General features: G+C 45.3%; 46 protein-coding genes (2 of these 46 cut by a window edge). 30 read left to right on the top strand and 16 right to left on the bottom strand.

The features are described from left to right. The 3 genes from NLX78_RS23615 to NLX78_RS23605 form a co-directional block, all read left to right on the top strand. On the top strand, nt 1–9,195 hold the 3' portion of the coding sequence (locus NLX78_RS23615) for a non-ribosomal peptide synthetase (RefSeq protein WP_254351693.1). 2,019 nt of this gene lie to the left of the window's left edge; 9,195 of the gene's 11,214 nt are visible here — the last part of the coding sequence; the start codon falls outside the window, past its left edge; its stop codon occupies nt 9,193–9,195. Between the two features lie 266 nt (nt 9,196–9,461). Continuing rightward, entirely contained in the window at nt 9,462–11,363 is a 1,902-nt protein-coding gene (locus tag NLX78_RS23610; protein ID WP_254351692.1) for a serine hydrolase domain-containing protein, read from the top strand. A 100-nt stretch (nt 11,364–11,463) separates the two neighbouring features. After that, on the top strand, nt 11,464–14,499 hold the full coding sequence (locus tag NLX78_RS23605; protein WP_254351691.1) for an endonuclease: 3,036 nt from the start codon (nt 11,464–11,466) through the stop codon (nt 14,497–14,499). Nucleotides 14,500–14,741: 242 nt separating this feature from the next. On the opposite strand, the gene NLX78_RS23600 is transcribed toward NLX78_RS23605, so the two are convergent. After that, nucleotides 14,742–15,089: a hypothetical protein gene (locus tag NLX78_RS23600; protein WP_025721144.1), complete on the bottom strand. Its 348-nt coding sequence runs from the start codon at nt 15,087–15,089 to the stop codon at nt 14,742–14,744. 366 nt (nt 15,090–15,455) lie between these two features. Between NLX78_RS23600 and greA the strand changes: the two genes are divergently transcribed. Beyond that, entirely contained in the window at nt 15,456–15,935 is a 480-nt protein-coding gene (gene greA, locus NLX78_RS23595) for a transcription elongation factor GreA (RefSeq protein ID WP_013310174.1), read from the top strand. Between the two features lie 131 nt (nt 15,936–16,066). Here greA and NLX78_RS23590 read toward each other — a convergent pair whose 3' ends face one another. Further along, nucleotides 16,067–16,606 (bottom strand): transcription repressor NadR, encoded by a 540-nt coding sequence (locus NLX78_RS23590; protein ID WP_039274627.1) that lies wholly within the window; start codon nt 16,604–16,606, stop codon nt 16,067–16,069. Then, entirely contained in the window at nt 16,603–17,757 is a 1,155-nt protein-coding gene (locus tag NLX78_RS23585; protein WP_254351690.1) for an IscS subfamily cysteine desulfurase, read from the bottom strand. Before NLX78_RS23585 ends, NLX78_RS23590 begins: the two co-directional genes overlap by 4 nt. Nucleotides 17,758–17,923: 166 nt before the next feature. Here NLX78_RS23585 and nadA point away from each other — a divergent pair, with 166 nt between their 5' ends. Beyond that, on the top strand, nt 17,924–19,030 hold the full coding sequence (nadA, locus tag NLX78_RS23580; RefSeq protein WP_254351689.1) for a quinolinate synthase NadA: 1,107 nt from the start codon (nt 17,924–17,926) through the stop codon (nt 19,028–19,030). A gap of 43 nt (nt 19,031–19,073) precedes the next feature. Here nadA and NLX78_RS23575 read toward each other — a convergent pair whose 3' ends face one another. After that, complete coding sequence (locus tag NLX78_RS23575; protein WP_254351688.1) at nt 19,074–20,429, bottom strand: outer membrane protein assembly factor BamB family protein; 1,356 nt, start codon at nt 20,427–20,429, stop codon at nt 19,074–19,076. Nucleotides 20,430–20,659: 230 nt separating this feature from the next. Between NLX78_RS23575 and NLX78_RS23570 the strand changes: the two genes are divergently transcribed. The 3 genes from NLX78_RS23570 (at nt 20,660) to NLX78_RS23560 (ending at nt 22,749) form a co-directional block, all read left to right on the top strand. Beyond that, nucleotides 20,660–20,980 carry a hypothetical protein gene (locus tag NLX78_RS23570; RefSeq protein WP_013310179.1) on the top strand — a complete coding sequence of 107 codons (321 nt, stop codon included), beginning with the start codon at nt 20,660–20,662 and terminating at the stop codon, nt 20,978–20,980. Beyond that, complete coding sequence (gene yidC / locus NLX78_RS23565; protein ID WP_254351687.1) at nt 20,946–21,779, top strand: membrane protein insertase YidC; 834 nt, start codon at nt 20,946–20,948, stop codon at nt 21,777–21,779. Before NLX78_RS23570 ends, yidC begins: the two co-directional genes overlap by 35 nt. A 295-nt stretch (nt 21,780–22,074) precedes the next feature. Continuing rightward, nucleotides 22,075–22,749, top strand: a complete 675-nt coding sequence (locus tag NLX78_RS23560; RefSeq protein ID WP_254351686.1) for a phosphatase PAP2 family protein — start codon at nt 22,075–22,077, stop codon at nt 22,747–22,749. Nucleotides 22,750–22,790: 41 nt separating this feature from the next. On the opposite strand, the gene NLX78_RS23555 is transcribed toward NLX78_RS23560, so the two are convergent. Next, nucleotides 22,791–23,441, bottom strand: a complete 651-nt coding sequence (locus tag NLX78_RS23555; protein WP_254351685.1) for an undecaprenyl-diphosphatase — start codon at nt 23,439–23,441, stop codon at nt 22,791–22,793. A 147-nt stretch (nt 23,442–23,588) separates the two neighbouring features. Between NLX78_RS23555 and NLX78_RS23550 the strand changes: the two genes are divergently transcribed. Both NLX78_RS23550 and NLX78_RS23545 read left to right on the top strand, forming a co-directional pair. After that, on the top strand, nt 23,589–24,299 hold the full coding sequence (locus NLX78_RS23550) for a response regulator transcription factor (protein WP_254351684.1): 711 nt from the start codon (nt 23,589–23,591) through the stop codon (nt 24,297–24,299). Next, nucleotides 24,299–25,675 (top strand): sensor histidine kinase, encoded by a 1,377-nt coding sequence (locus NLX78_RS23545; RefSeq protein ID WP_254351683.1) that lies wholly within the window; start codon nt 24,299–24,301, stop codon nt 25,673–25,675. The genes NLX78_RS23550 and NLX78_RS23545 overlap by 1 nt, the downstream gene beginning before the upstream one ends. An 80-nt stretch (nt 25,676–25,755) precedes the next feature. On the opposite strand, the gene NLX78_RS23540 is transcribed toward NLX78_RS23545, so the two are convergent. Then, entirely contained in the window at nt 25,756–26,229 is a 474-nt protein-coding gene (locus NLX78_RS23540; RefSeq protein WP_061830140.1) for a C40 family peptidase, read from the bottom strand. A 353-nt stretch (nt 26,230–26,582) separates the two neighbouring features. On the opposite strand from NLX78_RS23540, the gene NLX78_RS23535 reads away from it, so the two are divergent. Next, nucleotides 26,583–27,602 carry a glycosyltransferase family 4 protein gene (locus NLX78_RS23535; protein WP_254351682.1) on the top strand — a complete coding sequence of 340 codons (1,020 nt, stop codon included), beginning with the start codon at nt 26,583–26,585 and terminating at the stop codon, nt 27,600–27,602. Between the two features lie 20 nt (nt 27,603–27,622). Then, nucleotides 27,623–28,366, top strand: coding sequence for a succinylglutamate desuccinylase/aspartoacylase family protein (locus NLX78_RS23530; protein WP_250268220.1), 744 nt, complete (start codon nt 27,623–27,625; stop codon nt 28,364–28,366). Nucleotides 28,367–28,470: 104 nt separating this feature from the next. On the opposite strand, the gene NLX78_RS23525 is transcribed toward NLX78_RS23530, so the two are convergent. After that, entirely contained in the window at nt 28,471–29,814 is a 1,344-nt protein-coding gene (locus tag NLX78_RS23525; RefSeq protein WP_254351681.1) for a sugar phosphate nucleotidyltransferase, read from the bottom strand. Between the two features lie 61 nt (nt 29,815–29,875). After that, on the bottom strand, nt 29,876–30,712 hold the full coding sequence (locus NLX78_RS23520; RefSeq protein ID WP_254351680.1) for a DUF6492 family protein: 837 nt from the start codon (nt 30,710–30,712) through the stop codon (nt 29,876–29,878). A gap of 208 nt (nt 30,713–30,920) precedes the next feature. On the opposite strand from NLX78_RS23520, the gene NLX78_RS23515 reads away from it, so the two are divergent. Next, nucleotides 30,921–31,790 (top strand): YheC/YheD family protein, encoded by an 870-nt coding sequence (locus NLX78_RS23515; RefSeq protein ID WP_254351679.1) that lies wholly within the window; start codon nt 30,921–30,923, stop codon nt 31,788–31,790. An 85-nt stretch (nt 31,791–31,875) separates the two neighbouring features. On the opposite strand, the gene NLX78_RS23510 is transcribed toward NLX78_RS23515, so the two are convergent. Then, nucleotides 31,876–32,358 (bottom strand): DinB family protein, encoded by a 483-nt coding sequence (locus NLX78_RS23510; protein WP_250268224.1) that lies wholly within the window; start codon nt 32,356–32,358, stop codon nt 31,876–31,878. Nucleotides 32,359–32,495: 137 nt separating this feature from the next. Between NLX78_RS23510 and NLX78_RS23505 the strand changes: the two genes are divergently transcribed. Both NLX78_RS23505 and NLX78_RS23500 read left to right on the top strand, forming a co-directional pair. Beyond that, complete coding sequence (locus NLX78_RS23505) at nt 32,496–33,044, top strand: CGNR zinc finger domain-containing protein (RefSeq protein ID WP_081112455.1); 549 nt, start codon at nt 32,496–32,498, stop codon at nt 33,042–33,044. A gap of 195 nt (nt 33,045–33,239) precedes the next feature. Next, on the top strand, nt 33,240–34,019 hold the full coding sequence (locus NLX78_RS23500; RefSeq protein ID WP_254351678.1) for an ABC transporter ATP-binding protein: 780 nt from the start codon (nt 33,240–33,242) through the stop codon (nt 34,017–34,019). A 17-nt stretch (nt 34,020–34,036) separates the two neighbouring features. Here NLX78_RS23500 and NLX78_RS23495 read toward each other — a convergent pair whose 3' ends face one another. Next, entirely contained in the window at nt 34,037–34,963 is a 927-nt protein-coding gene (locus tag NLX78_RS23495) for an AEC family transporter (RefSeq protein ID WP_254351677.1), read from the bottom strand. A gap of 209 nt (nt 34,964–35,172) precedes the next feature. Next, a complete protein-coding gene (trhO, locus tag NLX78_RS23490; protein WP_250261451.1) occupies nt 35,173–36,066 on the bottom strand; it encodes an oxygen-dependent tRNA uridine(34) hydroxylase TrhO in 894 nt (297 codons plus the stop codon). 210 nt (nt 36,067–36,276) lie between these two features. On the opposite strand from trhO, the gene NLX78_RS23485 reads away from it, so the two are divergent. From NLX78_RS23485 to NLX78_RS23475, 3 genes are all read left to right on the top strand, one after another. Continuing rightward, nucleotides 36,277–37,566 (top strand): glycoside hydrolase family 27 protein, encoded by a 1,290-nt coding sequence (locus tag NLX78_RS23485; RefSeq protein ID WP_254351676.1) that lies wholly within the window; start codon nt 36,277–36,279, stop codon nt 37,564–37,566. Nucleotides 37,567–37,823: 257 nt separating this feature from the next. After that, a complete protein-coding gene (locus NLX78_RS23480; RefSeq protein WP_254351675.1) occupies nt 37,824–38,867 on the top strand; it encodes a carbohydrate kinase family protein in 1,044 nt (347 codons plus the stop codon). Between the two features lie 647 nt (nt 38,868–39,514). Next, nucleotides 39,515–41,254 (top strand): proline--tRNA ligase, encoded by a 1,740-nt coding sequence (locus tag NLX78_RS23475; RefSeq protein WP_254351674.1) that lies wholly within the window; start codon nt 39,515–39,517, stop codon nt 41,252–41,254. On the opposite strand, the gene NLX78_RS23470 is transcribed toward NLX78_RS23475, so the two are convergent. Further along, nucleotides 41,251–41,997, bottom strand: coding sequence for a spermidine synthase (locus tag NLX78_RS23470; RefSeq protein WP_254351673.1), 747 nt, complete (start codon nt 41,995–41,997; stop codon nt 41,251–41,253). The two genes, NLX78_RS23475 and NLX78_RS23470, sit on opposite strands and share 4 nt — an antisense overlap. A 236-nt stretch (nt 41,998–42,233) precedes the next feature. Here NLX78_RS23470 and NLX78_RS23465 point away from each other — a divergent pair, with 236 nt between their 5' ends. Together NLX78_RS23465 and NLX78_RS23460 are read left to right on the top strand one after the other, a co-directional pair. Continuing rightward, on the top strand, nt 42,234–42,953 hold the full coding sequence (locus tag NLX78_RS23465; protein ID WP_250245220.1) for a YebC/PmpR family DNA-binding transcriptional regulator: 720 nt from the start codon (nt 42,234–42,236) through the stop codon (nt 42,951–42,953). 248 nt (nt 42,954–43,201) lie between these two features. After that, nucleotides 43,202–43,504 (top strand): TetR family transcriptional regulator, encoded by a 303-nt coding sequence (locus NLX78_RS23460; protein WP_254351672.1) that lies wholly within the window; start codon nt 43,202–43,204, stop codon nt 43,502–43,504. A gap of 78 nt (nt 43,505–43,582) precedes the next feature. Here the strand turns inward: NLX78_RS23460 and NLX78_RS23455 are convergent, their stop codons facing one another. The 4 genes from NLX78_RS23455 to NLX78_RS23440 form a co-directional block, all read right to left on the bottom strand. Next, entirely contained in the window at nt 43,583–45,304 is a 1,722-nt protein-coding gene (locus NLX78_RS23455; RefSeq protein WP_254351671.1) for a hypothetical protein, read from the bottom strand. Between the two features lie 402 nt (nt 45,305–45,706). Further along, nucleotides 45,707–46,900: an oxalate decarboxylase family bicupin gene (locus NLX78_RS23450; RefSeq protein ID WP_254351697.1), complete on the bottom strand. Its 1,194-nt coding sequence runs from the start codon at nt 46,898–46,900 to the stop codon at nt 45,707–45,709. Between the two features lie 88 nt (nt 46,901–46,988). Continuing rightward, the gene (gene ybaK / locus NLX78_RS23445) at nt 46,989–47,468 is read right to left on the bottom strand and encodes a Cys-tRNA(Pro) deacylase (protein ID WP_250268915.1); all 480 of its coding nucleotides are present in this window, start codon (nt 47,466–47,468) and stop codon (nt 46,989–46,991) included. Between the two features lie 16 nt (nt 47,469–47,484). Then, nucleotides 47,485–47,850, bottom strand: a complete 366-nt coding sequence (locus NLX78_RS23440) for a ribosomal protein L7/L12 (protein ID WP_446723031.1) — start codon at nt 47,848–47,850, stop codon at nt 47,485–47,487. A 283-nt stretch (nt 47,851–48,133) separates the two neighbouring features. Between NLX78_RS23440 and NLX78_RS23435 the strand changes: the two genes are divergently transcribed. The 10 genes from NLX78_RS23435 to NLX78_RS23390 all read left to right on the top strand — a co-directional run. Next, nucleotides 48,134–49,042 carry an ROK family protein gene (locus NLX78_RS23435; protein ID WP_081330751.1) on the top strand — a complete coding sequence of 303 codons (909 nt, stop codon included), beginning with the start codon at nt 48,134–48,136 and terminating at the stop codon, nt 49,040–49,042. 35 nt (nt 49,043–49,077) lie between these two features. Then, the gene (locus NLX78_RS23430; protein ID WP_103047531.1) at nt 49,078–49,686 is read left to right on the top strand and encodes a DUF1349 domain-containing protein; all 609 of its coding nucleotides are present in this window, start codon (nt 49,078–49,080) and stop codon (nt 49,684–49,686) included. Between the two features lie 209 nt (nt 49,687–49,895). Next, the gene (locus NLX78_RS23425; RefSeq protein WP_235306362.1) at nt 49,896–51,311 is read left to right on the top strand and encodes a glycoside hydrolase family 1 protein; all 1,416 of its coding nucleotides are present in this window, start codon (nt 49,896–49,898) and stop codon (nt 51,309–51,311) included. Nucleotides 51,312–51,627: 316 nt separating this feature from the next. Next, nucleotides 51,628–52,008: a VOC family protein gene (locus tag NLX78_RS23420; protein ID WP_023988486.1), complete on the top strand. Its 381-nt coding sequence runs from the start codon at nt 51,628–51,630 to the stop codon at nt 52,006–52,008. Nucleotides 52,009–52,030: 22 nt separating this feature from the next. Further along, nucleotides 52,031–52,207, top strand: a complete 177-nt coding sequence (locus tag NLX78_RS23415; protein WP_235306295.1) for a maltose acetyltransferase domain-containing protein — start codon at nt 52,031–52,033, stop codon at nt 52,205–52,207. A gap of 49 nt (nt 52,208–52,256) precedes the next feature. Beyond that, nucleotides 52,257–52,808 carry a phosphodiesterase gene (yfcE, locus tag NLX78_RS23410; protein WP_061830162.1) on the top strand — a complete coding sequence of 184 codons (552 nt, stop codon included), beginning with the start codon at nt 52,257–52,259 and terminating at the stop codon, nt 52,806–52,808. A 118-nt stretch (nt 52,809–52,926) separates the two neighbouring features. After that, nucleotides 52,927–53,958 (top strand): agmatine deiminase family protein, encoded by a 1,032-nt coding sequence (locus tag NLX78_RS23405; RefSeq protein WP_069291868.1) that lies wholly within the window; start codon nt 52,927–52,929, stop codon nt 53,956–53,958. A gap of 29 nt (nt 53,959–53,987) precedes the next feature. Continuing rightward, nucleotides 53,988–54,863 carry an N-carbamoylputrescine amidase gene (gene aguB / locus NLX78_RS23400; protein WP_254351670.1) on the top strand — a complete coding sequence of 292 codons (876 nt, stop codon included), beginning with the start codon at nt 53,988–53,990 and terminating at the stop codon, nt 54,861–54,863. A gap of 411 nt (nt 54,864–55,274) precedes the next feature. Further along, nucleotides 55,275–57,296 carry an NAD(P)/FAD-dependent oxidoreductase gene (locus NLX78_RS23395; protein ID WP_254351669.1) on the top strand — a complete coding sequence of 674 codons (2,022 nt, stop codon included), beginning with the start codon at nt 55,275–55,277 and terminating at the stop codon, nt 57,294–57,296. Between the two features lie 191 nt (nt 57,297–57,487). Next, nucleotides 57,488–57,671 carry the beginning of an aminoglycoside phosphotransferase family protein gene (locus NLX78_RS23390; RefSeq protein ID WP_254351668.1) on the top strand. It continues 737 nt past the right edge of the window, so the window shows 184 of its 921 coding nt (coding positions 1–184); it begins with the start codon at nt 57,488–57,490; its stop codon lies beyond the right edge, outside the window.

The following is a 57,671-nucleotide window of genomic DNA, read 5'->3' as shown; positions in this document are numbered from 1 at the left end:
GCTCGCGGATACCGCAACCGCCCAGAACTGACGACCGAAAAGTTCATTGACAGTCCGTTCCGTGGGGGCGAACGCTGCTATCGAACAGGGGACCTGGTGCGTTGGAATGCGGACGGGACGCTGGAATATAAGGGACGAATCGACGCGCAGGTGAAAATTCGAGGCTACCGGATTGAGCTGGGCGAGGTGGAAGCACAGCTGTTGAAGCTGGAGGCAGTCCGAGAAGCTGTTGTAATTGCACATGAAGATGAGCAGGGGCAAAAGCTGCTCTGCGCATATGTGGTCACCCATGCGGAAGTAGCGACAAGTGAGCTGCGTAGTGCTTTGAGCCAGGAGCTACCGGGCTACATGGTACCGTCGTATTTTGTGCAGCTGGAGCAATTGCCACTGACGCCCAATGGCAAGGTGGATCGCCGAGCGTTGCCACAACCAGAGGGAGGTGTAAGCTCAGGCGCAGAATATGTACCTCCTCAAAATCAATTACAAGCACAACTGGCTAGCATCTGGAAAGATGTGCTGGAGCTTGAGCGCATTGGGATTAAGGATAACTTTTTTGAGGCAGGAGGACATTCCCTGCGGGCGACACATGTCATATCACTCATCTATAAGGAATTGCATAAAAATGTGCAGCTAAAGGATCTGTTCCAGCATCCGACAATTGAACAGCTGGCGCAGGTTATTGAAGCACTGGAGCAAACCACCTATGAATCCATCCCAGTTACGGAGAATAAGCCATTTTATGCGGTTTCTTCAGCTCAAAAACGGATGTATATCCTCAATCAGCTTGATGGAGCGGGAATTAGCTATAACATACCTGGTGCCCTGACTCTGACCGGTTCACTTGATCACAAGGCACTGGATAACGCGTTCCGTCAGCTTATTGACCGCCATGAAACATTGCGCACAAGTTTTGAGACCATGAACGGTGAACCTGTCCAGCGAGTACATGACGAGGTTCCTTTTTGCATGGAATTGACCTATGCTCACGGAGCTGCCCCAAAGGAAACGGATGAGCTGGTACGTAACTTTGTCCAACCATTCGATCTGGGGCAGGCCCCGTTATTCCGAGTTGGTTTGATTGAAACAGACCCAGAGCATCATATTTTGCTCATGGACATGCATCATATCATTTCGGACGGCACCTCTATAAATGTACTAATTCAGGACTTTATTCATTTATATGCAGGCGACACGCTGCCATCGCTACGCATTCAGTATAAAGACTACGCCGCTTGGCAACAGAAGCAGCAGCAAAGTGAACGCTACCGGGAACAGGAAAACTACTGGCTCAATACCTTCGCAGGAGAGCTACCTGTGCTTGATCTACCGACTGATTATCCACGCCCAGCGGTGAGAAGCTTTGAAGGAGATGTGCTGGAATTTACGCTTGACCAACGACAAAGCGAAGGCTTAAAAAGCATTGCGGTGCAGACGGAATCGACATTATATATGGTGCTGTTGGCTGCCTATTCGGCTTTGCTTAGCCACTATAGCGGGCAAGAGGATATTATTGTCGGTTCGCCAATTGCAGGGCGGCCCCATGCGGATCTTGGCAGTCTGATCGGGATGTTCGTGAATACACTGGCAATCCGTAATTATCCAGAAGGCGGGAAAACGTTCCGTGATTATGTGTTGGAGGTCAAGGAAAACGCGTTAAAGGCTTTTGAACATCAGGATTATCCGTTTGAAGAGCTGGTGGAGAAGCTGGACGTAGATCGAGATTTAAGCCGTAATCCGTTATTTGATACCATGTTTGCACTACAAAACATAGAGCAAAAAGAGCAGCAGCTGGCGGGGTTGCAATTGGCATCTTATCCAAGTGAACAAACGACGGCCAAATTTGATTTGAGTCTGTTCGCAGTGGAGGATGGAGAACAAATTTCCTGTGCTCTTCAATACGGAACTCGGCTGTACAAACGGGAAACCATTGAACGACTGACTGAACATTTGCAGCAGCTTATCAATGCGGTTATAAATCAGCCGGATATCGCTCTTTCGGCTATAGAAATGGTTTCGGCCCAAGAAAAAGAGCTGCTTGTGCAGAGATTCAATGATACGGTAGCAGACTATCCGTATCCACGAGATCAAGCACTGCATGTGCTGTTCGAGGAACAGGTAGCGCAATCACCAGATCGGCTGGCCATCACCTTTGCGGACATGCAGCTTACCTACCGCGAGCTGAATGAACGTGCCGACCGTCTGGCACGCATACTCGCTTCCCATGGGATACAGCGCGGGTCCGAGCCAGAGACACAGCGAGTAGGGATTATGGCTGAACGCTCCATTGAAATGGTCGTCGGTATGCTGGCGATTTTGAAGGTCGGAGGGGCTTACGTTCCCATTGATCCTGATTATCCTGAAGAGCGTATCCGTTATTTACTGGAGGATTCCAGTGCGGGGCTGTTACTGTTACAGCGACGTGAGCAGATGCCTTTTGAACCTGGCATTCCGGTCATCGATTTGAGTGACGAACAGCGATGCAATAGCAAATCTGAATGTGACGCTCAGACGGATGGAACAATTGCGATTACAACAGGGGGATCTTCCTCCGATCTTGCGTATGTGATCTACACCTCTGGTACGACAGGCAAGCCGAAGGGCGTGATGATTGAGCACCGTAATGTCGTGCGCCTAGTGAAAAACAAAAGCTATGCCATGCTTGATGAAAATACACGTATGCTGCAATTGGGCGCAGTTGTGTTCGATGCCTCCACATTTGAAATCTGGGGAACGCTGCTGAACGGGGGACAACTGTATGTGGTAAGCCATGACACTATTCTGGATGCCTCCAAGCTCAAACAGGCAATTGACAAGTATCGTGTTAACACGATGTTCATGACTACGGCTTTATTCAATCAGTATTCGCAGCAAGAAATCGGAGTGTTTGCGTCCTTGAAGGAGTTGCTCGTGGGTGGTGATGTGTTGTCTGTACCACACGTCAATCGTGTGTTGAAGGAGTACCCGCAGCTTCGCCTGGCCAATATTTATGGTCCGACGGAGAACACCACCTTTTCCACCATCTATGACATTACAGAACCGCAAACCCAGGCTATTCCCATTGGACGTCCAATTGATCACTCGACCGCTTATGTGGTCAATCGTTCGTTGAAGCTGCAACCTATCGGGGCCTGGGGGGAGCTGATCGTCGGTGGCGACGGTGTTGGGCGAGGATATCTGAATCGGCCCGAGCTTACGGCGGAAAAATTTATTGAAAGTCCATTCCGGTCTGGAGAATATTGCTATCGTACAGGAGACTTAGTGCGTTGGCGTGCTGATGGTGTACTGGAGTACAAGGGAAGAATGGATGAACAGGTCAAAATTCGCGGCTACCGCATCGAACTGGGTGAAATTGAAACCCGATTGTCTACAATTCCAGGTGTGAAGGAATCGGTTGTTACCGTGCGGCAGGATGATCACGGACAAAAACAGCTGTGTGCCTATTTTGCAACAGACAGTGAATTGAGCGCCAGCGACTTACGTAACATTTTGTCGCAGGATCTGCCTGGCTATATGGTGCCGTCCTACTTTGTGCAGCTCTCCAGACTGCCTTTGACGCTGAATGGCAAAGTAGACCGCAGGGCACTGCCCGCACCTGAGCACAATCTCGATACAGGTATGGATTATGTGGCACCCGAGACGGATGTCCAACAGGCACTGGCTACGGCTTGGGGAGCCATTCTTGGTATCCCGAAAGTCGGAATACAGGATAACTTTTTCCATTTGGGTGGTGACTCCATCAAGGCCATCCAAGTATCGTCCCGCTTGTTTCAGGTCGGATACAAGCTGGAAATGAAGGACTTGTTCAAATACCCGACAATTGCGGGACTAAGCACATATATTCAGCCTGTTAACCGAATAGCCGAGCAGGGCGAGGTTACAGGAAATGTAGTGCTTACACCGATTCAGCGCTGGTTTTTTGAACAGGCAACGGAAGAACCATACTATTTTAACCAATCTGTCATGCTCTATCGTCAGGAAGGCTATGACGAACAGGCACTACGGCGGGCGCTCCATCAGATTACTTCGCACCATGATGCATTGCGTATGGTTTTTAGTTTGTCGGAGAACGGATGTACAGCATGGAACCGCAGTGTAGGGGAAGGTGAACCGTACCATCTGGAATGCTTTGACTATAATGACAGCGATGTAAACAAGCAAGATTTGGCGAAGATAATTGAAGCGAAATGCAATGAAATTCAATCTGGTATTTCCCTAAGCGAAGGTCCGCTGATGAGACTGGGGCTGTTCCGTTGCCCGGATGGAGATCATCTGCTGGTCGTGATTCATCATTTGGCGGTGGACGGGGTATCCTGGCGCATTTTATTCGAGGATTTGGCGACTGCTTATGATCAAGCCTCCAAGGGTGAACAGGTGATTCAGCTTCCTCATAAAACAGATTCGTTCCAAACATGGGCCGAGCAGCTGCACGCTTATGCCAACAGTCCAGCTATGGAACATGAGCGAGCGTATTGGGGGAAACTTGCACAAGCGGAACTGGCTTCTTTGCCGCAGGATTATGGGCATAACGAGCACGAAAAGCCATCGATTGGCGATAGTGAGTCGGTTACTGCTTTGTGGACACATGCAGAGACAGAGCAGCTGCTCAAGCAGGCCAATCGTGCCTACCGTACAGAAATTAATGACCTGTTGTTGACGGCGGTAGGAATGGCATTGCAAGCATGGAGTGGAAATGATCGTTTCCTGATAAATCTAGAGGGACATGGACGTGAAGCCATTTTACCAGAGGTGGACATTACTCGAACGATAGGGTGGTTTACAAGCCAATATCCTGTTTTGCTCGATATGCCGGAAGAACTGGCACTTTCGCAACGGATTAAGCGTGTGAAGGAAGGACTGCGCGGCATTCCGCAAAAAGGGATTGGCTACGGTGTACTGAAATATTTATCCAACCGTCAGACACAGGCACCGGAGGCATCTCCAGCCATATTTACGACAGATCCCGAAATCAGCTTTAACTATTTGGGACAGTTCGATCAGGATATGAAAGGGAACGACTTGCAATCATCCTCATATGAGGGTGGGATGCCGCTGAGCCCGACCATGGCTCGAACTTATACGCTGGATTTTGGCGGCATTATTTCGGGAGGCCAACTGGGTCTGACGATTAGCTATAGTCGTACCAGCTATAGACCGGAGACCATCGAGCGATTGGCCAAATTCCTGGAATCGAGCCTGCGTGAAATTTTGGCGCATTGCATCCATAAAGAACACCCGGAGCTTACCCCAAGTGATATTTCTTACAAAGGAATGAGTGTGGAGGGCTTGGACAGCCTCTTATCTGAAATGGGTGCTGCGGGCGAGATCGACAATGTATATGCACTGACCCCCATGCAGAAAGGGATGCTGTTTCACAGCCAGCTAGATAGTCAAGCAGCTGCGAATGACGCATATTTTGAGCAGGTTTCTTATGATATGCGAGGTCAGATGGACATTCGGGCTTTTGCAGAAAGCCTGAATATTCTGGTTCGGCGACATGAGGCGCTGCGTACACATTTTTATTTTGGCAGAGATACGGAACCGTTGCAGGTGGTGTATCGAAATCGGGATTGCGGCTTTCAATATGAAGATTTACACCATCTTGATAAGGATGAAATAGATACTAGGGTGAAAAATTTCAAGCTACAAGATAAAGCACGGGGCTTTGATCTGCGTCGGGATGTCCTGCTGCGTGTAGCGATTTTACGTACCGGAGAAGACAGCTATCATTTTGTATGGAGCTTCCATCATATCGTCATGGACGGCTGGTGCCTGTCCCTTATAAATAAAGAAGTGTTTGAAAGCTATGCAGCACTTCAGGAGGGCAGAGTACCAGAGCTGGCACCGGCAGTACCGTACAGCCGCTTTATTGAATGGCTGGAAGCACAGGATGCCAAGGCGGCAACTGACTACTGGAGCAGCTATTTATCCGGATATGAGCAGCAAACAGCATTACCAGCTGTAAAATCCGGTCGCAAGAGTGGAGGCAACACGGCTAGTGATTGGGTGACGGTTTTGGAACGTGAGTTGACCCTCCGGGTGGAGGAGACGGCTAAGCGATATCAGGTGACCATGAATACGTTATTACAAACCGTCTGGGGGATTGTGCTGCAAAAATATAACAACCACAGTGATGTCGTATTTGGTAGTGTCGTCTCAGGCCGTCCATCGGATATTATCGGGGTAGAGGATATTATCGGCTTGTTCATTAATACCATTCCAGTTCGCATTCTTAGTGAGGCAGGGGAATCCTTTGCAGAAGTTATGAAGAAAACACAGGAGCAGGCGCTGGCTTCTCATGCGTATGATACGTATCCACTGTTTGAGATTCAGGCATTGACCGACCAGAAACAGGATTTAATTAACCATATTATGGTGTTTGAAAATTATCCGGTAGATGAGCAGGTCGAAGAACTGGGAAGTGACGGGCAGGATACATTCCCGATTTCCAACGTGGTGGCTGCAGAGCAGACTAACTATGATCTGAGCTTAGTCGTTATGCCGGGAGAATGCATCAAGATTCGTTTTATGTATAATGCGTTAAGTTATGATCAAACAGGCATTAAGCGTCTGCATGGGCATTTTGTGAATCTGTTGGAGCAAGTTTTGCTTAACCCGAATGTTTGCGTAGAAGAGCTGGAACTGGTTACAGCGGCGGAAAAACAACAAATTACAGGAGAGTTTAATGACACTGCCTCTGCATATCCAAGCAATCACACGATCCAAAAACTGTTTGAGGAGCAGGCAGAGCGCACGCCGGATCATATTGCTGTAACTTTGGGTCATCAATCATTGACCTATCGGGAACTCAATGAGACAGCCAACCGTTTAGCGCATACGCTGCGTGATGCAGGGGTGAAATCCGATGAACCTGTTGGCATTTTGACGGAGCGCTCACTGGACATGATTACGGGAACACTCGCTATTTTGAAGGCTGGAGGCGCGTATGTGCCGGTAGACCCTCAATATCCGGAGGACCGTATCCGTTATATGCTGGAGGACTCGGGAGCTAAGCTGCTGCTGGCTCAGCAGGATTTACTGGATCGTTGCTATTTCGACGGACAGATTGTCAATCTGAATGAGGATACGTCCTACAGTGCAGATGCTTCCAATCTGGGTATAGATGGAGCGGGTAATCATGCTGCTTATGTCATTTATACCTCAGGTTCAACAGGTAAGCCTAAGGGTGTCGTAGTTGAGCATCAAAGTGTCGTGCGCCTTGTCCGCAATACGGATTATGTGCCATTTGATGAATCGACCCGAATGCTGCAGACTTGCGCGTTTGTATTTGATGTATCTACGTTTGAGATTTGGGGTGCGCTACTGAATGGTGGTCAGCTTGTTCTTGTGCATAAGGATGATCTATTGGACGCGGCCAAGCTTAAAGAGACGATACGGGATCATCACGTCACCATGATGTGGCTGACCACACCGTTATTTAATCAGCTTTCACAGCAGGATAGTAAACTTTTCGGCGATGTGAAGTATTTGCTGGTTGGTGGTGATGTTTTGTCTGCACCCCATATTAACCGGGTCCTGCGCGATAATCCGGACATGAACATCATTAACGGCTATGGGCCAACGGAAAACACAACCTTTTCGACCACGTATCACATTACGGAAGAACAGCTGGATTCTGTGCCGATCGGACGGCCCATCTGCAATTCGACGGCGTATGTTGTAGATTCGTCATTTAACCTGCAACCGGTCGGAGCTTGGGGTGAGCTGGTCGTCGGCGGAGACGGAGTTGCACGTGGTTATCTAAATCGTCCTGAGCTGACGGCTGAGAGATTTCTTGCTAACCCGTGGAGGGACGGAGATCGCCTGTACTGTACGGGAGACCTTGTTCGCTGGCGTGAAGACGGCATACTGGAATACGCTGGACGGATTGATCAACAGGTTAAAATTCGCGGTTACCGGATTGAGCTGGGTGAGGTGGAGGCGCGGCTGGCAAGTGTACCGTCCGTGCGGGATAGCGTGGTTATTGCTTTGCGGGATGGAGCAGGTCAGCAGCAATTATGTGCTTACTTTACTGCTGATGAACAGCTGACCATCCGTGAGATTCGAGCTGCGATGTCGGCCAGTCTGCCGAGCTATATGATTCCATCCGCATTTGTACAGCTGGATCGGTTTCCGCTGACGACAAACGGCAAAATCGACCGCAAAGCTTTACCTGTGCCGGACAAAGGGCTGCACACGGGTATAGAATATGTCGCACCGCGAACCGATGTGGAGCAGTTGCTGGCATCCATTTGGCAGGAAGTGCTTGAAATTCCACAAGTGGGTATCCATGATGACTTTTTCACGTTGGGTGGACATTCCTTGAAAGTACTAGAGCTTATACGCAAAGTTCACCTTGCCACAGACATTGAGCTTCCCATCCGTAGTGTAATGGACTTCCCGACTATAGAAGAGCAGGCGCTCACATTATTGAAAGCCGATCTGGAATACAAGGCCGATAGTCCAATCATTCGGTTGAATGAACACGGTCCGATCTCCATCTTCTGCTTTCCTCCTATGCTTGGATACGGGCTGTCGTTCGCGGAGCTGGCGAAACAACTGGATCAGGACGCAGTCGTGTATGGATTGGAGTTCGTGGATGATGCTGCGGATGAGCAGGCCATGCTGGCACGTTACGTTGATTTGATCGTCAGCACGCAAGCGCAAGGTCCGTATGTGCTGCTTGGTTATTCCATAGGTGGTAATCTGGCGCATAAGGTTGCTGACATACTGGAACGTCAAGGCCATGCTGTATCCGATATTTTTATGCTCGATTCGGTCAAAAGGGCGGAAGCCCTGCCCTTCACAGCTGAAGAAACAGAGCATGAAATTCATGACATGCTGGAACAGGTTCCCGACTCCTACCGTGAGCTGTTGAATGAAACGTACCAACGTAAAACGATTGCTTACGCGGTGTATGGCAACCAGCTTGTGAATACAGAGAGCGTTCAGGCGAATATTCACGGCTTTGTCGCCGTTGGATCGGAAACGGTGAGGGGTACAGGAGATAATCGACTTTTATGGAAAGACGCTACACAAGGTAGCTATGAAGAGCATAGCTTGATTGGTAATCATTATGAACTACTGGAACCCGGATTTATCGAGGAAAATGTAAAAATTATCCGTGCCACAATTCAAAAGATAACTCGGAACACGGACAAAGACATGACACAAGACTTGGCACATCATAAATCTTGAAAATCTACGGTCGATGATGTAACGAACGGAATCACTATTTTTTAATCTGTAACACATGAATCCTGATCGAACAGGTAAGAAGCCTTCTGCTTACGAGATTCGATCAGGATTCACTTTATCAAAAGGCACTCCGTCGATGGGAAGTGCGATGATTCCATAGCGCCATGCTGATGGCTTCCAAACGGAGTATAAATATCTGCTCGCTATGCAATCACCGCACGGTTCAAATCATTAAATCAACTTCATACGTAAGGATGGTACTTCATATGAAGAATAAAGGCATTTGCTACCTATCCGCATTTTTAGCAGCATTGTTTCTCTGGAACCTGCTCATTGCTTCGGCATGGGCAACAGATAGTATAACACCTGATTCATTGGAAAAAACAGTGGACGATATCATGGGTACAGAATTGGAAAAATTGCATATTCCGGGGGCTGCGGTTGTCGTGACCCAAGAAAACCAAATCCTTTTTAGTAAAGGCTATGGATATGCAGATCTGGAGCGGAAAGTGGCATTCGATCCAGCGAAGACCATTGTTCGTGTCGGCTCTCTAACCAAATCATTTAGTGCAAGCGCCACGATGCAGCTGGTTGAGCAAAACAAGCTTGATTTGAATGAAGACGTGAACAGCTATCTCCACAGCTATAAAACTACGCAATACCAAAATCAGCCTTTCAATTTGCATCAGCTTTTGACACATACCTCAGGATTGGATGAAGCGCTGTACGACATTAACAGCTCGACTCGGGCAGGCGTTTTGCCCACAGAGCAGTATCTCAGCACGTATTTTCAAAATCAGCCTCCCATCCGCAAACCCGGGATTCAGTATGATTACAGTAATGTCTCCTACGGTCTGATCGGTAATATCGTGGAGCAAGTAAGCGGTCAGAGACTGAACGATTACCTCCGTACACATCTGTTCCAGCCGATGAATATGCCCAGCGCGACGCTGGAATTGCCGTTAAATCATCCGGCACTGGCCCAATCGTATCAGTGGAAGGATGGAGCGTATTTGAAACAGCCTTTGTCATATATCAATCTGCCGGGAGCAGGAGCGTTGAACGTCACACCCAACGAGTTTTCCCATTACCTGATCACTCATTTAAACCAGGGCAAGTATGAGGGCAAAGTGGTGCTCCAGCCACATACGGTAAAAGTGATGCATGCGCAGCAATTTGCAGTCGATGCACGCCTGGATGGCGTAGGCTACGGATTTTTCCGTGGTCATTTGGAGACGGGAGTACCTATGCTGTGGGCTACCGGGGAAATTGATGATTTTATTTCGGAAATGGTACTGATTCCGTCGCAAAAGATCGGTATTTTTGTGATCATTAATTCAGCTGACACGGACACCCTGCTTCATGGAAAAGTTATCCATGCGATAGCCCAAATGCTGCCCTCAGAGCCGAAGGCCGTTTCGCAGTCACTAGCTCGTTCTTCCACCCAAGTGAAGCTTTCGCCAGAGATTGAGGGCGTATATCAGGTGGATTCTAATCCTGTTCATGGGTGGGGAAAATGGATTCGGATACTGGGAAACATTACATACACCGTGCGAATTCAAGATGATCATACGTTAATTGTTAAAGGGAAATACCCAAATGAGAATGAAGCAACAGACAAAGTTTTTCAAGCAGCAGGCGATGGATTGTTTGTGGAAAAGGGGGGCCAGCTTAAAATTTTGCTGTATCAGGAAAACGGTACGTGGATGATGGTTGCCCCGGATAGTAAGACCATGAAGCAGACGACACTTTGGCACCGTACCTGGACTCTGCTTGTCAGCTACGCTGCCGCCTCCTTATTTTTCATCACGACCTTGCTGATTTGGATCGTAAGATATGTGATCAGAGATATCCGTAAAACGAATAATCACATTTCGTCCAACCTTGCATTCATTGCGTCACTAAATACGATTTTTCTCGGGGTGCAGGTCATCTATGGTAACAATCAGATCGTGTATGGCTATTCCGCGTGGTATATCTGGGGAATTTGCACGCTGCCACTCATTTCAGCACTCATTGCCGTGTGGGTATTAATCGTGAATGGCGCAAAGCTGATTACAGGGGAAAGAAGAACCCGGGCTGCCGGGAAAATCCTATTTGCGGTACTCACATTGCTGCATACGGTGTATCTTTTTTATTGGAATTTCCTTCCTATTCATTATTCCTAAAGATTTACAAAACAATGCATATTCGAACATAAATGAATGCTAAAATTTGTATCTGATGCCCCCCCAGAGGGGCTTTAAACCAACAAACAGGAGGGAAAGAATGGGAATCTTTCGTCGTTTTACATCCCGTAGCTTCAAATACGCAACTGCTATGGTTTTCACTTTATCGTTGTACGCTGGTGTTGCGGGCAGCATGCAACCGGCACGGGCAGAAGGTCCGGCGGACCCAGCCCCCTTCATTGCAGCGAAAGTGGTCAATGAGAACGCTGGTAAAAAAGTGCTGTTTGATAATACACATGGACAGACAGCTGGCGCAGCAGATTGGGTGATTGATGGTGGATTTTCAGACTTCGGCCAAGCCCTCGCGAGTAATGGCTATGATGTACACGAGCTTCGCCAATCTACGCCTATTACTTACAATGATCTAAAGAATTATGATGTATTTGTTACGGCAGAGCCGAATATTCCTTTTAAACAGAGCGAACAGGCTGCAATGGAGCAGTATGTAAAAGCAGGCAATAGTATTTTTTTCATTGGAGATCATTATAACGCGGACCGCAACAAGAATCGCTGGGACGGATCGGAGAGCATTAATGGCTATCGTCGTGGTGCATGGGAAGACCCTGCGAAGGGAATGAGTGCGGAAGAAAAAAGCTCGGCAGCAATGCAGGGCGTAGTCAGCTCAGATTGGCTGGGCAGCCAGTTTGGTGTGCGCTTTCGCTACAATGCATTAGGCGATATCACGGCCAATCAGATTGTTGAGCCAGCGCAGGCGTTCAACATTACAGCTGGAGTGAGCAATGTCGCAATGCATGCAGGATCAACACTCGCAATTATCGACCCAGCGAAAGCCAAGGGAATCGTATATCTTCCTAAAACCAATCAGGCTTGGGGCAACGCGGTAGATCAGGGCGTTTATAACGGAGGCGGCATTCCGGAAGGACCTTATGCAGCCGTATCGAAAGTAGGGCTAGGCAAAGCTGCTTTCATTGGGGACTCGTCTCCTGTCGAAGATGCAACGCCAAAATATTTGCGCGAAGAGACAGGAACCAAGAAGACAACGTATGACGGCTTTAAGGAGCAGGATGACGCTGTGTTACTGGTCAATATCGTAGACTGGTTGTCCAAGAAGGAGGAGTATACCAGCCTGACGGAAGTGAAAAGCTTACAGCTGGACCAGCCGACGGCATTACTGCCTTTTGAAGAGCCACAGACTTCCACGGAACCACAAGCCGAGCCTTGGTCCGCTCCCGCAGTCGGCTACAAATGGTGGGATCAGCGAACATTCAAAGCAGGGTCTTATGGCGGATCTACAGCCAGTGCCCAGCCTGTGTACAGCATCGTTCGTCAGGAGCAGCTGCCCAATGCAGAGCCTTTTCAAATTCGAGTTACTGCCGACCAACTGGCTCCTAACAGTACGATTAGCGGATTCAGCACAGGTATTTATGTAGCGGGCGGCAATCAAGTAGCCCAAATTCAAAATCCGGATGGAAGCTGGCCAACCTCTTACGGCTATAGCGGAACATTTAGCCTGGAGTCCAACGGCAAAGGCCATGCCTATAAAGACTTGACGGTGCGGATCAAGCCGGGAACCAGTGGTTCAGCTAATCTTAGACTGAGGCAAAACGGCAGCAATCTGCTGACCCAATCCGTTGTGCTGGCTGATGTCCCGGCCCAGCCGTTGCCTGAGGAAGGCAATACGGTTCCAGCTCGTATCAGTGTCGCAGAAGCACGGAATCTCCCGGCTGGCAAAGTCGTGACCTTAGAGGGTGTTGTGACAACAGAACCAGGTGCATTCGGTGGTCAAGCCTTTTACATGCAGGATGAAAGTGGTGGTATTTATGTATATCAGAACCAAAGCGGCTTTCACCAAGGGGATCGAGTAAAGCTTACAGCAAGCTTGGCACTGTATAATAGTGAGCTAGAGTTAACCGATCCAGTGGCAATTGAAAAAACGGGAGAAGGACAACTTCCGGAAGCTGTACAAGTCACCGAACTCAGTGATGCGAACCAAGGACAGTTGGTTGAGCTTCCTATGGCAATGATTCGTAATGTGATAGACGCCACTCCCGTAGGTTCGTTTGAATTTGATGCAGTATCTGGTGAAGTAAGTCACCATGTGCGCGTCGATGCACGTACAGGCTTAACTCGGACATCTTTTCCATATCAAGAAGGACAGCAAGTGAAGCTGAAGGGAATTTCGGCGATTTTCAAAGGGAATTATCAGTTAAAACCGCGTGGACTGGATGATTTTTCAGCTCAGGCAGGCGCAGCTTTGCAGGAAGTAGAGCTTTCAATGGATCAAACGACCCTCAACATTGGGGATACGGCAGCGACACATCTCGAGGGTACGCTGGCAGATGGCAACGAAGCTGATTTAAGCCGCGCTTCTGTTCAGTATATCAGCAGTCATGAATCCGTTTCGCTGGATACGTATGGAGAACTTAAGGCTCTAAAAGAGGGGAGCGCGGAGATTACAGCCAGCGTCACCTTGGACGGTAAAACGGTCGTATCCAATCCTATAACCGTTAGAGTCGAAAAGACTGCTGTAGGTGAAGTGCCGGATAAACCTGTGCTGTCGCATGATAACGGGCAGGACACCGGGCTGAAGGATGGCAACTACAACATCACCATGAATCTGTGGTGGGGTACGAATGGTGATGAACTCAAGTTGTATGAAAACGACAAGCTGATTGGCACCCAATCGTTGCAAGCCGCTTCCCCTGGAGCACAGCATGCAGTCATTCCTGTTACAGGCAAGACCAATGGTACCTACATGTATACTGCAGAACTGATTAACGCTTCTGGTAAAACGACCAGCGATCCGTTAACTGTCGAAGTGACCGATGCTTCCCCTGGCATTCCAGTGCTGTCTCATGACAATTGGGACGGTGACGGCACCTACACCCTTACAATGAACATGTGGTGGGGCACGAATGCGACCAAATACAACTTATATGAAAATGGAGAACTGATCGATGCCCAGGATCTGCCAAGCCAAAGCCCGCAGGCCCAAAGTGCAGTCACCAACATCCAAAATCAAAAGCCGGGTACATATGAGTATCGGGCCGAGTTAGTCAATGCTTCAGGAGAAGTTTCTAGTCAAACGATACGTGTAGAAGTAAAGGGGCATTAAGTAGAAATGATGGGCCGTTAAAAAGTAAGAGCATCTATTGACCTCGTGAGAGTCTATAGATGCTTTTTTATTTTTTTACGGAGCGGGAATTATCATTCTAGGATTGGGTTGGCGAAGCGGAAAGTCCCTCTATATCTGAGGAGCCATAGAAGAACATGGCAACTAGAATCACAATAATGACAACCTCTGCAAAATATTCTCCATCAAACTCACTCACCGCATAAGTCTCCTTTCGCCACTTGTTAATTATTTATTTTCTGTGAAAAGGCTTGTATCACCTGGTCCAGTGTCATATTCCCGTTATCATTTAAAAATTTCACCATATTATCGACATTGGATGGAGTGGATGCTAGTGTTTTGTATTTTCCTGTGAGTCCTAAAAACAATGTTGCTTGTCTGTATAAAGTCACGGAATCGACGTTTAGTTTTCCTGTTAGTAGGAGGGCTGCCACGAGGACCTCCACATTTTTTCCTTGAAGTGCAGAAAAGATAGCCGAATTACTGTTTAATCCATTTTTCTTTTGACCGTTGAGGGGGGATTTGGATTTACGATTCCCGTTCCCATTACCATTCTTTCCTAAGGAAGCCATTGAATCTTCCTCCCGCCATATACTGTTCCTGCCTGGTTTTCACAAAATTCGAGACAAGGACAGCGGCACTCCATGTGCTCATCAATATACGTTATGATCATATGATATGCGAATAAGAGAGCATTGGTTACTATAAGAATCATCCTGGCTGAAGGCAGTTGGCTACTGTTATCCAGTAATTTATTTCGCATGTTGGTCCGATTTAGAGTAAACTACAATAAAGCAAGCCAAATGAGCATTTGCATAAATCCCAGGAGCGTTTTCAATCAGCAATGTTTAGACTGAAACGGTTTAGTTCGTTTATTGTATTTTTGAGCGTTGAATTGGAATTAAGCAAAATGCTGAAATAGGAGTTGTAGATAAAATATGTCGAATGAAGAAGTATTGTTAACTAAAGAGGGATTGGCCAAGCTGGAGGATGAGCTTAAGGAACTGAAGACCGTAAAACGCAAGGAGCTAGCCGAACGCCTTAAGTTGGCTATCAGCTACGGCGATTTGAAAGAAAATAGTGAGTATCACTCAGCCAAGGACGACCAAGCGTTTATGGAAACCCGCATTCTCATACTGGAGAAGATGCTGACCAAAGCCCGGGTCGTGGATGAGAGTAATTTAGACCTTAGAACCGTTAGTATCGGATCGACTGTCATTCTGAATGACATCGAATTTTCAGAGAAGATGGAATACAAAATTGTAAGTCCTGCTGAGGCGGATGTTCTTGATAACAAAATTTCCTATGAGAGTCCTTTAGGCAAGGCACTTTTGGGAAAAGAAGTGGGCAGTATCATTCATGTGGATGCACCCATGGCTGTAATTAAATATGAGCTGCTTGAAATTAAGCTCACATAGTTCATTCCCGATTCCCTTATATGAGGGGGCCGGGATTTTTTATTTCTCGCTGCCTACAATACCGTCCATGTGGAGCACAGTTGCACTCCACATACTGGACAGGATTTTCTTTACTCCGCTAGCTCACTAAGTTAGTCCGTCATTAGGAAGCCTGCTTGCTCCAATGCAGCGCAGGCATCATTAATTTTATCTTCGTCCGAGGCATTCAAGGTGTGCAGGTGGATGCCTCCCGTCAGCTGGGACAAATAAGTAGCCTGGGTGGAGCTGATTTTACGGATAAAATCGTCCACTTCCTTGCGAGTGCCAACCCGTATCGGAGCAGTCAGATCCCCGTATACTGGATGCTCAACAATAACATCCTGCACACTTACACCGTAGTCCACAATCAGCTTTAGTTCCTCTTCTGTCTGTTCAGGTCGATGTTTACACACAATAATACGTGAGGCTAAGGGAGTTGCCTGACTCGCAGGCTCCATATAAATGTATCCTTGACTTGTTGCAAGGATAGGCTCTTGGCTTGCTTTTAACAGGGAAATATCCTGTACAATGACTTGTCGGGAGACCGAGGATCTGCGCGCCAGTTCGCTCCCGGTCAGTGGTGATTCGCTCTTGAGCCACAACAGTAGCTGTTCGCGACGATCCGTACCTGACCGTTTTAAAGATTCAGTCAACGGGATAAGCTCCTTTCTTTTCGATGCGTCAGGTCTGTCAAAATATCTACCAATACATTCAATTCCTCGATGGTGGTCGTTCTTCCGAAAGAAACACGGATAAATTGTAACGCTTCACGGCCGGATGCTCCAAGCGCCTGTAAGGCAGGCGAAGGATCGTGGTGTCCGGCAGCACATGCGCTTCCAGTTGATATACAGACACCTCTGCGATTACATTCCAGCATAACATATTGTCCCTCGTAACCGTGAAAAAAACATCCTACGATATGATGAAGCACTGCTTTATTCTCGCTTTCCTGTACGGCCCAACGTAACGGAATGGATCTTTCCTGGATTTTCGTAATAAAGTGTCTTCTCAGGGTAGTATATCGCTCCTGATGCGACTCCATCTGTTCGGTCATCATTTCTGCCGCCGCGACAAAGGCTGCAATCCCGGGAACATTAACCGTTCCAGGACGAAATCCGTTTTCATGTAGTGTATCAGGGTACACGGGACGCCACGGGGTTCCGGGTTTGAGATATGCAGCACCGACACCTTTGGGGCCATACACTTTATGGCTTGATACAGAGAGTGCATCTACTCCCATGGATTCTACATCTACGCGAATATTCCCAAATGTCTGTACCGCATCACTGTGCAGCAAAATACCCCGTTCGCGTAGCAGGGGAGATAAGGCAGCAAGGTCCTGAACCAGTCCCGTTTCCGAATTAGCGTGTTGTACGGAGACAAGTCCGGTGTCTTCTCTCAGGTGAGGTAAAAGAGTTTCGCGAGTCATCCGTCCTTCCCGATCCGGTTGCACAATGGTCAGTTCATAGCCCTGACGTTCCAGCAAAGTAGCGAGGTTGTACATCGAGTGGTGTTCCAAAGCGCTCATGATCCAATGCTTTTTATGCTGCGGCAACCCGTTCAGGATCGATTGCACAACCAACATATTGGATTCTGTTCCCCCTGTTGTAAAATAGATGCCTTCCTTTTGCCCGCCAATCATATTTGCTATTCGTTGCCTGCTGTAATCTAGCGTATAGGCTGCTTGACCGCCCGCATCATGGAGACTGCTGGCATTTCCGAACATTTCCTTATTTAATACGTTATACATATTTAGAGCTTCGCCACACATAGGTGTGGAAGCGGCATAGTCCAGATAAATCACACCAAATCCTCCCTACTTAAAAATAATTCCATTCAAAAACTCTTGAGATTATTGTAGGCATGTGTAAATATAAGTGTCAAGACACTTGTAAACATGTATGTACACAGAGCGGTTATCTGTTCGTGAGAGCGGGAACGATCAGCCGCATCGATATGGAGGGATTCTAATGTCTATGCTTGACGTTTTACAAGGAAATCGAGGGCTTATGCCAGAGCATTATAAGACACTGACGGTTGCTGACATGGAGCAGCGAGTGGCCGAGCTGAAACAAAAATGGGGACCCAAGCTGCTCATACCGGGCCATCACTATCAGAAGGACGAGGTTATTCAGTTTGCTGATATAACAGGAGATTCTCTACAGCTTGCTCAATTGGCTGCACAAAATCAGGAAGCGGAGTTTATTGTATTTTGTGGGGTACATTTTATGGCGGAGACAGCGGATATGCTGACTACTGATCGACAGACTGTTGTCCTGCCGGATATGCGTGCAGGCTGCTCGATGGCAGATATGGCGAATATGGAGCAGACAGAACGAGCATGGAAGCATTTACAGGAGTTGGTAGGAGATACGATCATTCCGTTAACGTATGTAAATTCCACAGCAGAGATCAAAGCCTTTGTAGGACGGCATGGCGGGGCTACCGTGACTTCTTCGAATGCTAAGCAAGTGCTGGAGTGGGCGCTGAAGCAAAAGGAACGTATTTTGTTTTTGCCGGATCAGCATTTAGGTCGCAATACAGCTTACGATCTTGGAATTCCGTTAAATGAAATGGCCGTGTGGAATCCAATGACCGATCAGCTGGAGACTGAACAGGACCCGGCAACTGTAAAAATTATTTTATGGAAAGGACATTGCTCTGTTCATGAAAAGTTTACAGTAGATCACATTCGCAATGTCCGCGAGCGTGATAAGAACATCCGGGTCATCGTTCACCCCGAATGCTCTTATGAGGTCGTACAGCTCGCAGATTGCGCGGGCTCCACAAAATTCATCATCGATACCATTCGCGCGGCAGAGCCGGGAACCCAGTGGGCTGTTGGCACAGAAATGAATCTCGTGCAACGAATCAAACAGCAGTACCCTGAACAGCAGATTGAATCGCTCAATCCCGATATGTGTCCCTGTCTGACCATGAACCGGATCGATCTTCCCCATTTGCTGTGGGCAATGGAGCAGTTTGATCGGGGTGAGCCTGTGGGTGTGATTCGTGTGGATGCTCAGATCGGAGAGGATGCTGTACTAGCATTGAATCGTATGCTTGCTATCCGTTAACCTTTTGCTGTTCCAGCGAGAATGCTGCTTGAAATCTTTGGCCTTATTTTAAAGAAGCAGGGAGCTTGACGCCAAGCAGACGGTTTCCGCTTTGAATAAATATCATTCCACCGGATTTGAGCGTTGGACCGAAGGAGCGTGAGCCTGTGTTGACAGCAAACACGGGCTTTAAGCTCATCAAATCATAGCCATGAAATACGCCATCTGATTGCCCGACATAGACTCCTTTACCGAATACGTCAGCTTGAACGGTCGGATTATCGCCGTCGTAATGAATGAATTGACCTGAGGACAGCTTCATAGCAGTCAGTCTGGATGTACTAAAATCTTGGTAGAACATGCGACCTTCATGAATAGACAATAAAGGAACAAGTTGATCATAGCCATTTTGCGCCCACTTGCGAGCAGGTTTGCTGTCTGGCTTGTAGTTCCAAAAATCATAGGAAGCTAGTGTCTCTCCCTGAAAGACATAAAGATCTTTGCCGTACAAAAAAGCAGAACCATATACACCTCCAGATCGGTAGACACCGTCTTTATTTTCAGGCTCGGTCCAGCGGTACTGACGATCTCCTTTGGATTTACCTGTCTTGAGGTCGTACTGTGCGATCGTAACTTTATGGTTTACCGGGTCATCATCAATCATAAACGTGTTGGCTACAGAGTATACGATTCCGTCTTTAACCGCCAGTGGAAAGGAAGTTCTAAAGCTGTCCCAAAGCTTTTTGCCGGTTTTAGCGTCATAGGCATTAATCTGTTCAAAGGTCAGGCTGCCTTGTACATTATAGTTGCGGATAAGCACACCGTCAGTTTCCATTATTTCGCCCAAACCACTGTATGAGTTCTTATCCTCACTGATTTTCCACTTCACCTTGCCACTGACAGCATTAATGGCAGCCGTTTGCACCGATTGCATAATATATATAGTCGGACCAATGCGCTGAATACGATATGCTTCAGTAAATCCCAGCGGAGTGGACCACACTTTCTTGCCAGCTTCTGTAACGGCATAGATAGAACCGCTTCGTGTCATTCCGTAGATGATACCTTTGTTGTACGTTAAAACAGGGGTAAGCTGATCACCATATTGCCACAATTTCCGACCCGAACTGGCCTCAAGGGCAACCAGTCTATGGTTTGAGTCAACCGCGAATACCTTACCGTTTTCCGCTATTGTTACCGCCTGATCTGGATATCGGATTCTATCGATTGGGATAACGGGAAAAGACCAGGAAGGTTTGATCACAGGTGCTTGGATTGAGGTGCTATAAGCGCCGTTACTCATGGAGACCGCAGACGGCTCTGCACTTGCCTTTTCAGCGAATCCACCGCTGATCAAGGGCAGCCCAATGCTGGCTACCGCCAATCCAGTAAACAAAGTGCTATGTATCGTTTTTCTCATACGCGCTGGCTCCTTTAATGGTTAATAGGGAGTAAGGATTTCAGAGAGTCACCTTTGATTAGACTGTAAAAAAAACCAAAAGTTTCAATTTGTATTTGCATTTTGGTTGTTTTGAGCATAAATACTTAAATTCAGTTGCTTGTGTCGAACCTGTATCTCTAATTAAAGATTAGTCGCTTGTCCGGTTTTCGTGCTATAATTGTGGTAACAAACCGAAGGAGGTGAATCCCTTGTTTGAGCTTCAGGACCTACTCCCTTATTTATTTACAATCGGCTTACTGTGCACAGTGACTTATACGTATCTCGCTCATTTGCACGGCAATGTACCCGAATGCTGGGTCGAAGGCGGGCCCGTAAGATCTCATGCTTCTCCACAGATGCCGATGTCTGCCCGTGGACAGGACATGCCTGTCCGGCTGGCCCGACATATCCGGCGTAAGGAAGCGCCGGATGAAGATGCATCCGATTGTTCTCCCTCGTTGAACGATGGCACAGCCAATCAACGAGGAGGAACATATGAAACGATTCAAGGGATTCACCTTTTGGGGTAAAAAAGAACGGATATTTGGATTAATGGTAGCGTTGGCGGTGGTCATGCTGCTGTCTGGTTGTGGTGCGAATGCTGCGGAGATAAATGCACAGACACCGGGATTTTTTAATCATTACGTGGTGTTCCCGCTTTCTTGGCTTATTCAGCAATTGGCGCAATGGTTTGGTGGAAGCTTTGGGCTGGCGATTATGACTTTGACATTTATTGTCCGGCTGGCCTTACTTCCTCTTATGATGCGTCAAACGCGTGCCCAGCAGGGGATGAAGCGTAAGATGAGCGCCATGCAGCCCGACTTGGACCGAATTAAGAAGAAGTATGAAAACAAGAAAGATGCCACCAGCCAGCAGAGTATGCAGCAGGAAATGATGTCGCTTTACAAAGAGCATCAATTCAATCCGCTTAATATCGGTTGTCTGCCTATTCTCATTCAGCTCCCGATCTTGAGCGGTATGTACACTGCAATCCGCTTAACCCCGGAGCTGGCGTCTCACTCCTTCCTATGGTTCCGGCTCGGACAGCCGGACTGGATTTTGGCAATCGTCGTCGCAGTTGTATACTTGGCACAGGCCAAGCTTTCTCAGCTTCAGATGACGCTTGACCAGCGCAAGCAATTTGCGATCATGGGCTATCTTTCACCGATTATGATGGCGATCTTTTCCTTTAATGCCCCTTCTGCCATGCCATTATATTGGACAGTAAGCGGCACCTTTTTGCTGCTTCAGTCGCTGTGGTTCCGCAGACGCTATCCAATAGAGGAAGCAGAGAGTAAGGTTAAAATTGGAGAAGTCACACCAACCTAATTAGAAGATCATGTTTGTTTAACTTGGGAATTGCGCTTGTAGTTGTCACGTGTAATCTTAGGATGTCATTCGAGCCGTTTATAAGGCTTGAATGGCGTCCTTTTTTGCTGCTGCTTTTTTCGCTACATTCCGCTTGCGATTTTGTAGTCAATATGAAATCCTTATATTATAAAGTGACGCACCTAATTCTTTTAATGAAATGATAAGAGAAAAGTGGGCAAAGTAAGACCTATATGTAAGCTAATGCTGAACTTTGTTTTATTACGCAATGAATAATATGGAGGAACTATAGAAAATGAAGCAAACATCAACAAAGCTGCCCATTTCCTTGGCTCTGCTCACATGTATAGTATGTGCATTCGGTTTTGGCTTGGTCGCATTATGGGTGAGTGACCATCAAGTTCGGCATTTTGACCAGGAAATTATTTCGGCTATTGGACAACTAGAGTCGCCCGTCATGACCCGTCTAATGAAATTTTTTACCATGATCGGCAGTGGGATTCCAGTTGCGATCATCATTTTAATTGCCATGTTCGTGCTCTATAGAGTATTGGGACATCGCAGAGAACTGCTTTTTTTGGCGGCTGGTGTATTGGGATCGGTAATGCTGAATACGATACTAAAATTGCTTTTTCAGCGTGCGAGACCGGAGATTAACCGTATTATTGAAGAGAATGGATACAGCTTTCCAAGCGGACATTCCATGACAGCTTTCAGCATGTATGCGGCGCTGACATTTTTAGTGTGGAAGCATGTTCCTTCTAGGCTGGGGCGTATCCTTCTTATTGTACTCAGCAGCCTGCTGATTGTAGCAATCGGGACGAGCCGCATTTATTTGGGCGTACATTATCCGAGCGACGTTGTGGGTGGCTATTTTATGAGTGGCTGCTGGATGGCGGCTTGTATTTGGTTTTATCAGCGGTACGAAGAACGACGAATGCTGCCACTTCGCTCCAAATCGACAGCATAACGGGTAGCAGAAATAATAAAGCTTATAAAAAAGCAGACGCTTTAGCGTCTGCTTTTCATTTGGACAGAGGAAGTGTGCTCAGTCATCTTAGTTCTGGCCTGTTCACCAGGCTTGAGCCCCAGCTTATGCTCCCATTTTTCATAAAATATAATAGCCGCCTGCATGAAGATGCCAGGAAGCTTCCGGCTTCGAATGAATTGATGAACGCCGACGGCACAACCTGCACCAATAAGCGCACCTGCCAAAATATCCGAGGGATAATGCACTCCGGTCCACACGCGGGATACTGCGATGAGTACAGCCAAGATAACCCAGAGGATACGAAATTTTTGATGATGAAGCCATAAAATTGTAACCAGAGCAAACGATCCAAGGGCATGGTTACTCGGGAATGAAGCATTAGGATCATGATGAATAAGCTGAATGACTGAATGTCCGACAAAAGGCCGATCTCTGTAAAACAAATGTCCAAGGCCCCAACTAATTACAAAGCCGATACAAACCGTTATGACGGCTTCTAAAGCCATCATCCGATGCGGCATTTTAAAAGTGAACCAGTAAATCAGCAAAGCCACTCCGAATAAATACGGTGCATATTGCGCCAAGAAAAGCATGGTTCCATTCAAAAAGGCGAGGGAATTAGCCAGTTCATTGATCCAGTGAAATAAAGCATAGTCTACATTAATTAACATGAATAAATTACTCCTTAACATCAAAAAATTGAATAACAAAGTTATATTATAGAGCGACTACACGGATAAAAGCTTAAAATCAAATAAAAAATGAATGTCATTTCCATTACTCATTTGTTTTTTCTATAGAAAATAGGTGGTTTTTTGATGGAAAAGTCGGTGCTGGTTATTGATGATGAAGAGAAGATATCCAGATTGCTTCAGTTGGAGTTATCCCATGAAGGATATGCAGTTGAAATCGCACAGACGGGCAGAGAAGGATTGGAAAAAGCTCTAGCTGGTAAATGGGATATCATCATTCTGGATGTAATGCTGCCGGAGATGAACGGTGTCGAGGTGCTAAAGCAGATTCGAAAAGTGGACAATCATACACCAGTAATTATGGTCACTGCACGTAACAAGACTCCTGATAAGGTTTCAGGTCTGGATGAAGGTGCCAATGATTACATTACGAAGCCTTTTGAGATCGAGGAGTTATTAGCGCGGATGCGGGCCAGTATGAGGCATCAAATGGAGCCAACAGCTACCACTTTACAGGAAGAGGATAAGCCGCCGTCTAGGCTCCAAGTGGACAGCTTGGTGTTGGAACGCAAGACACGGTTAGTGGTGCGGGAGGGCAATCGAATCGAACTGACGCCAAAAGAATATGATCTGCTTCTCTATCTGATGGAGCACAAAAATCAGGTATTGCAGCGGGATCAAATGATTCAGGACGTGTGGGGGTTTGATTTTGTCGGTGATACGAATGTCGTAGATGTGTATATCCGGTATGTTCGCAAAAAAATTGATCATGGATACAAAAAGAAATTGATAAAAACCGTGCGCGGCGTTGGGTACTGCATCCGGGAGGAAGACTAGTGAAGCTTCGGACCAAAATCACCCTGCTCAGTTCTATTTTAGTGATGTCGATACTCCTGTTTGTGGATGTTACAGTTCACCTATTGTTCGTCAAAATCGCTACGCGAAACGAAAGAGAAGTGCTGCAAAATAAATGGACTGAAATCATTGCCGAAACAGGACCCACGATGATTCTAAAGAATGCATGGGGCTCCAAACTAAAAGATGAGCTTTCTGGAGACACCACTCTGAGAGTGTTTGATCAGCAATCCCGACTTCTGTATGAAGTAAGTCGCCAGTCCCGATTTAAGCTGGGCGGTATACGTTTTAACACTTCACAAAGTTCTCAACTGACAGATGTACAGGGTCATAAAATTCTGGTAATCCATCTCCCTGTGCTTTCTCCAGAGGGTAATCAGAAGGGGACCCTGGAGATTGTAGAAAAATGGGATGCACTCGAAACCAATCTCGATATTTTAAATACGATCCTCATCACATCCACTGTAGGGGCTATGTTGCTAAGTTTGGTAGGGAGCACGATTTTGGCGAATGCGATATTGCTGCCGATTTCAAGTAGTATTCAAACGATGCAGGAAATTGAAAGAAGCTTGAAATTCAAAAAAATCCCCGTTGGTGGTCACAATCAAGATGAATTGTCCCAAATGACCGCTACTTTTAACCGAATGATGGAGAGATTAGAAGAAAGCTTTCAGAGTCAGCAGCAGTTTGTTTCAGATGCCTCACATGAGCTGAACACCACACTTATGATTATTGAGGGTTATGCCAACATGCTGCGGCGGTGGGGCACGCGTGACGAGGAGATTCGTAAGGAATCCATTGAATCGATCTATGAAGAAACTCAGCGAATGCGTACGATGACACAGCAGTTGCTGACTCTTGCCTCCTCACAGCAGAAAGATCCTGAGCCGTATGAGCGGATCGAAATGATCGGTTGTTGTCAACAGGTAGTAGCGCATCTCAAACCTGTACATGATCGTCAAATTTCTATTTTAACAGAAGAGAACGAAATTTGGCTGGATGCCAACCTGACAAAAATGAAGCAGTTGCTAGTCATCCTGCTGGATAATGCATTAAAATACAGCTCGGATGAGATCGAAATAGGGTTATCTACAGATGAAAAGGATGTTTATATCCAGGTTAAGGATTATGGGATCGGAATACCTGAGGGCGAGATCAAGCGGGTCTTTGAACGATTTTATCGGGTAGATAGCTCCAGACATCGTAAAACCGGAGGAACCGGGCTGGGGTTGCCAATTGCCAAGGCAATTATAGACGCCCATCAGGGTACGATACGTATGGAGAGCGTAGAAGGAGAAGGAACGGTAGTCATCGTCACGCTGCCCCAAAGACAACAGGAAAGGCTGTCCCTCCAGTAGAATATCTACTCGCGGAACAGCCTTTTTATTGTTACTTGTAAGTTAAGCATTCGGTGGATGGAAATCATCTAAAATTTATGTTAAAGGACACGACGTGCTGTTGTGTAATTGCGACTCCACCATCCTGAATTTAGATCTGTAACCGTTACGCCGCCTTTACCATACGTATGCAGAATTTTGCCGTTCCCCATGTAAATGGCTACATGATGAATTGGCGCATAGAAAAAGACCAAATCGCCTTTTTTCAGCTGACTACGCGGTACAAAAGTGCCAACAGTTGATTGCTGTCTGGAAGAACGCGGAAGCTTGATGCCATTTTGTGCAAATACATATTGAGTGAATGAAGAGCAGTCAAAAGAGCTTGTACTGCCAGCTGGGGCTCCATGTTGATAACGCACGCCCATATACTGGGAGCCTTTAGAAATAATCCGATCAGCTTTACTTGCCGAAGCGGCATGAGTGGTGGCTGGTCCAACGACGAAGCTCCCTGCGCTCAATGCCAAAGTCATAGTAAAGCAAATACCCATCCACAATTTTTTAGAAGTACGTTTCATATATAAATTCCTCCGTTATTCGTATTGTGTTGATGTCCTGAAATGACAATAACACAAATAAAATGTCCGGAATTTACCACTCATGGTTACAAACCTGTTACCCCAACGCTTTGTCCTCATTTATTAGAAAACGATGAGAATTTCCTCCTTAATTTTGGCTTGACAAAATGTATAGATTCCACTTATAGATAGGCTCTTATGACAAAAAGCGAGTTGCAGACGATTGGCACAAGCAATCACGCAAAATATACATACCTATATACTACAATTTATAACCTGTACGGGAGTATGTTCTAATTCCCGTTGACATTGTAAGGATCACACCGTATTTCCGGTCAGGAAGGGGAATTCGTATGGCTTCAAAGCAGAATAAAGCACTCAAAAAACCACGTCTAACCATTGTTCAGGTCATTTCCAACTATCCCGATGCACAGCCGGTACCCTCCAACAAGGGCGGAACGGAAAAGGTCGTTTATGAATTAACGGAGGAATTGGTGAGACGAGGACATCATGTATCTCTTTTTGCCGCCCGTGGGAGCAAGAGCAGTGCGCGGTTGATTCCCTATCCCAAGGGGTTGAAACATAGTCAGATCCCCCAATATGTACTCCGGCATATGCCTTCCGACACACATATCATTCATGATCATACCTTTCGTTCTGCTGTAGGGCGTAGGAAGCTGCCTTGTCCATCGGTATGCACCGTTCATCTTCCAGTGAAGAGACACGGTAAAAACCCAGTATATGTCAGTAAACGAGCGCGCCAGCTGATGGGCGGGGGTAAAGGTTTTTATATCTATAACGGTATCAACACACATGAATACGAGTTCAGCAGTGAGAAGCGTGGCTATTTGCTGTTCATGGGCAGAATCATACGAGATAAAGGTGTATTGGAGGCCATTCAGGTTGCAGAACGAACAGGAAAAAGACTGCTTATTGCAGGTCCTATCAAAGCACCAGAATTTTTCCGTAAAGAGATTCAGAAACGAATTCAGCGCAATCCGAATATACGCTATGTAGGCGCAGTTGGAGGCGATCAGAAACAGAAGTTGCTGAAACATGCAGAGTGTCTGTTGTTTCCGACACTGTGGGAAGAGCCATTCGGACTTGTCATGGTTGAGGCCATGGCTTGTGGAACACCAGTGCTGGCATTAAAAAATGGCTCCGTTCCCGAGGTACTATCGGGCTTTCCGCAGTTGATCTGCAAATCGGTTAGCCAAATGGCACGAAAAGCACAGCAAAAGAACTACCCGTCACCAGCGCAGCTACGTTTGTATGTGACTCAAAGATTTACCAACAAACAAATGACCAGTAACTACTTGAGACTATACCGTGAAATCATCCGTCGGCGAGAACAGAAGAGAGGACAACGGTAGCCTATACGGAGGTGAAGGAGATGCAGGTCAAACGATATATGCTCGGAAAGGGCTCTTGGGCAACTCCTTATTATATAGCTACAGGGGGACAGAAAGGTCCGTGTGTGATGGTAGTGGCGGGAATACATGGTAAAGAAATAGCAAGCATACGAGCTGCTGAGAAATTGGTAAAGCTTTTGAATCAGCAAAAACTGCGATTTAGCCATGGTAAGCTTATAATTGTACCGATTGTAAATCAAGAGGCTTACCGCAAACGGATTAGAGGAATACCTGATCTTAATCGAACCTTTCCGCGCAAAAAAAAGCAGCTGGCAACACAACCACTTTCCGCTGCTCTATTCAAATTAACACAAAAGCATCAACCTGAATGGTATCTCGACTTGCATGAGGCCAACGGATTGTCACAAAAGGATGCCAAGGTGCTTGGTCAAACGCTAATCTCCAATAAGGCCAATCCGGTGGTACCTACGGTTCGTCGGATTATTAAGCGAATGAATCGCTCCATCCAGATGAGCGACCGACATTTCAACATTCGGTTGCATGAGCTTCCAGGTTCCTCCCGCACTGCTGCAGCCCGTATTTTAGGTGCACGCGCGGTTACCGTGGAAACGGGTTGGAGCCTGCCCAAGAAAGTACGCATACACTATCAGTTGGAGATCGTCCAGCATTTTTTAAAAGAAGCCGGAATAGTCAAAGGCAACGAGGTTTATTTATCTGCCAAGGTTAGAACGGTTACCTCAAGAAAATATGGCACCACAAAATAAAATCGCTTCTGGAGCAAGGATTTTTGCACCTTGCTCAGGAGCGATTTTTTATGTGCGACCTTCGTTCAGAATCCGTGGCGTGCTGATATTATATCTATGTGTTGTCAGGCTTCGGATTTATAGAAAGCGTTCACTAAGCTGTTCCCCAGACGTACCTCAATTAGCTCCAGTGATGTATCCAGATCGGCACGGATCGTGTGATACGTATCGACCGGAATGCTAAATACAGAACCGCTTGCCGCAGCAAAACGTTCTCCGTTCAGCATGACCTCTCCCCGGCCGGACACGATCGTCCATACTTTAAGTCCACTGCCGTGAATACGGCCATTCAAGCGGTGATCTGGCAGTACCGTCAGCCGTATGGCCAGTATATCGTTCAGACTCCGATGATCAAATTCGTCCAACACCCGGTAACTGCCCCAAGAGGTTTCGCCATGCTTGGGATGTAGTTGAAGTTTACCTAGCTGGTCCTTGATTGTGTGAGCATGGCTCTTGGAGGCGATGAGAATGCCGTCGGGGCTCGCAGCTGCAATAATATCTTCCACACCAATGACATGAAGTGGATAGGGCAACTCATTGACGATGTACGTCCCATGAGTTTGGCCACTGATCTGTCCACGCCCGATCACTTGGCTATTTAGCTGCTCTGTTAGAGCCTGCCAGTTGCCGATGTCGTGCCATTCGCCATCGTAGGGCAGGACGATGGCATGTTCGGCACGCTCTGCAATCTCCTCGTCGAAACTGCGAACCGGGAGGCCATCATACATTGCGCATAATGCTTTATCGTTCAGCGGCAAATAACTTCGCTCCATACAGGAGAGCATATACCGTAATGTAAAAGCGTAAATACCACAGTTCCACAGCGCACCCTGATGAATAAGCTGCTGTGCCCCGGAATGATCCGGCTTTTCTGTGAAGCGAGCAACTTGCGCATAAGAAGGTTTCCCTTCCCGTATCATTTGCAGACCCGGAACGACATAGCCGTATTGGTCGGAGGGATGAGTGGGCCTTGTCCCAAGCATAGCCAAATCGGCTCCGCTCTCAAGCAATAAGCCGGAGAGCGCTGCTATGCTATGGAAGAAATCCTCCCCTGCAAACATGTCCGCTGGAGCAATGCAGAGAACTTCATCCAGCCCCATGCCTCTGGTGTGAAAATAAGCAGCCGCCAGTGCAGCAGCGGTGAAGGTTCCCCGTTTGGCAGGCTCACCCAGAACGGGCAGACGACCTTCTGTATGGCGAAAGGCTAGATTTACCTGGCTTCGATGAGCCAGAAGCAGGGCAGAGGAATCCAGCCCGGCTAAGGTAAGCTGACGGTACACCCGGCCGAGCATAGATTCCTTTCGCCCGTCAGGGGCGGGCAACAACTGGAGAAACAGCTTCGACCGGATTTCGTTGGATAGTGGCCATAGCCGTTTTCCAGCACCACCGCATAACAATACGATGCGCACGGACGTTTCCTCCTTCAATGCAGATCCATTTGGATTGCATCATTTTGCAGGATTTTAAGAACTATTTTAGCGATGATTCAATCTTTGTTTTTGGAGCAAGCTGGTACACCTTGCGTTGATGAAAAGATAGGGAACGATAGCTCTTGGCCAAGACATCCAATTGTTTTTGCGACAGGGAAGAAGCCCGACTATGAAGCGCTTTATTCAATGACTTACGCAAAATCATCTGAGAAGGCTTATTGCTGTATAAATAGTTGGCATACGTTTCATATTCGGAAAACCCAAACTGTTTTGTCCGGTTTATACTTTGGATAATCGCGTTGTACCAAGGTTTTCCATGTCGGGCCTCGATAACTTGCTTGAGCTGGGTGAGCCGCGCTTTTTCAAAAAGCATATAGTGAGTGACAAAGGATTTTGGTGAGGGTGCTTTAACGCCCATCAGCTTGTGGTAGGTGCGAAAATACTCAGGCTGGCTCCAGCTGCGGTAGTAAAAAATCGTTTTTCCGTCTTTACGGAACGTATGTGGACGAATCAAAATCGTGTCCGCGTCAATGACGAGAAAAAAAGAGGCTTTACTGATTTTGTCGCCATTCATTTTGAGTAATTGTTGATACAGCCAGCCTGAGCGGTCCCAGCGCGTTGTCCCGTAATGAATATGTTTTTTGGTGATGGGCAGCACCGTTTTTTCGTCAATAAATGAACATTTCTTGTTTGCGCACAGACGGCGAATCCCGGTGCTTTGTGGTGAGACGATATAAATAGTTCCAATTCGGTGCTGCACGTGACGGCGCAGACTGTCAATCACCAGCGGTAGTGTGGCAATATCTTTATCAATTGCTGGAATCAGAACATCGATTGTAAGGGAACCCTTCCGTGGCCCATCCGATTGCGCTGACATGTTATTCACTCCCTATATGTGCAAATATACGCTCCCAGCGTCTCTCCATATCGTATGCTTGGACAGGCGCTTTCGACCGGGCAAGGTCAAACGTCCATTTCTATGCAGGACAGGGCTGATGAAGCTTCGAATGGGGAGTTAGCGCATACGATAGATTGATCTTTTTTAACAGGAGCGTTCTACCTGAGAGTAGAGAGGAGAGGGGCAAGTGAATTCTTCACAAGCGCAGGCGTTGCGCAGCAAATGGCATAAAACCCAATTGTTGCTCCAGCATGGCAGCATCAAGCCGTATGTACCTGAAACTCGCAAATATAATAAAGCAAATTTGAAATCAATGCTGGAGAAGTACGGTATGGTCTATGTAAAACCCGAGCGAGGTACCTTTGGTAAAGGTGTAATGAGAGTAGAGCAGGTGGCCGGCCAGCGTTTCGCCTATCAATATGAGGAAACGCGCCAAGAATTCAAACATTTGGATGCACTATATATCAGCCTATCGAAACATACGGGGAAGAAAAGTTATCTCATTCAAAAGGGAATCCATTTACTACGCCATCAAATGCGTTATTTTGATATTCGGGTCATGGTGCAGCGTAATGAAAAAGGGCTATGGGAGTCTACCGGAATTATTGGACGTCTTGGTCATCCCCGTAAAATCGTGACCAACTATCATAGTGGTGGTAAGCCGATGGCCTTGGAGCAGTTACTAAAATCCCATTTATCGCAAAGCAAGCAGGCGGAGCTGGTTAAGAAACTAAATGAACTGGGTCTTACTATCGCCAAACAACTGCAAAAAACATATCCGAAATTCCGGCAAATTGGTGTGGACATTGGACTGGATCATCGCTTTATCCCGTGGATTATTGAGGTGAATACGAAGCCGGACCCATATATTTTTAACCAATTAACAGATAAGTCCATGTACCGTAAAGTGTTAAGCTATTGGCGACTGGCTAATGAAAAAAGGAAGGTCACCGTCCCAAGCAAAGATACAAATAAAGATAAAAATAAAGACAAGAATAAAGGTAAAAATAAAGATAAGAATGTAATTAAAGATTCTAAAAAACAAAAAATATCTTGACCAGTAGATTGCTTCATTGCCAGCAGCTAATACAGAAAAAAGGATGAATTTTTCATAATTCATCCTTTTTATTTAGGATTACATTTTAAACTCGCCAAGTCCCCAATTGTTTGCGTATAAGTACGATTTGTCCACTATGATATGCATCGTGCAGCGTCCACCGCGATAATTCAGCACCGAGAGTGTCGGAGCCGAGAGGCTTATCCAGATCAGCATCATTCAGAGCAGTAATGGCGACAAGCAGTTGGTTTACAAGAGCTTCCGCTTCTTTCAGCGTCTCCTGCCATCCTTCATGGTCTTCAGCATCCCCTGGCGGGCCGAATGTCTCATCATTGCTTATTCCAGTTGAACTTATAGGGCGGTCAGTTAAACGTCTCAAAATACGCTCATTGTAATAATTAATGTGATGAACCGTTTGCCAAATCGTGTTTCCTCCACCTGGTGGTGTCCAAGTGGCCTCCTGTGTATTCACACCGTGAAGTGCTGCGGCAAGAGGAACAATCCATTCTTCCTTATCCCATGAATTTTCTCTTTGCAATACCAGCATATTTACTCGATCTCGGCTCACCTAACCCAACTCCTTTTGTAGGGATGTAACTAGCTAAATATAGGATAAATCGTTACAATTAACAATGTAGCATGACAAATTAAGATTTGCAACCAGTTAAAATGATTTTAGTGGTTACAGACGGTGGAGGAACTCTTTTGAATACACTTTGGACTGATCTTGTAAACAGCGAATGGCACGATTGGAGAGGGAGCGGACGTTCAGAAGATCGTTTGTTGAAGCCCGAATGGCAAAATGAATTTCTTATGCGGTGGCAATTTACCGCTTCGGTCCCAGCCAGTGCGGAAGATATCGAAGAAATGCAAATTCTCCGGCGGGAATTACGTAGCTTCGCTGAGCACCTGACTTCTGGCGGACAAATGACAACTGATCTGGTGGATATGATTAACCGAAAGATGATGGAAGGGGGGCCGGTCACTCGCTTATTAAAGCAACAGGATGAGCATTTCAGCATTGTGCTGGAACCCGTGGCAAATGGTTGGAAAAAAGTGCTGGCAGAGGTTGTAGCCGATTTTGCCCAGGCACTTGTCAATAGCGGCGGCTCCAGAATTCGTATTTGCGATAATACCGATTGCCGATGGGTATTTTACGATGATACCCGAAATCGGTCAAAGCGATTTTGCGACGATAAGATGTGTGGTAATTTGATGAAGGTACGCCGTTTTCGCGAGCGTAAGAAAAAGTAGATGGAGCAAGAGAATTTACATGAGCAGTACATGTTGAGCCCACTCCTATATGAACAATGGAGTGGGTTATTTAAAATTGAACAACCTGTGACCCTGTGCTATGCTTACATAAAAGAGGAGCTAGCCGTACTAACGATGATCTTTACTATGCGTATAAACATCTGATGATACGACGAATAGAAAGGGTGTACAGCCATGAATTCTGTCATTGAACTTAATAATGTAAGCTGGAAGAGAGATAACCATACCATACTGGACCAAATCAATTGGCAGGTAGCTGAGGGGGAGCACTGGGCTGTACTCGGCTTGAATGGATCAGGTAAAACAACGATGCTCAATATGATTAACGGTTACATATGGCCAACCACAGGTAGTGTCGGTGTATTGGGGCATACCTTTGGAGATGTGGATCTGAGGGAGTTGCGCAAATCTATTGGTTGGGTCAGTTCCTCTTTACAGGAAAGAATTAATGGGAGTCAGCGTACGCAGGATGTTGTCATTAGCGGCAAATTTGCCTCCATTGGACTTTATGACCAGACGACGGATACAGAGTATGAACAGGCCGTTCAGCTTATGACGCAACTAGGGTGTGCTCATCTCGTGGATCGGTTGTATCAGGGATGCTCACAGGGAGAAAAGCAAAAAGTACTTATCGCCCGCGCATTAATGGCCTCGCCCAAGCTACTGATTTTGGACGAGGCGTGTAATGGTTTGGACTTTTTCTCCCGGGAAGCATTGCTAGATAGCATTCGCCAGTTATCGGAGTCGCAGGCTTCGCCGAATTTACTGTATGTTACACATCATATCGAAGAAATTCTACCGATGTACACGCATACGATTTTAATCCGCCGGGGCACGGTATTTGCCAAAGGTAAAACGACTGATATTCTGAGTAGTGACACACTTAGTGCTTTTTTTGAAACGCCTGTACAAGTAGAATGGAGACAGGATCGTGCATGGCTCTCTATGGTGTAGAGAGTCTTTTTTTCTCGCTAACCTGCTACCAACATAATCAGAATAGGCAATATCAGGAATGAGGCAAGCGTGCTCCACAGGATGCAGGTGGAAACCAGTTTTGGCGATGCATTAAATTTTTCTGCTAAAATGACAGCATTCACAGCAACCGGCATCGAGGCCAGAATGAAGAGAACGGAGAACAAAAGGCCTGAAATTCCCAGTATCAGCATAGCAAGACAAGCCGCAAGCGGAGAGAGCAAAAGGCGAATTGTTAGTCCGGCGTAGCTGGCTTTTTTAATAGACGACTCCAGTTTGAATATTTTTACATAAGCCATCTGGGTACCAAGGATCGCCAGCACGACTGGAGAATAGGCGGCAGCAATCATCGAGACGCCCGACTGAATGCCAGAGGGAAGATGCCAGTCCAGCAGCCGCAGTCCCATGGCGAGTAGAGCTGCATAGATCGCAGGAAGTGAAAACACCGACTTAACAGCACTTTGAACAGAAAATTCAGAGCGGGCTGCAAAGTAAACGCCAATGGTATTGACCATGATTATCTGGATGACGACATACACGGAGGCTTTATCCAGACCGAGCTGCCCAAAGGCAAGTAAAATAAGAGGCAGGCCATAATTTGCACTATTGGTCAGCGTGGAAATTAAGGTAAGTCCAGCCGTTTCCGGAGTGCTCAGTCTAAAGATTTTCCCCGCTAATTGTGCAATTCCCCACAACAGCAGCAGGTTCAGTATTGAAAAAGCGGCAGTCTGCGCTACATCATGCCAAGAAAGCTGTGCTTTGAGTAGCGTGTCCAGAATCATGGCGGGGCTTAAAAAATATAAATACAAAGTCGAGAGCGGTTTCGTTTCCAGCTTCATGAATTTTCCGAGTAAAAATCCGGCGATCACTGGAATGGACAGCGGAACGATAACGGATAATAGAGTTGAAAGTACGATTTGTATCATGAATTCCACCCATCCTTTCTGTAATGACATTTTCCATTATAAGGCGCTACTTTCGAGCCCGTCCAAGATGAAAACACAATCAAGGTCATAGGTATATACTATGAAGCCTTCGACACTTATTGTGAAAACAATAAAAGGGATGCCCTATTAACCGTTTATCATGGCTGTGGGCATCCCTTTTATTATAATGAACCAATGATACTGCCGATTTATGCAGTAGCGACGGTTTCCGCTTTGGTTCGGCAATCATCAGAGCAATAGTGCTGATGCTGTTCTTCGCAATCCGGACATACGATATGCTGGAGATTGCACACCGGGCAGTTGATATAATGATCGCTTGGCGTTTCACAATGGAAGCACTTGCCGACAATGACGTCTTCATCCGTATGATTGATCGGAATGGAGATTCGTTCGTCAAATACGTAGCATTTACCGTCAAACAAACGTCCTTGTACTTCCGGGTCCTTGCTGTAAGTCACAATGCCGCCATCCAACTGGCCTACATCGTTAAACCCTTCTTTGATCAGAAGACCGGACAACTTTTCGCAACGGATACCTCCGGTGCAGTACGTCAGGATTTTTTTGTCTTTGAACTGAGTCATATTGTCGCGAATCCATTGTGGAAATTCACGGAACGATTCGACTTCAGGGCGAATAGCCCCGCGGAAATGACCGATGTCATATTCATAATCATTACGTCCGTCCAGAACAACTACATCTTCATCTTGAAGCTGTTCATAAAACTCCTTTGGTGACAGCCGCTTACCGCTAATTACATTAGGGTCCAGTTCATCCTCATGACGCAGCGTAACTAGCTCCTGACGATGGCGTACAAATATTTTCTTGAACGCATGACCGTCAGACTCATCTATTTTAATAACAATATCGTGGAATTTCGGATTGGCGCGCAAATCACGCATATATTGCTCCGTTTGCTCTACTGTACCAGACAGTGTTCCGTTGATTCCTTCTGCAGCAATCAAGATTCTTCCCTTGACGCCCAGCTCCTTGCAGTAAGCCAGATGCTCTGCCGTAAAGGTGGCAGGGTCTTCTATGTTGACATATTTGTAAAACAACAAAATTCGATAAGCATGTTCACACACGTAAAATCACCCTCTGATTCAAGTCAAAGTTTTTTAACAAGCAATTTTAAATGTACCACATTCTTTAAGTTAGTCAACTTAAATGTATAAAAAGTGGAAATGGAAAAGATGACGAGCGACAAAAGTAAGGGTTTACATTATAATAGTAACGTAGTAATGAGGGGATATCTGGTAGCAGGATGAGTTTTACTAGGTGAAAGGATGAATGAAATGAAACATCATTTGACAGCGCATACACCACCTATGGGGTGGAATAGCTGGGATTGCTACGGTGCAGCAGTACGGGAAGAGGAAGTACGGGGAAATGCTCAATATATGGCGGAGCATCTGAAGGAATATGGTTGGGAATATGTCGTGGTGGATATTCAGTGGTATGAGTCAGGAGCAGTTTCTTCACAGTATCGCCCGTTCGTCCCATTGGAAATGGATTCATTTTCACGTCTTATTCCAGCGGTGAATCGTTTTCCTTCGGCAGCAGATGGACGAGGCTTCCAAGCTCTTGCGGAATATGTACACAGTCTGGGATTGAAATTTGGTATACACATTATGAGAGGCATCTCCCGTCAGGCGGTGCACCAGGATACCCCGATTTTGGGAACCACAGCCACGGCGAGACAAATTGCGAATCCCAACTCTATTTGTCCCTGGAACACAGATATGTATGGGGTAGATGCATCCAAGGAAGGCGCACAGGAGTACTATAATTCGTTGTTTGACCTGTATGCGGAATGGGGTGTGGATTTTGTCAAAGTAGATGACATTGCTGCATCACGTCTCTATGGTATTCATTTGGCGGAAATTGAATTGATTAGGCGGGCTATCGCCCAATGCGGACGTCCGATGGTGCTGAGTCTATCACCTGGTCCTGCACCGCTGGAGCATGCATCTGATTTAATCGCAAACGCGAATATGTGGCGTATGACTGATGACTTCTGGGATGTATGGCCTTTACTGTATGGTATGTTTGAGCGCTGCGAGAAGTGGGCGGAACATGTAGGTCCGGGTCACTGGCCGGATTGCGACATGCTGCCACTAGGTCATCTGGGTATTCGTTCGGTAGATTCGGTGGATTCCGGCAGCCATGACCGATGGACACGCTTTACGAAGGATGAGCAGCTAACGATGATGACCTTGTGGAGCATTTTCCGGTCTCCATTGATGTTCGGGGGAGAACTGCGGGATAATGATGCATGGACTCTTTCCTTGCTAACGAATGAAGAAGTATTAAATGCTCATCGCAACGGTTTGAATGCGCGGCAGGTGTACAGAAAGGATGAACATATCGTTTGGACTTCACATAACGGGGAAGGTCATGTATACGCAGCTTTGTTTAATGCTGGAGATGAAGCTTCAAAGGTGCGTGTATCCTTAAAAGACCTTGGTATTGAAGGACAGGCAAATGCCAGAGATTTGTGGAACCATGTGGATTTAGGTGTTTTAACACAAGAACTGTCCGCAGATTTACCTCCTCACGGAGCAGCTCTATTTATTTTGAAATAGAGGATTTGCAAAAATCCTGAATAACATAATGTAAGGAAGAACTATGCTGCAATTCCAACCCAATCACCCTATCGTAAAAGTGGAAGGTAAACTTTACGATAGGGTGATTTTTTTGCATGGGTAACTTTAGGATATTTTAACGAACTCGACATTATTCTTGGGAATTTGACATTTGGAACGTGTTAATTTTATAGGGTGCCTATTTCTGCACAAATTTAAATCATTCTAGCGAATAGACTCGAGAAAGGAGTCAAATCATGAAATTAAAAAAAATCCACAAAAATGAACAGGACGAGCCTTGGCCCTCTAGCAAACCAATACTATGTATCGGGGGGGCCAATCTGGATCGTAAAATCATGATTAAAGGTACATTTCAGCTTCATACCTCCAATCCGAGCAGTACAAGGCTGCAATCTTGCGGTGGGGTAGCACGAAATGTAGCCGAAAATTTAGGGAGGTTGAGCCAACGGGTCAGCCTGCTAACTGCGGTTGGGGACGATGCGGAAGGTGAATTTATTATTGAACAGTCCAGCCGTTACATGCACGTGGTTCCTCTGCAAGTCAAAGGTGAACCGTCAACTGGGGTTTATACTGCCTTGCTGAATGAGCGTGGTGAACTGATTGTAGCGACAGCAGAAATGGAGATTTATGATCAGATTCATCCTTCAGTAATTTATGAAAATACTCCTTTAATCGCCTCGTCCCGACTCGTTCTGCTGGACACTAATTTCTCTATGAACGTAATTGCAGCCACCATACATGTCTGCCATAAACATCGGGTTCCGATTGTCGTTTCTTCGGTATCGGCCTCCAAGATGAGAAAGCTTCCCCGGAATTTGCATGGGGTGGAATGGCTGGTATGTAAACCGGTGGAGGCTGAAGCTTATTTGGGGCTAGAACTTACAGATGATCAGCATATGTTGGATGCCACCCGGATTTTTCACAAACTTGGGGTTCAAAATGTCATTTTTATCTGTGGTGCTGATCGAGTTTTGTACGCCTCTCAGGATGGAACTCATGGACAAATTCCTATGCATCCCGTTCAAGAGGTCATTGATGTCACAGGCGCAGATGATGCTTTTATTGCCGGGATGATTTATGGAATCACCCAAGGTTATCCTATGGAGCAAGTGTGCCAATTTGGAATTAGCTGTGTCGACTTGACCCTGCAAACGGATCGGACGGTTTCAGAGACCCTTTCTATGAATAAACTCCATTCTAGGTTTCAGGAGCTGTATGGCACACATTCGCAAAATTTTGTGTTTTTCAAGGGCGTGTATTTTAAAAAGGAAGATACATAAGTAATTAAGAGAACTCTACCCTACAACAGCGCGTACTGGGAGCTACACGTACGTAATGGCCTCAACCAATTAATTGGTAAAAGGAGCATGTTGTCTGATGGACAGCGTGAAATACGTAATTGTTTTTCTGCCACAGTGCCTCCTTTATTTGCTTTTAAAGGGAGGTTCATTGGTAGTGTCCGCTTTGTTCTTGGTTTTCGCAGGTGTATCCGTTCTAAAGTCTGGCCACTCATTATGCAATAGGATAACCAACGGAATTTAATTATCTTGAAAATTAAATATCGTTCATGTCCCTGGCTGATCTCAGATAGACGATTATCTCCTTGACTAGAAATTACATTTCGTGTAAAGTGGTGAAAATTGTAATATATAGGAATAGTGTAGACCAAGGATCAAAGGTTCAATACCCGCTGTACAGAGAAGAAACTCATGGGCTGAAAGGTTTCTCGCCGCGAATGAACGTTTCCCTGCCTTGCGAGCTGTAGCGGTTTGTAAGATAAACCGTTACCGGCTAGCGCCGTTATCTGATGAAGGACCGTTCCGTGTATGGCTACGGTCAAATTAAGGGTGGTACCACGACACATTCGTCCCTGACGGATGTGTCTTTTTGCGTACATTTTATCGTCCATACAAGGAGGTAGCTACACATGCGCCAAAGCCAATTATTACTGACAACCTTGCGTGAAGCACCCGCAGAGGCCGAAGTGATCAGTCATCAGCTTATGCTGCGGGGAGGATTTATCCGCCAACTGGCGGCTGGAATGTACACCTACATGCCATTGGGCAGACGGGTGCTCAGAAAAGTAGAGCAAATCATACGAGATGAAATGGATCGCGCCGGAGCTGGGGAGTTGCTGATGCCTGTATTGCAGCCAATGGAGCTATGGCAAGAATCAGGGAGATACGATGTTTACGGTCCTGAGCTGATGCGTCTGCAAGATCGACATGATCGAGAGTTTGCATTGGGGCCTACACATGAAGAGGTCATTACGTCTTTAATACGAAATGAAGTGAATTCTTATCGCAAATTGCCTGTAACCCTGTATCAAATTCAAACCAAATTTCGGGATGAACGACGTCCTCGATTTGGCCTGCTTCGCAGCAGAGAATTCTTGATGAAGGATGCCTATTCGTTTGATGCACATTGGGAAGGACTAGATCATACCTATTGGACTATGTTCCAGGCATATCAGCGCATTTTCACCCGCTGCGGTTTGTATTTTCGTGCAGTAGAAGCAGATGCGGGTGCCATTGGTGGCGAAGGTGAAACCCATGAATTTATGGCTCTAGCTGATATTGGAGAGGACACCATTGTAGCATGCACCTGCTGTGAATATGCAGCTAATCTTGAAAAAGCCGTGGCGCGGTCGACGGAGAAAATAGAAATAGCTCCAGTCTCAGATGAAAATGAACATGTCAGCCATCCTTCTTTTGATACAGCTAAAATGGAAAAATTCCATACTCCAGGCCTACGTACAATAGATCAACTGGTTGAATCGCTTCACATAGAACCTGAAGAAATCATCAAAACACTGATTTATATGGCTGACGATCAACCTGTTGCTGTAGTTGTCAGGGGTGATCATGAGGTTAACGAAGTGAAAGTTAAACATATTTTAGGTAGTGAAAAATTCGAAATAGCAAGTGCAGACACCGTGTCAAAGGCGACTGGAACCCCCTCGGGGTTCATAGGCCCATGCGGATTGACGATCCCTGTGTGGGTAGATTACGCCGTTGTCCAAATGTCCAGCGGTATCGCAGGCGCGAATGAGCTGGATTATCATTATCGACATGTGAATCCAAGGCACGATATAGATCTTCGGCATGTGGCTGACTTGCGGAATGTAATAGAAGGGGATAGATGTCCTCGATGTGACGAAGGGGAATTAAAACTTTATCGTGGGATTGAGATCGGACACGTATTTAAACTGGGCACCAAATATAGTGAGAAGCTGGGTGCGACTTTTCTGGATACATCTGGAACGGAGCAAACGATGATTATGGGCTGCTATGGCATTGGCGTTTCCCGAATCCTTTCTGCCATTGTAGAGCAAAATCATGATCAGAACGGAATGATATGGCCTCATGCGCTGGCCCCGTTTCAAGTTCATATCATTCCGATTTCTGTGAAAGACAGGCTTCAGATGCAATTAGCCGAGAAATTATACAACCAACTGCAGGATCACGGTGTGGAGGTGCTGCTGGACGATCGGGAGGAACGGCCCGGGGTTAAATTCAAAGACTCTGATTTAGTAGGTATTCCCGTGCGCATCGTCGTTGGTAAAGATGCCGAACACGGGAAAGTAGAGTTAGTGGAACGAAAAAGCTGCAACAAAGAGACGATTCATATCGAAGATGTAGAGAGACGAATATTGGAACTACGCTAAGCATCTGTATCCCGTAGAATATGACCTTCTCCAAGTGTAATCTCATGAAAGTCCGCCATCTGACGTGCCTGAAACCGGATTGGCTTGTCCCGACCTACCATAATGATATTTTGAATATCGGCAGCGCCATCCGAGGGGAGCGAGAAAGTTGTGACATAGGCGAATTCTTCACGCAACGTTGTGTGAATGGCATTAATCAGATGGTCGTGTTCACTTTTGCCCATTAAATTCATGATCAGGGAGCCTTCGGAATCCAGCTTTTCTTTGGCCATCTTGAAAAATTCCCAGGATACTAAATGCAAGGGTGTACCCTGCTCTGTGAAGGCGTCCAGAATAATATAGTCATAAGCATCAGGCGCTTCCTTCTCCAGAGTGCGTCGTCCATCGCCAACAGTTACATTATCCTGATCGTATCCAAAGAATGTTCGGCTGAACTCTACGACTTGTGCATCCAGCTCGGCAATCTTAAAGCGTTTATCTGTAAAATGACCCGCTATTGTACCTATACCGTGCCCAATAATAAATACATCTTCAAATGACGGATCGTTCAGTTCCATGAGATGGATGATTGCTCTAGGATATTCGAACAAAATGCGTTGCGGATGATTCAAGTCCACCGCGCCTTGGATGGCTGTATTTGAAAACTGCATCACCCGAAATAATCCCTTTTCACCGTACAGCTCAGTGGTTTCGTATACTGTGATTTCATGATTATGGCTCAACTTTTTGTACAAGACTTCCAATTAAATGATCTCCTTCAAGTCAGACTTCCTCCTCATCTTAGACATGGATAGGGGGATTGTCCATAGATGAGGAGAATTGAAAGTTCATATTTCCAAGCATCCCTAATTAGGTAGAATTGTTTATTTTTCCATAACGGAGTTGTTTGAACTTGTTCGTATGTCCTTTAGGAGATATAATATACAAGGATATAATGAAGTTCGTTGTGTATATTCATACAGGAAGAGAGCGGGATATTATGGGACGTAAGTGGAATAACATTAAAGAAAAGAAGGCATCCAAGGATGCTAATACGAGTCGTATATATGCTAAATTTGGCGTGGAAATTTATGTGGCAGCCAAACAGGGCGAACCTGATCCTGAATCCAATCGGGTATTAAGAGTCGTTTTAGAACGTGCAAAAACGTACAATGTACCCAAAGCAATCATTGACCGTGCTATTGAAAAAGCAAAAGGTGCTGGCGATGAAAACTACGTAGAGCTTCGTTATGAAGGTTTCGGACCGAACGGTTCCATGGTCATTGTAGATGCACTGACCAATAACGTTAATCGTACAGCATCGGATGTGCGTTCTGCTTTTACTAAAAATGGCGGTAGCCTGGGCGTGAGCGGATCTGTAGCCTACATGTTTGATTCAACAGCAGTTATTGGTCTGGTGGGTAAAACCGCAGATGAAGTGCTGGAGCTGCTGATGGAGGCAGATGTAGAGGTGCGTGACATCATTGAAGAAGATGAAGCCGTCATCGTATATGCAGAGCCTGATCAATTCCATGCTGTGCAGGAAGCTTTCAAACAAGCAGGAGTGACTGAGTTTACCGTTGCGGAGCTCACCATGCTTGCCCAAAATGATATTTCACTTCCAGAAGATGCACAAGTTCAATTCGATAAATTGATTGATGCATTAGAAGATTTGGAGGATGTTCAGCAGGTTTACCACAATGTAGACTCTGACGAATAGTCGGATTGCATCATTTACATCTGAGCGTTTTGATAGAATAGATATCCCTAAACCATCGTATTTCGGTACGATGGTTTTTTTGTGAATCAACATCTACATAAGATCGCTTTAACTTTTTTGACTGATCGGTCTGTAAAAATTATAATCATAGGCAGGAAGGTGAAAATGAGGTTTGGAAAGAGCTAAAGAATTCGATACTGAAAGTTAAGGATGCAATAGCGATAATTTTTAATGAATCTGTCAGGATTTTGACGGATAAGAGGCTGTCCAAGGAATGCTTTATTATGAACAGTGCTATTGAACAGGTACCGCATCATCATGAAATCAAAGCTTTTATTTCTGAGAACACTGAAAAGCTTGAGCTAGCTTATTACAACGCCCTAGTCCGCGCCCAAAAAGAGGGGGAGATTTATTTTACGGAATCTGTGCTATTGTCAATCGCCAGATTTCTAAATCATGCCCGACTATCGTTGACATTTACTGCTAAGACAGGCGAAAGCACTGAGGTGCTTAGAGATATCGTGCGTACGACACTATCAATTTTGGATTGATCTTTATGAACGCTTAAGGCGTCTCAAACAGATCCTGATGGCCTGGTTGCGGCGCCCTTGTCAGTTGGAGACAGACACTTACATAATGCTTGATGTTACCTTCCAGTTATTGAAATCATAGGTCCGTCTCTCTCTATCATGAACCAAATCGAGTTTATTTCCATTATAATCCTGATGCATCCACGGATCATCCAGCAGAGGCCAATTAGCATAATTGACTTCTGCACCCTGAATTTTACGTGAGGTGGCATATACGATTTCCATCTCTTTACCTGTTAATCCTTTGTAATAGACCCGGGGATTGGTATCGTTAACACCGCTGAAATCCACTACGGTTTTCGTCAGTACAGCCTCAGCAAAGCAGTCAAGCTCTCTAATACAAGTACCTCCTGCATAGTCCATAAGAGGTGCTGTTTCAACGATGACTGCATTTTTTGCCCCGTCACTCCGCAACGATCTCTGATAACCTCCATATTTCCACGATTCCGTGTCATAAGGCCAAACGTAAGGTTGTGCCGTCCTGACAGCCATCAGCATTTTACCTGTGTGAAAGAATACCCAGCCGTTCCTGTTGAATGGGTCCTGTTCGATCGTTGCTTTAATTCCGTTGTATGAAACTGGGCCGTCGATCCATGTATTTGAATTTGTGATATTGTATACTGCAATGAGTGCACCATCGTCCTGAAGTACTTCCTCCATATTCGTTCCGCCAATCCAATATTCCGAGTTGGACGGATTCAAGTTAATCGGCTCACTGAAGTGTTGCTTCATGAAGAACGTATTTGGTTCGTCACTGTATGTATCCCCCACCCATTTGATGCCCCAACGATGAAGCTGATTTTGTGCGAGCCGATTGTCCTTTTGACTGAATACGGCATAATTCGGGGTGATGTAGCTTGTCTTATACGGTTTGTTACTGTTTCTAGACATCCGTTCCTTATGTGTGTAAGTTGTAGAACGGGCTGTTGCTATACGCTTGAAAATGTCTGGTAACTCGTAGTCCGCAACCGCAAATGGAATCGTGGTAAATTTCAGATTGGTTTCATTGCCGAGATATATCGGCTTACGACTGTCTCCAAACAACATCCACAGCAGTACTACACTCTCATCAAGTGTATATCCCGGCTCTTGCTGCGCATTATATGTTCTGGCCTGACTGGTCACCCAGTACCCATGCAGCCACTCTCCTACAATACTGGAAAAATACCACTCCAACGTCAGTTTGGCCATATTCCGCAATGTCGCATCTTTCAAGTGTTCGGTAATGAACAATAGCGGTCCCACATGATGGATAAAATATGTCGGAGAGTCGTATTCAAAGTACCCCTGTTTTGTAATTGTGGGAAGTTCGGACAGCAGATAGCTTCTGGCGATGGTAGCATAATTCACCGGGTATTCTGGCCATTCTTCCGCTCCGACAGCCCCAACCGCTGCGTACATGAGCCGTTGATTTTCTGTATTTCCCGACAGAGCCGTCCCATCGGCATTCAAAATATTAAAACTGAGCATTTTTGCTTTTACTTTATTCTTTAACTCAGATGTGTAATACTCTTTAAACTTCATATAAGCTTCCATTACGTTAATTCCCCAGAACATGTCTTTGTTCCGATCCAAATGAATGTTGACGTAGGCAAGTCCAGTGCTGATATCTCCTTTTGAAAATTGGGCCATAGCCGCATAACCACCGACCTTTCGCCCCTGATCGTACTCATTGTAAGGATAGCCCAATGCTGCTACATCATCGATTACAATCTGTTTGCGCTCCTGTAGTGAGCTTGTTAAAATCTCATTTTTAATCATAATTACAGCCACATCCCTAATCATAGAATAATAACGCGTAAATAGTATGAATAATTGTTAGAAGAGATTTTTTTTGTAATTATAAGGCATTTGTCTATTAATTTCAGTAATTTACTATATTATATTATGAAAATATTGCATTAGATGGCGAAGCGTATCCATCCACATGTAGTGTTGATGGATGTTCAAATGCCAGAAGGGGAGGGATTGAGTCTGCCCCAGTTATAATGCTACAAAAGATATAGGCTACTGGCTAAAGTGGGATGCCTATATCTTTGCATACAAATCCAATCCTTAAGGCCGGAACTATCCGCTAAAAAATTACCTAAAGCAGTAAGAAATGCGCATGAGATTATGTTTTTTTAATGAGAGCACGGACAAGACACACGTTCAGCGGATTCTTCAGAGCCCATCCTTTGGGTAAAAAGAATACCCGGGATACTTAACGACAGGCCATTTTACCTTTCGTAAATTAGAGATTACATCAACACCTACATGTAAATTACTCTGAATCAGTTCTGTGGGGGTAAGAGCCATCCATTGATTTAGTGAAATATCCGCAAAACGGTCACTCTTAAATATTTCAAGAAACCATAATGAGCTAGAGCCAGTATTTTGAATGTAATGACCATAAGCAAAAGGCACATATCCGACATCTCCGGCTCTAAAATCAAATGTGCGGGCAGCGCCATTACCACCAAAGACAGTCATCCGTCCTTGCCCTGTAAGATAGTATTGCCATTCGTCATTATTGGGATGCCAGTGCATTTCTCGCATGGCTCCGGGCTCAATCTCAACAAGGGCGGCTGCGATGGTTTTGGAAATCGGAAAATTAGAGGAGTCAACGATTCGTACGCTTCCGCCCGGTGTTTTGATTGGGGGCTGGGCTAGTAATTCATGCTTGAAGGATTGGGGCAACGTCCCGTAAGGAGAGGGAACCGCTTGGCTTTGAATTGAACCGGGAAGTGAATTCTGATAGATGTATACTTGTTCTTGAGGAATTGCTGCAAAATCAGCTTCTGATACACCAAAATTTGCAGAAAGAACGTCTTTGGGAGTATGTGCGAACCAATCCGAGATGGATAGGGTGTTCAGATCGGAAAAGCTGCCATCATCAAAAACCAGCAAAAATTCACAGCCATCCTCAAGCCCCTGTATAGAGTGGGGAATGCCAGGAGGAAAGTACCAGAGATCCCCGGGACCCACATCAGCAATAAAATTACGTCCATTTTGGTCAACTGCCGTAATACGAGCACTTCCCAACAGCATATAAGACCATTCCGCCTGCTGATGCCAGTGAAGCTCACGTACACCTCCCGGCGTCAAACTCATATTCACCCCGGCAAGGGTTGTGGCAATAGGTAATTCTCTTACCGTTACTTCTCTTGACCACCCACCATGATTAAGCTGCATATGGGCGTCAGAAAAAGAAAATCTCATATTCGGAATGAGACCATTGTCCGTTACGGGGGGAACCAGCATATCGGGATTTTGTAGATCCCTCATCACATCACGTGGGCCCTTGTCGATGCCCCCAGCACCATCGCTTCTGATGGGTTGGGGGATTCTTACATTTTTCGGGCAATCATTATGCATCATTAGATCTTCCTTTCCAGGTTGAAGCTTGATGAAGCAAGGAATTAGAGAAAATATGCATAAAGATTTTATGATCATGTGGTGAGTTTTATGCTGTATGCGTCAGATCTGCAAACTGTGCTTGAATGATTTGAGCTAAATCGTGTGGACTCAACTCCAGTTGGGTCCCAATTTTCCCACCGCTCACAACGATGGCTTCCAGTTCCAATGCAGGCTGGTCGATAAAAGTGGGGTAGAGCTTTTTCATTCCTATGGGGGAGCAGCCACCGCGAATATATCCCGTATACTTTTGCAAATCCTTAACTGGAAGCATTTCAATTTTTTTCTCTCCCGCGCATTTGGCTGCTTTTTTGAGATCAAGCTCTTTATGTACAGGGATTACAAAAACAAACAGATTTTGTTTGCTGTGTGCAATCAAAGTTTTGAAAACCATTTCTGGGGCTCTCTCTATTTTCTCAGCCACATTCATCCCGTCTATTTTTCCGTCTTGATGATCATAACTCAAAATATTGTATTGTATGTGTTGCCCATCCAATATGCGCATGGCGTTTGTTTTGCTGGCACTCATCTTATTTCTTCCTTTCTTAGAGTTTTTCCAATTGATCGACATAATCCTTTGCATCCTTAAGGGAAAGATCCTTAGCAGTTCTCAACTCTTTTATGGCTTGAATCTTTTTTCCTTCCCTAATTAGCAGGAGCAACTTTTCATTGATATCTTCTGAAGCTCCTGCATCTAGAACATGTGAAGGAGTGGCAGCGATGGTACCTGACAGTGATGTTCCTTGTATTCCTGAACGATTTTCAAGACGCTCCACGTCGGATTTCAGGTCATTAAGACGCGATTGAAGGCTATAGACCTTAATTAAAAGTATGACGGAGAGGAGCAACGCGATTATTGCTATATACTCAATAGCTGACAACAGAATCCCTCCTATTTCACTTAGTTTCATCGCAAAGATACCGCACTAAAAATTTGTTTCTTATTTATAGTATAGCATGATGATGGAGGAGAAGAGGAAGACGCGTTCAAATTGACTTTTTGCAGGCAGAGCGGTATATTACAACTTATTATAAACCTTTTAATAAATACTGGAAAAGGAGTGTATTCAAATACAACCAGTCTCCAATAATACCATTCGGGTTAAACAAATTAATGTAGAGTTAGTTAAAAACACACTGAAATCCAAGGAATATGCAACCAAGTCATCCATAGCCAGTATCACAGGTCTTAGTGTGGCAACCTGCGGAAATATTCTGAATGAGCTTCTTCAAACCGGGGAAGTATTAGAGACGGAATTGGAAGAATCGAACGGCGGACGTCCGGCTAGACGGTACAAATATAACGCTGATTATTCATATATTATCTGTTTAAATGTGAAAACGGAAGGCGGTATACATTCTCTTACTTATGCTGTTGCCAATTTGCTTGGTGATATCATCATCGAGAATACTTCCATAGTGCCCCATATTGATTATGAGGTCATAGAAACCCAAATTGGAGAGCTGATTAATAACTATGGAAACGTCAAAGCCATTGGGATTGGCATCCCTGGGGTTGTTCATCAAGGGATTATCGATGTTTGCGATCTCGACCTGCTCATAGGAGTCCCTGTAGGTCCACGGCTTCAAGATAAATACGGATTAGAAGTTACCATTGAAAATGATATGCATTTGACAGTCTACGGATTTTATAACATGCAGAATTATGATGAGGATAAAACCTTTGCTATTGTTTCGTTTCCCAAAGACAATTTCCCCGGAGCGGGTTTTATTGTCGACGGACATTTGTTAAAAGGAAATACCAAGTTTGCGGGGGAGGTGTCCTTCTTACCCTTTGATTTAACAAGAGAGGAACAGCTTAAACAGTTAAATAGCACAGAGGGATTTGTTCCTCTGGCGATCCAAACGATTACTTCCATTATTGCAATTATAGACCCTGTATCTATCGCTTTGACTGGAGAGTTATCCAAGCCGACTCTGTTGGATGATATTTATAACGGCTGTCTAAAAGATGTACCCAAAGAACATATGCCCGAGATTTTTGTGAAAAACGATACGCATGATGAATACATGTATGGGTTGATTTCGGTGACCCTTGAAAGTCTGACGTACAATTTGCAATTAGTGGAGAAAAGGAAATAGGACATCGTTCAATAAAGCATGAGAGGATGAGATCAATGACTCAAAAATCAATTGCATGGACTACAGGAACATGGACTAATCACCCTGTATCATCCATAGAAGAAGACCAGTTTCTTAAAGTTGAAACCAGAGAAGGAAGCGACTACTGGGAAAAAACTTTGTATGGATTTGAACGCAGTAGCGGACATTCCCTGCTTACAGACTGGGAAGAAGGCTCTGCCATCGAAGTCACGTTTCAATTAGGCTCATTTACGGAGCTCTATGATCAGGCCGGTATTATGCTGTATCAAGGACAGCAAAAGTGGATTAAAGCTGGGATTGAATTAAATGACGGAATTCCTCAATTAGCTGTCGTAGTCACAGATGGCTATTCCGATTGGTCATTAGCTCCTGTACCTGAGTGGGTAGGGAAAAATGTCACGATTCGTGCTTCACAGCTACAGGATGCAGTTATCATTAGAGCTCGAACCGAAAATCAAAGCTGGCGCACCGTACGTGTAGCACGTTTTCCTTATGAAACGGGACAACAGGCGGGTCCTTTTGCCTGCGCGCCGACTCGAGCCGGCTTTCAGGTTATTTTTACACGTTGGGTAAGCACTGAACCAGATAGAGATATTCATGTAGATCCGCCAATTAAAGAATAGTCATTTTACTCAATAATAGAAGAGTTATAAATATGGGAGTACTTATTGAAGATAATACAGTTATAAGCTCTAGAAGTTTTTAAAATAATACTTGACATGAAACGCGTTACAAACCTTAAGATTCATTTAGAAGTACTTATAACACATTAGCATAGAGGTAACGTATTTCTATCTAGTTAATGAAAAACATCAGCAAAGGCGGAGAAAATATGAGTACACAGTTTCCAAAAGATTTCCTGTGGGGCGGAGCAGTTGCTGCTAATCAGCTCGAAGGCGCTTATCAAGAAGATGGAAAAGGCTGGTCCATTCAGGATGTAACTCCTCGTGGTGGCTGGGGGCCCGTTACGGATGTACCAACAGAAGATAACATGAAGTTGATCGGTATTGATTTTTATCATCATTATAAAGAAGATATCAAACTTTTTGCGGAAATGGGCTTCAAAGTATTCCGTACTTCTATTGCATGGTCACGTATCTTCCCTAAAGGTGACGAACTGGAGCCTAACGAAAAAGGCTTGCAATTTTATGATGATTTGTTTGATGAACTTCACAAATATAGAATTGAGCCACTCGTTACATTATCTCACTATGAAACACCTTTACATTTGTCCAGAGAATACGATGGTTGGGTAAACCGTAAGCTTGTTGATTTTTATGAGCGCTATGCTACAACTGTATTTAATCGCTACAAAGATAAAGTTAAATACTGGTTGACTTTCAATGAAATCAACTCCATTCTTGAAGCACCATTCATGAGTGGAGGAATTAGCACACCAAAAGATCAACTTAGTGAGCAAGATCTTTATCAAGCTATTCACCATGAGCTTGTAGCGAGTGCAAGAGCGGTAAAAATCGGTCATCAGATCAACCCTGATTTCAAAATTGGCTGTATGGTGCTGAGTATGCCTACTTATCCGCTAACACCTAATCCAGACGATGTGATTGCTGCGATGGAATTTGATCACAGAAACATGGCATTTGCCGATATTCACGCAAGAGGTCAATACCCAGGTTACATGAAACGTTTCTTTAAAGAAAACGGAATTTCTATTCACTTTGAACCAGGTGATGCCGAAGATTTGAAGCATACCGTTGATTTTATCTCGTTCAGCTATTATATGAGTACTTGTGAGACAGCTGACGAAGCTAAAAAAGTCAAAGGTGAAGGTAACATCCTTGGTGGTGTCATCAATCCGCATCTCGAGGCAAGTGAGTGGGGCTGGCAAATTGATCCGCAAGGTCTGCGTTATGTCCTGAATACGTTCTATGATCGCTTCCAAAAACCATTGTTCATCGTTGAAAATGGCCTGGGCGCCGTTGATGAACTGATCACGAATGAAAAAGGCGAAAAAACGGTTGAGGATGACTACCGAATCAACTACCTGAATGATCATTTGGTTCAAGTTGGAGAAGCTATTGAGGACGGAGTAGAGGTTTTGGGCTATACGTCTTGGGGATGTATTGACCTTGTCAGCGCTTCGACCGCTCAGCTTAAAAAACGTTATGGCTACATTTACGTAGACCGTCATGATGATGGCAGCGGTACACTTGAAAGATATCCGAAGAAATCGTTTCATTGGTACAAAGAAGTTATTGCTACGAACGGTGAAAGCTTGAAACGTTAATTTATAAATAAACCAGTGATTAAGTATTAAATATACAATGAAGGCTTATAGATAGCGACCGTTTCTTCTCTTTTACGAAGCGGTCGCTAATTTTTTAGGGGTATTAGCAACCGAGTTACAAGCTGAAGACGAAAGAGCTTTCATGAATGATTCGTAAGCGTTATTTATTGATAATTGATGATAAATAGATTGGACAAAAATGAATTACTGAGATATATTGAGACTTATTAAAACGTTAATAATAACTATGCTAAAAATTGAGTCCAGTATAAATTAATGATTTTTTAATGATGAGGGCAGCAGAAGGAGGAAAATAATGAAGATTGAGCATGTAGCGATCTGGGTGAGGGACTTAGAAAAGATGAAAAGCTTTTACGAACAATATTTTGATGGAAAATCTAACGATAAATATTATAACGCTACAAAAGGATTTGAGTCCTATTTTATCACCTTTGAGGATGGAGCAAGGTTAGAGGTTATGCGTAAAACGGGAGTAGATCATTCACCACAGATAAATATTACGGGCTGGGCTCATGTGGCATTTTCCGTTGGAAGTAAAGCACGGGTGAATGAAAAGACAGAGCAGCTCATGCATGCAGGATATGAAGTTGTGGGTCAGCCAAGATTGACAGGTGACGGCTATTATGAAAGCGTAATTAAAGATCCAGAAGGTAATTTGGTGGAAATTTCAATGTGAGTAGCTTTCCAGTTCTGAAGAGTTGATTGAAGAACGTTTATACGCCAAAAGTCTCTGCCACGAATATAATCAGCTTCATCCTAGAAATATCGAAGAACGAGAAACACTCATCAAAACTTTACTGGGGAAGACAACTGATAGAGTGTTACCAAACAAAAGAACAATTTTGCACAGATTTGTTCAGGGAATAATGCAATAATGTGCTTAAGTGGAATATTTTTAGCCTATTCAGAAAGGAAAAAACAATCATGAAATTGATGTTTATATCAGATATTCACGGCTCATTACACTGGTTGCAATTGGCACTGGAAAAGTACAGGGAGGAGAAAGCCGATCGTCTTGTTCTGCTCGGAGATTATATGTACCACGGACCACGTAATCCGTTACCAGAAGGGTATAATCCGGCAGAAGTGGCAGCTCTGCTGAATAAGTACAAGTCCCATATTGCGGTTTCTGTGCGCGGAAATTGTGATGCAGAGGTGGACCAGATGCTACTGGAGTTTCCTATGATGGGTGATTATGCTTTGTTGCACCATGAAGGACGGAGAATCTATGTCACGCACGGACATGGCTTTAGTATCGGAAATTTACCACCACTGGAAGCGGGAGATGTGTTCATCCAGGGACATACTCATATTCCGGTAGCAGATGTGGAAAATGGGGTCTTTATACTGAACCCCGGTTCGATCTCGCTGCCAAAAGAAAACTATCCATCCTCTTACGGTGTGCTGGAGGGAGCACAATTCACTGTGAAGGATTTTGATGGGAATACGGTGAAAGCAATCACGTTTTCAAAGTAATTTATTCCAATGTAAATGTAAATTATTAAAACTTTTCCGCTTCGATTGAGACAAAGATCATATTATTGTATGATAGGAGCGGAGTCTACATTATGAAAAAGAAAGAGAGCTTCAATACATGCAAATTAAGGATTCACATTATAAGATGCCGCCTGAATGGGCGCCACATGAACGCACGTATATTTCTTGGCCTGTAAAATCTTCAATGGTTTACCCAGATATGCATGCTGATGTATGCAAGGGGTATGCCGGAATTGTACGCGCCATGGCGGAATTTGAACCAGTTACTGTGGTCGTAAATCCGGATGATCTGGAGAGCGTTAAGGCGCTTGAACTTGGGGAACGGGTAGAACTCCTGCCGATTGAGCACAGCGATGCGTGGCTGCGTGACAACGGCCCTACTTTTCTCACAGACGAGCATGGTCAATTGGCAGGTGTAAACTGGAAGTTTAACGCCTGGGGCGGCAAATACGCTCCATGGGATCTAGATGACCAGGTTGCGCCGCAAATTTTGGACCAACTTGGAGTTCCACGGTTTGATGCACCGCTTGTGATGGAAGGCGGCTCACTGCACGTAGACGGCGAAGGCACACTGATTACAACCGAAGAGTGTTTGCTCAATCCCAACCGAAATCCGGAATTAAGCAGAGAAGAAATTGAACGGTATGTATGTGAGTATACAGGTGTAGAGAAAATAATATGGCTAAAACGTGGTCTTAGTGGCGACGAAACAGATGGCCATGTGGACAATATTGCTTGCTTTGCAGCTCCTGGCAAGGTCATTATGCAAGTATGTGATGATCCTGAGGATGAAAATTACGAAATCACGCAGGAAAATCTGCGTATTTTGGAGCAAGCAACGGATGCCCAAGGCCGTAAGCTGGAAGTGATTCGGATCGGTCAGCCGCCGCGCGTGGATTATGAAGATAGCCGATTGACACTGAGCTATATTAACTTCTACTTTGTGAATGGCGGCATTATTTTGCCGGTGTTTGGCGGTACTGCCGCTAAGAGCGATCTTGCAGCTGAGCAAGTGCTGGCAAATGTATTTCCAGATCGCACCATTCGTACTGTAGACGGTATGGCGGTCATCCGTGAAGGCGGTAACGTGCACTGTACGACCCAGCAGATGCCTGCTGTAAAGCGTTGAATGATACAACATCTAAAAGGAGGACTAACGTGAGAAAAGTAAAAGTGGCTGCAACTCAAATGAGCTGCTCTACCAATATCGAAGAAAATATTAGTAAAGCAGAGAAGTTAGTACGTGAAGCGGCAGCGCAGGGCGCACAAATTATTTTGCTGCAAGAGTTGTTCGAGACTCCATATTTCTGTCAGAAGGAAAAGTCTGATTATTATTCATATGCAACTGAGCTGGAGCACAACAAGGCGGTTAACCATTTTAAGAAGATCGCCAAGGAATTACAGGTTGTGCTGCCCATCAGTTTTTATGAAAAGAAAAACTACGCGCGCTACAACAGTCTTGCTGTCATTGACGCGGACGGTGAAGTGTTGGGTAAATACCGCAAAAGCCATATCCCTGACGGTCCTGGGTATGAGGAAAAATTTTATTTTAATCCGGGCGATACCGGTTTTAAAGTATGGAATACACGTTATGCCAAAATTGGGGTAGGCGTGTGCTGGGATCAATGGTACCCTGAGGCGGCCCGCTGTATGGCGCTCATGGGCGCAGAACTTTTGTTCTATCCGACAGCTATTGGCTCGGAACCGCAGGACTCTGCCATTGATTCCAAGGATCACTGGCAGACCTGCATGCTGGGTCATGCGGCTTCCAATCTGATTCCAGTCATTGCTTCCAATCGGATTGGAACTGAAACAGACGAGGACTCCAGTATTACATTCTACGGTTCTTCCTTTATTGCCGGACATCAAGGTAACAAGATCGCAGAAGCGGGTCGTACCGATGAGGAAGTGCTTACTGCTGAATTTGATCTGGATGAGCTGGAAATAGGACGGATTGAATGGGGCATTTTCCGTGACCGTCGTCCTGAACTGTACAATATGATTGCCACCTATGATGGTGATTTAAAAGTATAATCTGTATACGGATAGACAAGTCTCCCTTGACGTCAAGCTGAGGTGTTTCCTTTCATTGGACTCACCCGGCTTTTCGGGCAGGGGATTTTGGAGCGTGTACCCAACGGTTTCAAAAGAACAGATCGGTAGGCGGTTCGGAATATTAGCATGATTTTTTTCACACAAAAGGGACATTCCTCACAGGTTTGTTCCTTTTTTATGTCTCAATCCAGTTAATCCATAGACTGAAACTATGATTCACTACATAAAATAGCATTAGAATTTATGAATTAGATGATATAAAATCAAATCATAAGGAATGATCGTACTCAATAACATCTCGATATTCCCGAAAGTGAAAAAAATCACATATGTGAATGCTTTAATGGAAGCTTTAACATGAAATTTGTAAACTCGCAAGGAGGAAGAACAATGAACCACTATCCTGCTATCTTTGAACCTCTAACCATACGACGCATGACCTTGAAAAATCGGATTGTTATGCCCCCGATGGGAACTAACTTTGCTGCCATGGACGGAAGCTTTGTTCAGGATCATATTGACTATTACGTGCAACGGGCCAAAGGTGGTACCGGCTTGATAACAGTAGAAAATGTTTGTCTGGATTTCCCAATGGGTACGAACGGAACAACCCAGCTGCGTATGGATAACGATCAGTTTATTCCCGGACTATTTAGATTAACAGAAGCCCTGCACTCTTATGGAGCTTGTGTTTCTGTACAAATTAACCATGCGGGTGCTTCGGCTTATGCGGGACGACTGAACGGAGTTCAGCCTGTATCTTCTTCGAATATTCCTTCTAAAAAGGGCGGAGTGATTCCAAGACCTCTGCAAAAAGAAGAAATTTACGCCATTGTGCGCAAATACGGAGAAGCAGCGGGAAGAGCACAACGAGCAGGATTTGACTGTGTTGAAATTCATGCGGGACACTCCTACTTGCTGAGTCAGTTTCTTTCGCCGATGTATAATAAACGCACGGATGAATTTGGCGGCAGCGCAGAAAACCGTACCCGTTTTGCCAGATTAGTCATTGATGAAATTCGTTCAGTGGTGGGCCCATTTTTCCCTATTTGCTTACGGTTTAGCGCGGAAGAGTTCACAGAAGGTGGGAACACACTGGAAGATACACTCGAGTTATTGGAGTATCTTAATGATGAGGTAGATATTCTGAACGTTTCTGCTGCTCTGAATGATTCCATCCAGTTCCAGATTGACGGGATGAACCTGCCGGATGGTTGGCGCTCATATATGGCCAAAGCGGTCAAAGAAAAATTCGGGAAGGTCACGATGACCTCAGGTAATATTCGGAGCCCACAGGTTGCGCAGGATATTTTGGAGAGAGGTGACGCTGATCTTCTGGCTATGGGTAGAGGCTTGATTGCAGAACCGAACTGGGTGCTTAAAGTGCAAAACGGCTACGAACATTTGCTTAGAAAATGTATCTCTTGCAACATTGGTTGTGCAGATCATCGTATCTCCAAAAGTAAACCAATTTGCTGTACGGTAAATCCGGATCTGTTCAAGGAAGCTGAATACCGGAAACAACGTGTAAAAAATAACGTTCAGGTTGTTGTGATCGGTGGTGGGACCGCTGGTATGGAAGCTGCATGTACGGCAGCCGAAGTAGGCTGCAAAGTAACCCTCTTTGAGGAAAAACCAGAGTTGGGCGGCTTGGCTCGTGATATTGCCCGCCTGCCAGACAAAACACGCATCAATGATTTCCCTGATTATCTGATTCAGCGCACCAAACAGTTAACCAATCTGAACATTGTAACAGGGACCCGAGCCGATTTGGCGATGATTAGTGCTCTGAATCCTGATATTATTGTCAATGCGACGGGGGCCACACCACTTCTTCCGCCCATTGCAGGTTTACATGAGCAACTCGGTAAACCAGGTACAAAAGTGTTCTCCATCTTTGATCTTTTGCACAACATGGAGAAATTCCAGGAATTTGAAGGTAAACGCATTGCTGTAGTTGGCGGCGGAGCCGTGGGACTGGATGTCGTCGAATATTATGCAGAGCGTGGAGCACAAGAGGTTTCTATTATTGAGATGATGCCGTTACTGGGTAAAGACCTGGATATGATTACTCGGATTTCCATGATGAAAATGGTAGAGGAGCGGGAAGTGAACGTCCATACGGAAACAGCTTTGACAGAAGTGTGTAGCGACCGCTTCAAAGTAAAGCATGGAGAACAGGAGTTTGAGATTCCTTTTGATCTTGGATTCGTATGCTTGGGTATGCGTTCACACAGTCCGCTGATGGACAGCTTGCTCGAATATGGTAAAGAACATCAATTAGAAGTTATTAATATCGGGGATAGTAAACAAGCTCGTCGTATTATTGATGGCACACGTGAAGGTCGAAATATTCTGAAAACCATTCAACGGGTAGACGAATTTAAACATGAGTTTTCTTATTCTTACTGATTTGAAAATACAAGTGATGGGTGTTCACGATGGCAACTCAGTGAATATTGAGGTTGAAGAGACGGCTTGTCTTTTCAGCCTTTTTTATTTGAGTTTTTCCAGGAAGAGGATTGATTCCTCTGTCATTACGAAGGTAAACTATGGAAAGCATATATAGTAAGTAAGGCTATCTTAACGTGGGGGGGATGAGCGTGAATCAACTCTTTAGTGAAATACCGGGTGCCAGCAGGTGGAGCCACGTGGAAGAAATTCATAGAGGCTGGTCCAGTGACAAGAAATATTATATTCAAACCACTGACGGTAGGGACTTGCTGCTAAGAATAGCGGATATGGTTCATTATGATAAAAAGAAGCGCGAGTTTGAAGCTGTAACAA

It is taken from the genome of Paenibacillus sp. Lou8.1, from assembly GCF_024213565.1.
GTDB lineage: Bacteria > Bacillota > Bacilli > Paenibacillales > Paenibacillaceae > Paenibacillus > Paenibacillus polymyxa_B.
The sequence above is the reverse complement of the archived record's forward strand: the minus strand, read 5'-3'. Positions and strand labels throughout refer to the sequence as shown.

What these genes read in the sequence shown, in the direction of transcription:
- NLX78_RS23610 (WP_254351692.1), top strand. Translation starts at nt 9,462, where the DNA reads ATGAAGAATAAAGGCATTTGCTACCTATCCGCATTTTTAGCAGCATTG.
- NLX78_RS23605 (WP_254351691.1), top strand. Translation starts at nt 11,464, where the DNA reads ATGGGAATCTTTCGTCGTTTTACATCCCGTAGCTTCAAATACGCAACT.
- NLX78_RS23600 (WP_025721144.1), bottom strand. Translation starts at nt 15,089, where the DNA reads ATGGCTTCCTTAGGAAAGAATGGTAATGGGAACGGGAATCGTAAATCC.
- greA (WP_013310174.1), top strand. Translation starts at nt 15,456, where the DNA reads ATGTCGAATGAAGAAGTATTGTTAACTAAAGAGGGATTGGCCAAGCTG.
- nadA (WP_254351689.1), top strand. Translation starts at nt 17,924, where the DNA reads ATGTCTATGCTTGACGTTTTACAAGGAAATCGAGGGCTTATGCCAGAG.
- NLX78_RS23575 (WP_254351688.1), bottom strand. Translation starts at nt 20,429, where the DNA reads ATGAGAAAAACGATACATAGCACTTTGTTTACTGGATTGGCGGTAGCC.
- yidC (WP_254351687.1), top strand. Translation starts at nt 20,946, where the DNA reads ATGAAACGATTCAAGGGATTCACCTTTTGGGGTAAAAAAGAACGGATA.
- NLX78_RS23560 (WP_254351686.1), top strand. Translation starts at nt 22,075, where the DNA reads ATGAAGCAAACATCAACAAAGCTGCCCATTTCCTTGGCTCTGCTCACA.
- NLX78_RS23555 (WP_254351685.1), bottom strand. Translation starts at nt 23,441, where the DNA reads ATGTTAATTAATGTAGACTATGCTTTATTTCACTGGATCAATGAACTG.
- NLX78_RS23550 (WP_254351684.1), top strand. Translation starts at nt 23,589, where the DNA reads ATGGAAAAGTCGGTGCTGGTTATTGATGATGAAGAGAAGATATCCAGA.
- NLX78_RS23540 (WP_061830140.1), bottom strand. Translation starts at nt 26,229, where the DNA reads ATGAAACGTACTTCTAAAAAATTGTGGATGGGTATTTGCTTTACTATG.
- NLX78_RS23535 (WP_254351682.1), top strand. Translation starts at nt 26,583, where the DNA reads ATGGCTTCAAAGCAGAATAAAGCACTCAAAAAACCACGTCTAACCATT.
- NLX78_RS23530 (WP_250268220.1), top strand. Translation starts at nt 27,623, where the DNA reads ATGCAGGTCAAACGATATATGCTCGGAAAGGGCTCTTGGGCAACTCCT.
- NLX78_RS23520 (WP_254351680.1), bottom strand. Translation starts at nt 30,712, where the DNA reads ATGTCAGCGCAATCGGATGGGCCACGGAAGGGTTCCCTTACAATCGAT.
- NLX78_RS23500 (WP_254351678.1), top strand. Translation starts at nt 33,240, where the DNA reads ATGAATTCTGTCATTGAACTTAATAATGTAAGCTGGAAGAGAGATAAC.
- NLX78_RS23495 (WP_254351677.1), bottom strand. Translation starts at nt 34,963, where the DNA reads ATGATACAAATCGTACTTTCAACTCTATTATCCGTTATCGTTCCGCTG.
- NLX78_RS23485 (WP_254351676.1), top strand. Translation starts at nt 36,277, where the DNA reads ATGAAACATCATTTGACAGCGCATACACCACCTATGGGGTGGAATAGC.
- NLX78_RS23480 (WP_254351675.1), top strand. Translation starts at nt 37,824, where the DNA reads ATGAAATTAAAAAAAATCCACAAAAATGAACAGGACGAGCCTTGGCCC.
- NLX78_RS23475 (WP_254351674.1), top strand. Translation starts at nt 39,515, where the DNA reads ATGCGCCAAAGCCAATTATTACTGACAACCTTGCGTGAAGCACCCGCA.
- NLX78_RS23465 (WP_250245220.1), top strand. Translation starts at nt 42,234, where the DNA reads ATGGGACGTAAGTGGAATAACATTAAAGAAAAGAAGGCATCCAAGGAT.
- NLX78_RS23455 (WP_254351671.1), bottom strand. Translation starts at nt 45,304, where the DNA reads ATGATTAAAAATGAGATTTTAACAAGCTCACTACAGGAGCGCAAACAG.
- NLX78_RS23450 (WP_254351697.1), bottom strand. Translation starts at nt 46,900, where the DNA reads ATGCATAATGATTGCCCGAAAAATGTAAGAATCCCCCAACCCATCAGA.
- ybaK (WP_250268915.1), bottom strand. Translation starts at nt 47,468, where the DNA reads ATGAGTGCCAGCAAAACAAACGCCATGCGCATATTGGATGGGCAACAC.
- NLX78_RS23440 (WP_446723031.1), bottom strand. Translation starts at nt 47,850, where the DNA reads ATGAAACTAAGTGAAATAGGAGGGATTCTGTTGTCAGCTATTGAGTAT.
- NLX78_RS23430 (WP_103047531.1), top strand. Translation starts at nt 49,078, where the DNA reads ATGACTCAAAAATCAATTGCATGGACTACAGGAACATGGACTAATCAC.
- NLX78_RS23425 (WP_235306362.1), top strand. Translation starts at nt 49,896, where the DNA reads ATGAGTACACAGTTTCCAAAAGATTTCCTGTGGGGCGGAGCAGTTGCT.
- NLX78_RS23420 (WP_023988486.1), top strand. Translation starts at nt 51,628, where the DNA reads ATGAAGATTGAGCATGTAGCGATCTGGGTGAGGGACTTAGAAAAGATG.
- yfcE (WP_061830162.1), top strand. Translation starts at nt 52,257, where the DNA reads ATGAAATTGATGTTTATATCAGATATTCACGGCTCATTACACTGGTTG.
- NLX78_RS23405 (WP_069291868.1), top strand. Translation starts at nt 52,927, where the DNA reads ATGCAAATTAAGGATTCACATTATAAGATGCCGCCTGAATGGGCGCCA.
- NLX78_RS23395 (WP_254351669.1), top strand. Translation starts at nt 55,275, where the DNA reads ATGAACCACTATCCTGCTATCTTTGAACCTCTAACCATACGACGCATG.